Annotated in this window: 51 protein-coding genes, 1 tRNA gene and 1 pseudogene (1 of these 53 only partly in view); 25 read left to right on the top strand and 28 right to left on the bottom strand. The window is 63.2% G+C overall.

Going from position 1 to position 57,671, the window contains the following annotated elements; all coding sequences use genetic code 11:
* The 5 genes from fba to J8I87_RS22530 all read right to left on the bottom strand — a co-directional run.
* A protein-coding gene (fba, locus tag J8I87_RS22550; protein ID WP_209934130.1) for a class II fructose-bisphosphate aldolase crosses the window boundary here: on the bottom strand, positions 1–775 show its 5' portion. Its footprint begins 290 nt before the window's first position; 775 of the gene's 1,065 nt are visible here — the first part of the coding sequence; its start codon is at positions 773–775; its stop codon lies beyond the left edge, outside the window.
* A 174-nt stretch (positions 776–949) separates the two neighbouring features.
* Positions 950–2,386: a pyruvate kinase gene (pyk, locus tag J8I87_RS22545; protein ID WP_209934128.1), complete on the bottom strand. Its 1,437-nt coding sequence runs from the start codon at positions 2,384–2,386 to the stop codon at positions 950–952.
* A gap of 482 nt (positions 2,387–2,868) precedes the next feature.
* Entirely contained in the window at positions 2,869–4,062 is a 1,194-nt protein-coding gene (locus J8I87_RS22540; protein ID WP_209934127.1) for a phosphoglycerate kinase, read from the bottom strand.
* Between the two features lie 218 nt (positions 4,063–4,280).
* On the bottom strand, positions 4,281–4,604 hold the full coding sequence (locus tag J8I87_RS22535) for an AzlD domain-containing protein (protein WP_209934126.1): 324 nt from the start codon (positions 4,602–4,604) through the stop codon (positions 4,281–4,283).
* A complete protein-coding gene (locus tag J8I87_RS22530) occupies positions 4,601–5,362 on the bottom strand; it encodes an AzlC family ABC transporter permease (protein ID WP_209934125.1) in 762 nt (253 codons plus the stop codon). Before J8I87_RS22530 ends, J8I87_RS22535 begins: the two co-directional genes overlap by 4 nt.
* Before the next feature lie 254 nt (positions 5,363–5,616).
* On the opposite strand from J8I87_RS22530, the gene J8I87_RS22525 reads away from it, so the two are divergent.
* The 6 genes from J8I87_RS22525 to J8I87_RS22500 all read left to right on the top strand — a co-directional run bounded on the left by J8I87_RS22525 (position 5,617) and on the right by J8I87_RS22500 (position 10,583).
* Positions 5,617–6,540 carry a branched-chain amino acid transaminase gene (locus tag J8I87_RS22525; protein ID WP_209934124.1) on the top strand — a complete coding sequence of 308 codons (924 nt, stop codon included), beginning with the start codon at positions 5,617–5,619 and terminating at the stop codon, positions 6,538–6,540.
* A gap of 82 nt (positions 6,541–6,622) precedes the next feature.
* Positions 6,623–6,817, top strand: a complete 195-nt coding sequence (locus J8I87_RS22520) for a zinc-finger domain-containing protein (protein ID WP_209934122.1) — start codon at positions 6,623–6,625, stop codon at positions 6,815–6,817.
* 183 nt (positions 6,818–7,000) lie between these two features.
* Entirely contained in the window at positions 7,001–8,026 is a 1,026-nt protein-coding gene (gene waaF, locus J8I87_RS22515) for a lipopolysaccharide heptosyltransferase II (RefSeq protein WP_209934121.1), read from the top strand.
* 369 nt (positions 8,027–8,395) lie between these two features.
* A complete protein-coding gene (locus tag J8I87_RS22510) occupies positions 8,396–8,842 on the top strand; it encodes a nuclear transport factor 2 family protein (RefSeq protein ID WP_209934120.1) in 447 nt (148 codons plus the stop codon).
* 69 nt (positions 8,843–8,911) lie between these two features.
* Positions 8,912–10,003, top strand: coding sequence for a hydrolase (locus J8I87_RS22505; RefSeq protein ID WP_245254084.1), 1,092 nt, complete (start codon positions 8,912–8,914; stop codon positions 10,001–10,003).
* The gene (locus J8I87_RS22500; RefSeq protein WP_209934119.1) at positions 9,996–10,583 is read left to right on the top strand and encodes a DUF2946 family protein; all 588 of its coding nucleotides are present in this window, start codon (positions 9,996–9,998) and stop codon (positions 10,581–10,583) included. Before J8I87_RS22505 ends, J8I87_RS22500 begins: the two co-directional genes overlap by 8 nt.
* A gap of 13 nt (positions 10,584–10,596) precedes the next feature.
* Here J8I87_RS22500 and J8I87_RS22495 read toward each other — a convergent pair whose 3' ends face one another.
* Positions 10,597–12,285, bottom strand: coding sequence for a M48 family metalloprotease (locus J8I87_RS22495; protein ID WP_209934118.1), 1,689 nt, complete (start codon positions 12,283–12,285; stop codon positions 10,597–10,599).
* A 233-nt stretch (positions 12,286–12,518) separates the two neighbouring features.
* Between J8I87_RS22495 and moaC (J8I87_RS22490) the strand changes: the two genes are divergently transcribed.
* Entirely contained in the window at positions 12,519–12,998 is a 480-nt protein-coding gene (moaC, locus tag J8I87_RS22490) for a cyclic pyranopterin monophosphate synthase MoaC (protein ID WP_209934117.1), read from the top strand.
* Positions 12,999–13,167: 169 nt separating this feature from the next.
* Here moaC (J8I87_RS22490) and J8I87_RS22485 read toward each other — a convergent pair whose 3' ends face one another.
* Positions 13,168–13,800 (bottom strand): hypothetical protein, encoded by a 633-nt coding sequence (locus J8I87_RS22485; protein ID WP_209934186.1) that lies wholly within the window; start codon positions 13,798–13,800, stop codon positions 13,168–13,170.
* Between the two features lie 133 nt (positions 13,801–13,933).
* Between J8I87_RS22485 and moaC (J8I87_RS44855) the strand changes: the two are divergent.
* Positions 13,934–14,019: pseudogene (gene moaC, locus J8I87_RS44855) on the top strand (cyclic pyranopterin monophosphate synthase MoaC); the annotation flags it as partial.
* Positions 14,020–14,139: 120 nt separating this feature from the next.
* On the opposite strand, the gene J8I87_RS22480 reads toward moaC (J8I87_RS44855), so the two are convergent.
* The 9 genes from J8I87_RS22480 to recA all read right to left on the bottom strand — a co-directional run bounded on the left by J8I87_RS22480 (position 14,140) and on the right by recA (position 25,680).
* Positions 14,140–15,936 carry a PglL family O-oligosaccharyltransferase gene (locus J8I87_RS22480; RefSeq protein ID WP_209934115.1) on the bottom strand — a complete coding sequence of 599 codons (1,797 nt, stop codon included), beginning with the start codon at positions 15,934–15,936 and terminating at the stop codon, positions 14,140–14,142.
* 124 nt (positions 15,937–16,060) lie between these two features.
* The gene (ltrA, locus tag J8I87_RS22475; protein WP_209934114.1) at positions 16,061–17,767 is read right to left on the bottom strand and encodes a group II intron reverse transcriptase/maturase; all 1,707 of its coding nucleotides are present in this window, start codon (positions 17,765–17,767) and stop codon (positions 16,061–16,063) included.
* 1,239 nt (positions 17,768–19,006) lie between these two features.
* Positions 19,007–19,597, bottom strand: coding sequence for a pilin (locus J8I87_RS22470; RefSeq protein WP_409518788.1), 591 nt, complete (start codon positions 19,595–19,597; stop codon positions 19,007–19,009).
* Positions 19,598–19,763: 166 nt separating this feature from the next.
* Positions 19,764–20,489 carry a TerC family protein gene (locus J8I87_RS22465; protein WP_209934112.1) on the bottom strand — a complete coding sequence of 242 codons (726 nt, stop codon included), beginning with the start codon at positions 20,487–20,489 and terminating at the stop codon, positions 19,764–19,766.
* A gap of 159 nt (positions 20,490–20,648) precedes the next feature.
* Entirely contained in the window at positions 20,649–21,530 is an 882-nt protein-coding gene (gene sucD / locus J8I87_RS22460; protein WP_209934111.1) for a succinate--CoA ligase subunit alpha, read from the bottom strand.
* 116 nt (positions 21,531–21,646) lie between these two features.
* Positions 21,647–22,816 carry an ADP-forming succinate--CoA ligase subunit beta gene (gene sucC / locus J8I87_RS22455; RefSeq protein WP_209934110.1) on the bottom strand — a complete coding sequence of 390 codons (1,170 nt, stop codon included), beginning with the start codon at positions 22,814–22,816 and terminating at the stop codon, positions 21,647–21,649.
* A gap of 55 nt (positions 22,817–22,871) precedes the next feature.
* Positions 22,872–23,618 carry a DUF2889 domain-containing protein gene (locus J8I87_RS22450; RefSeq protein WP_209934109.1) on the bottom strand — a complete coding sequence of 249 codons (747 nt, stop codon included), beginning with the start codon at positions 23,616–23,618 and terminating at the stop codon, positions 22,872–22,874.
* A 171-nt stretch (positions 23,619–23,789) separates the two neighbouring features.
* Positions 23,790–24,596 carry a recombination regulator RecX gene (gene recX, locus J8I87_RS22445; RefSeq protein WP_209934107.1) on the bottom strand — a complete coding sequence of 269 codons (807 nt, stop codon included), beginning with the start codon at positions 24,594–24,596 and terminating at the stop codon, positions 23,790–23,792.
* 7 nt (positions 24,597–24,603) lie between these two features.
* A complete protein-coding gene (recA, locus tag J8I87_RS22440; RefSeq protein WP_209934106.1) occupies positions 24,604–25,680 on the bottom strand; it encodes a recombinase RecA in 1,077 nt (358 codons plus the stop codon).
* A gap of 248 nt (positions 25,681–25,928) precedes the next feature.
* Here recA and J8I87_RS22435 point away from each other — a divergent pair, with 248 nt between their 5' ends.
* From J8I87_RS22435 to J8I87_RS22420, 4 genes are all read left to right on the top strand, one after another.
* Positions 25,929–26,705: a response regulator transcription factor gene (locus tag J8I87_RS22435; protein ID WP_209934105.1), complete on the top strand. Its 777-nt coding sequence runs from the start codon at positions 25,929–25,931 to the stop codon at positions 26,703–26,705.
* Positions 26,706–26,714: 9 nt separating this feature from the next.
* The gene (locus tag J8I87_RS22430) at positions 26,715–28,262 is read left to right on the top strand and encodes a sensor histidine kinase (protein WP_209934104.1); all 1,548 of its coding nucleotides are present in this window, start codon (positions 26,715–26,717) and stop codon (positions 28,260–28,262) included.
* A gap of 227 nt (positions 28,263–28,489) precedes the next feature.
* Positions 28,490–30,148 carry an MFS transporter gene (locus J8I87_RS22425; RefSeq protein ID WP_209934103.1) on the top strand — a complete coding sequence of 553 codons (1,659 nt, stop codon included), beginning with the start codon at positions 28,490–28,492 and terminating at the stop codon, positions 30,146–30,148.
* Between the two features lie 87 nt (positions 30,149–30,235).
* Positions 30,236–30,312: transfer RNA gene (locus tag J8I87_RS22420), tRNA-Met, on the top strand.
* A gap of 128 nt (positions 30,313–30,440) precedes the next feature.
* Here J8I87_RS22420 and J8I87_RS22415 read toward each other — a convergent pair.
* Positions 30,441–30,884, bottom strand: coding sequence for a MarR family winged helix-turn-helix transcriptional regulator (locus tag J8I87_RS22415; protein ID WP_209934102.1), 444 nt, complete (start codon positions 30,882–30,884; stop codon positions 30,441–30,443).
* Positions 30,885–31,018: 134 nt separating this feature from the next.
* Between J8I87_RS22415 and J8I87_RS22410 the strand changes: the two genes are divergently transcribed.
* Positions 31,019–32,557 carry a DHA2 family efflux MFS transporter permease subunit gene (locus J8I87_RS22410; protein WP_209934101.1) on the top strand — a complete coding sequence of 513 codons (1,539 nt, stop codon included), beginning with the start codon at positions 31,019–31,021 and terminating at the stop codon, positions 32,555–32,557.
* A 23-nt stretch (positions 32,558–32,580) separates the two neighbouring features.
* Here the strand turns inward: J8I87_RS22410 and J8I87_RS22405 are convergent, their stop codons facing one another.
* Positions 32,581–33,258, bottom strand: coding sequence for a FadR/GntR family transcriptional regulator (locus J8I87_RS22405; protein ID WP_209934185.1), 678 nt, complete (start codon positions 33,256–33,258; stop codon positions 32,581–32,583).
* 276 nt (positions 33,259–33,534) lie between these two features.
* Here J8I87_RS22405 and dgoD point away from each other — a divergent pair, with 276 nt between their 5' ends.
* The gene (gene dgoD / locus J8I87_RS22400) at positions 33,535–34,683 is read left to right on the top strand and encodes a galactonate dehydratase (protein WP_209934099.1); all 1,149 of its coding nucleotides are present in this window, start codon (positions 33,535–33,537) and stop codon (positions 34,681–34,683) included.
* A gap of 284 nt (positions 34,684–34,967) precedes the next feature.
* Positions 34,968–35,270: a hypothetical protein gene (locus tag J8I87_RS22395; protein WP_209934098.1), complete on the top strand. Its 303-nt coding sequence runs from the start codon at positions 34,968–34,970 to the stop codon at positions 35,268–35,270.
* A gap of 50 nt (positions 35,271–35,320) precedes the next feature.
* On the opposite strand, the gene J8I87_RS22390 is transcribed toward J8I87_RS22395, so the two are convergent.
* Together J8I87_RS22390 and copC are read right to left on the bottom strand one after the other, a co-directional pair.
* Positions 35,321–36,250 carry a CopD family protein gene (locus tag J8I87_RS22390; RefSeq protein WP_209934097.1) on the bottom strand — a complete coding sequence of 310 codons (930 nt, stop codon included), beginning with the start codon at positions 36,248–36,250 and terminating at the stop codon, positions 35,321–35,323.
* Positions 36,247–36,624: a copper homeostasis periplasmic binding protein CopC gene (gene copC, locus J8I87_RS22385; protein WP_209934096.1), complete on the bottom strand. Its 378-nt coding sequence runs from the start codon at positions 36,622–36,624 to the stop codon at positions 36,247–36,249. The genes J8I87_RS22390 and copC overlap by 4 nt, the downstream gene beginning before the upstream one ends.
* A 440-nt stretch (positions 36,625–37,064) precedes the next feature.
* On the opposite strand from copC, the gene J8I87_RS22380 reads away from it, so the two are divergent.
* The 4 genes from J8I87_RS22380 to J8I87_RS22365 all read left to right on the top strand — a co-directional run bounded on the left by J8I87_RS22380 (position 37,065) and on the right by J8I87_RS22365 (position 41,648).
* On the top strand, positions 37,065–37,796 hold the full coding sequence (locus tag J8I87_RS22380) for a c-type cytochrome (RefSeq protein ID WP_209934094.1): 732 nt from the start codon (positions 37,065–37,067) through the stop codon (positions 37,794–37,796).
* Between the two features lie 21 nt (positions 37,797–37,817).
* Positions 37,818–39,116 (top strand): c-type cytochrome, encoded by a 1,299-nt coding sequence (locus J8I87_RS22375; protein WP_209934093.1) that lies wholly within the window; start codon positions 37,818–37,820, stop codon positions 39,114–39,116.
* Positions 39,117–39,296: 180 nt separating this feature from the next.
* On the top strand, positions 39,297–39,917 hold the full coding sequence (trhA, locus tag J8I87_RS22370; protein ID WP_209934092.1) for a PAQR family membrane homeostasis protein TrhA: 621 nt from the start codon (positions 39,297–39,299) through the stop codon (positions 39,915–39,917).
* A 195-nt stretch (positions 39,918–40,112) separates the two neighbouring features.
* A complete protein-coding gene (locus J8I87_RS22365; RefSeq protein ID WP_209934091.1) occupies positions 40,113–41,648 on the top strand; it encodes a DEAD/DEAH box helicase in 1,536 nt (511 codons plus the stop codon).
* A gap of 57 nt (positions 41,649–41,705) precedes the next feature.
* Here J8I87_RS22365 and J8I87_RS22360 read toward each other — a convergent pair whose 3' ends face one another.
* A complete protein-coding gene (locus J8I87_RS22360; protein ID WP_209934090.1) occupies positions 41,706–42,221 on the bottom strand; it encodes a hypothetical protein in 516 nt (171 codons plus the stop codon).
* 138 nt (positions 42,222–42,359) lie between these two features.
* The gene (locus J8I87_RS22355) at positions 42,360–43,187 is read right to left on the bottom strand and encodes a ferritin-like domain-containing protein (protein WP_209934088.1); all 828 of its coding nucleotides are present in this window, start codon (positions 43,185–43,187) and stop codon (positions 42,360–42,362) included.
* Positions 43,188–43,594: 407 nt separating this feature from the next.
* Between J8I87_RS22355 and J8I87_RS22350 the strand changes: the two genes are divergently transcribed.
* On the top strand, positions 43,595–44,374 hold the full coding sequence (locus tag J8I87_RS22350) for a DeoR/GlpR family DNA-binding transcription regulator (RefSeq protein WP_209934087.1): 780 nt from the start codon (positions 43,595–43,597) through the stop codon (positions 44,372–44,374).
* Positions 44,375–44,741: 367 nt separating this feature from the next.
* A complete protein-coding gene (locus J8I87_RS22345; protein ID WP_012399841.1) occupies positions 44,742–44,939 on the top strand; it encodes a hypothetical protein in 198 nt (65 codons plus the stop codon).
* Positions 44,940–45,103: 164 nt separating this feature from the next.
* Here J8I87_RS22345 and J8I87_RS22340 read toward each other — a convergent pair whose 3' ends face one another.
* Complete coding sequence (locus J8I87_RS22340; RefSeq protein ID WP_209934086.1) at positions 45,104–45,493, bottom strand: hypothetical protein; 390 nt, start codon at positions 45,491–45,493, stop codon at positions 45,104–45,106.
* Between the two features lie 223 nt (positions 45,494–45,716).
* Between J8I87_RS22340 and glpD the strand changes: the two genes are divergently transcribed.
* From glpD to J8I87_RS22325, 3 genes are all read left to right on the top strand, one after another.
* Positions 45,717–47,288 (top strand): glycerol-3-phosphate dehydrogenase, encoded by a 1,572-nt coding sequence (glpD, locus tag J8I87_RS22335; RefSeq protein WP_209934085.1) that lies wholly within the window; start codon positions 45,717–45,719, stop codon positions 47,286–47,288.
* A 140-nt stretch (positions 47,289–47,428) separates the two neighbouring features.
* Positions 47,429–48,928 carry a glycerol kinase GlpK gene (gene glpK / locus J8I87_RS22330; RefSeq protein WP_209934084.1) on the top strand — a complete coding sequence of 500 codons (1,500 nt, stop codon included), beginning with the start codon at positions 47,429–47,431 and terminating at the stop codon, positions 48,926–48,928.
* Between the two features lie 140 nt (positions 48,929–49,068).
* Positions 49,069–49,755 carry an HAD family phosphatase gene (locus J8I87_RS22325; protein WP_209934082.1) on the top strand — a complete coding sequence of 229 codons (687 nt, stop codon included), beginning with the start codon at positions 49,069–49,071 and terminating at the stop codon, positions 49,753–49,755.
* A 149-nt stretch (positions 49,756–49,904) separates the two neighbouring features.
* Here J8I87_RS22325 and J8I87_RS22320 read toward each other — a convergent pair whose 3' ends face one another.
* The 4 genes from J8I87_RS22320 to edd all read right to left on the bottom strand — a co-directional run bounded on the left by J8I87_RS22320 (position 49,905) and on the right by edd (position 54,604).
* The gene (locus J8I87_RS22320; protein ID WP_209934081.1) at positions 49,905–50,399 is read right to left on the bottom strand and encodes a gluconokinase; all 495 of its coding nucleotides are present in this window, start codon (positions 50,397–50,399) and stop codon (positions 49,905–49,907) included.
* 10 nt (positions 50,400–50,409) lie between these two features.
* Positions 50,410–51,771, bottom strand: a complete 1,362-nt coding sequence (locus J8I87_RS22315; RefSeq protein ID WP_209934080.1) for a GntP family permease — start codon at positions 51,769–51,771, stop codon at positions 50,410–50,412.
* 262 nt (positions 51,772–52,033) lie between these two features.
* Entirely contained in the window at positions 52,034–52,675 is a 642-nt protein-coding gene (eda, locus tag J8I87_RS22310) for a bifunctional 4-hydroxy-2-oxoglutarate aldolase/2-dehydro-3-deoxy-phosphogluconate aldolase (RefSeq protein ID WP_209934078.1), read from the bottom strand.
* A gap of 18 nt (positions 52,676–52,693) precedes the next feature.
* A complete protein-coding gene (edd, locus tag J8I87_RS22305; RefSeq protein WP_209934077.1) occupies positions 52,694–54,604 on the bottom strand; it encodes a phosphogluconate dehydratase in 1,911 nt (636 codons plus the stop codon).
* A 293-nt stretch (positions 54,605–54,897) separates the two neighbouring features.
* Here edd and J8I87_RS22300 point away from each other — a divergent pair, with 293 nt between their 5' ends.
* Positions 54,898–55,737: a MurR/RpiR family transcriptional regulator gene (locus J8I87_RS22300; protein ID WP_209934076.1), complete on the top strand. Its 840-nt coding sequence runs from the start codon at positions 54,898–54,900 to the stop codon at positions 55,735–55,737.
* 152 nt (positions 55,738–55,889) lie between these two features.
* Here J8I87_RS22300 and J8I87_RS44850 read toward each other — a convergent pair.
* A partial coding sequence (locus J8I87_RS44850; protein ID WP_245254082.1) for a YadA family autotransporter adhesin occupies positions 55,890–57,671 on the bottom strand: 1,782 nt, incomplete at its 5' end.

Genomic DNA, 57,671 nt, shown 5'->3' with positions numbered 1-57,671 from the left:
GCACGCCGTAGGTTTCCTTCATGTCGCCGCCGAATTCGCGGATTTCCGCGAGCAGTTCCTGCGGAACCGACGATGAGCCGTGCATCACCAGATGCGTGTTCGGAATGCGCTGGTGAATTTCCTTGATGCGCTGAATCGACAGGATATCGCCCGTCGGCTTCTTCGAAAACTTGTACGCGCCATGCGACGTGCCGATCGCGATGGCGAGCGCGTCGCATTGCGTGAGCTTCACGAAGTCCGCCGCCTGCTCGACGTCGGTCAGCAGTTGCTCGCGCGTCATCGTGCCTTCCGCGCCGTGGCCGTCTTCCTTGTCGCCCTTCATCGTTTCCAGCGAGCCGAGCACGCCGAGTTCCGCTTCCACCGTCACGCCGATCGAATGCGCCGCTTCGACGACCTTGCGCGACACGTCGACGTTGTACTCGTACGATGCCACCGTCTTGCCGTCGGCTTCGAGCGAGCCGTCCATCATCACGCTCGTGAAGCCGCTGCGGATCGCCGCCATGCAGACGGCTGGCGACTGGCCGTGATCCTGGTGCATCACGACGGGAATGTGCGGATACGATTCGACGGCGGCTTCGATCAGGTGACGCAGAAACGGCTCGCCCGCGTACTTACGCGCGCCCGCCGACGCCTGCATGATGACGGGCGCGTTGACCTGATCCGCGGCCGCCATGATCGCCTGCACCTGCTCCAGATTGTTTACGTTGAATGCCGGCAGGCCATAACCGTGTTCGGCGGCATGGTCCAGCAGTTGACGCATTGATACGAGAGGCATTGAGTTACTCCATAGATTGAAACGAAATCTGTGCCGACGGCATCTATTTATGCAATTTCATGCAATTTTATCGTGAAGCAGACCGTGTCCCGAGCGCACCGTCCGATAGTGCGTGCGCCGCCTCTCTTTCGGGGACACGGCTGTCTGCTTCACGCGTGCCGTTCTGGCTTTCGCTCAGACCGGCTCGCCGACGCGGACGATCTTCAGCGTGTTCGTGCCGCCCGCCTGGCCCATCGGCTCGCCGACCGTCAGCACGACCATGTCGCCGCGCGCCGCGTAGCCCTTGCCGACCACCACTTCCAGCGCCTGCGCGAGCGCGATGTCGCGGTCGCTGCTGGTATCGAGATGCAGCGGCGTCACGTTGCGGTAGATCTGCATCGCGCGCTCGCTGCCCTCGCGCGGCGTGAGCGCGAAGATGGGGACATGCGTCCAGTGACGCGACATCCACAGCGCCGTCGAGCCCGACTCCGTCAGCGCGACGATCGCCTTCGCGCCGAGGTGATACGCGGTGAAGAGCGCGCCCATCGCGATCGACTGGTCGATGCGCGTGAACGTGCGGTCGAGGAAATCCTTGTCGAGCTCGACGTGTTCCGACTTCTCGGCTTCGACGCAGATTGCCGCCATCGTTTCGATGGTCTGCACGGGATACTTGCCCGCCGCCGATTCCGCCGACAGCATCACGGCATCCGTGCCGTCCAGCACCGCATTCGCGACGTCCGACACTTCCGCGCGCGTCGGCACGGGCGCGTTGATCATCGATTCCATCATCTGCGTGGCCGTGATCACGAACTTGTTCGCGTCGCGCGCCATGCGGATCATGCGCTTTTGCAGCGCGGGCACGGCCGCGTTGCCGACTTCGACGGCGAGGTCGCCGCGCGCGACCATGATGCCGTCCGATGCGTCGAGAATGCCTTGCAGCGCCGGAATCGCCTCGGCGCGCTCGATCTTCGCGATCATCTTCGGCTTGATGCCGTAAGGCGCGCCCGCGATGTTCGCGAGCTGGCGCGCCATTTCCATGTCGGTCGCGTTTTTCGGGAACGACACGGCGACGTAGTCCGCGCCGAGCGACATCGCCGTGCGGATGTCTTCCATGTCCTTCGCGGTCAGCGCCGGCGCCGTCAGGCCGCCGCCCTGGCGGTTGATGCCCTTGTTGTTCGACAGGTCGCCGCCGATCTTCACGACGGTATGGATCTCGTTGCCGATCACGCGCGTGACGGTCAGCACGATCAGGCCGTCGTTCAGAAGCAGCGTGTCGCCGGCTTTCAGGTCGCGCGGCAGGTCCTTGTAGTCGAGGCCGACGCGCTCTTCGTTGCCGAGTTCGCAATCGGCGTCGAGGATGAACGTGCTACCGGCATTCAGCGTGGTCTTGCCGTTTTCGAACTTGCCGACACGGATTTTCGGGCCTTGCAGGTCGGCCATGATGCCGACTTCGCGGCCTGCCTGCCGGGCCGCTTCGCGTACGAACTCCGCGCGTTGACGATGGTCGTCGGCGGTGCCGTGCGAGAAGTTGAGGCGCACCACGTCGGCGCCCGCCTGGATCATCTGCAGCAGAATGTCCTGCGTGCTCGAAGCGGGGCCGATGGTTGCGACAATCTTGGTGGCGCGATGCATGAGTCTCCTCGTCTGGATGAGATCGCTGGGATGAACGTTGGGAGTCGGATGCGGAGGCTGCGCAACGACGGGTGCTACATGGGGCGGTGCGCCGTTCGTTCCCTTCGAACCTTGAAGGCCCGGCGTCGAATCGTGGGGGACTGCTGCGATATCTGCTGTCCGTGGCGACTCAGGTGCCGCGGATTGAGATGGATGGGCTTCTTCGGTGTGCGAGGCGAGAGACACCGTTGCGGCTGAACCGGCTGCCTGCTGGCCGACGTCCGCAGGTGCGGCGACTTCGGCGACAGCCAGTTCGGGATTCTGATCTTCGGCGGCGGCTGCGGTCTGTGCCACTGGCGCGTTGCCGGAAAGTTGCGAGGCCGCGCGCACAGCGGCCTCGGGTTGCAGCGCCTTTGCGGAGCGCGCTGCGCGCCCCCCTGCCGCTGCCGTGCGCGACGCGTTGCGCGTCTTCTGAGGCTTGTTGGGGGAGCGCGTCGCCATTATCAGGCCCGCGATTCCAGCACTGCGACTGCCGGCAGCTTCTTGCCCTCGAGGAACTCGAGGAATGCGCCGCCCCCCGTCGAGATATAGCTGACCTTGTCGTGGATGCCGTACTTGGCGATGGCCGCGAGCGTGTCGCCGCCGCCTGCGATCGAGTACGCCGGCGACTTCGCGATCGCTTCAGCCAGCGTCTTCGTGCCGTTGCCGAACTGGTCGAACTCGAACACGCCAACGGGGCCGTTCCAGACGATGGTGCCGGCCTTTTCGAGCTGCGACGCGAGCGCCTTCGCCGTTTCCGGTCCGATGTCGAGGATCATGTCGTCGTCTTGAACGTCGGCGACCTTCTTGATCTCGGCCTTGGCCGTCGGCGAAAACTCCTTCGCCGTGACGACGTCCGACGGAATCGGCACCGATGCGCCGCGCGCCTTCGCTGCTTCGATGATCGCCTTCGCTTCGTCGACGAGATCGGCTTCGACGAGCGACTTGCCGATCTTCAGGCCCGCCGCCAGCATGAATGTATTCGCAATGCCGCCACCGACGATCAGCTGATCGACCTTGTCGGCCAGCGACTTCAGAATGGTCAGCTTGGTCGACACCTTCGAACCCGCGACGATCGCAACCAGCGGACGCTTCGGCGCGCCAAGCGCCTTGCCGAGCGCTTCGAGCTCGGCCGCGAGCAGCGGGCCCGCGCACGCGACGCTCGCGTACTTCGCGATGCCGTGCGTCGTGGCCTCGGCACGATGCGCGGTGCCGAACGCGTCGTTCACGTAGACGTCGCAGAGCTTCGCCATTTTCTGCGCGAGCTCGTCGGAATCCTTCTTCTCGCCCTTGTTCACGCGGCAATTTTCGAGCAGCACGAGCTGGCCCGGCGCGACGTTCACACCGTTCTCGACCCAGTTCTGCACGAGCGGCACGTCGCGGCCGAGCAGTTCGGCGAGACGTTTCGCGACGGGCGCGAGCGAGTCTTCGGGCTTGAAGTCGCCTTCCGTCGGGCGGCCCAGGTGCGACGTGACCATGACGGCCGCGCCGGCGTCGAGCGCGGACTTGATGGCGGGCACGGAAGCGCGGATGCGGGTGTCTTCGGTGATGTTGCCGGCGTCGTCCTGCGGCACGTTCAGGTCGGCGCGGATGAAGACGCGTTGGCCGGCTAGCTTGCCTTCGGCGATCAGATCGGAGAGACGCAATACCTGTTTCATGATTCGTATGCGAGTTGATTGGAAGGCGGTGCGGACGCTGCGCGAACGGCCCCTCGCGAACGGTGCCGGCGGCTTCGCGCATGTTCCGGGAGACGACCATTTTAACCGATCGACAGACCGATCTAACCCGATCCAGGCGAATCCCGGTATTTGCCCGCGACTGCGAGTGCCGCGCGCTTATTGCAGCGCAACATCCGCGCCGCCGTCGCGACGCGGGATCAGAAGAGCAGCCGCAGTGCGGTGAACACCAGCATTCCGACCACGATCGTGCCGAGCATCGTGCGGCGCCACAGGAACCACGCGAGGCCCGCGAGCGTGCCGTACAGCTCATGATTCGACAGGGCCACGGAGACGCCGCTGTCCGTCACGAGCACGTCCGGCACGACGACGGCCGCGAGCGCCGCCGCGGGCGCGTAACGCAGCATCCGTTGCGCGCGCTCCGGCAACACCGTGCGCTCACCCCCGATCAGAAACAGCGCGCGTGTCAGCGCTGTGACAAACGTCATGCCGATGATCGCGAGCCAGATCTGCAGCGTGGTCATCGCGTGTCTCCAGGACTTTGCGTGCGGTTGCGGATGCGGATGCGGCGCAGGTCGGCGCGCTCGACCATTGCATCGGCGACGCTGCCCGCGACGATCGCCGTGACGACGGCGAGCGGCAGCGCGAGCCGGTAAGGCAGATCGAACGCGACCAGCGCGACGATGCCCGCGACGCTGACGGCCGCCAGCGTCGAGCGCGACGAGATCGCCGACACCATCACGGGGATCAGCGCGAGCGTGCCGGCGAGCGAGAGGCCCCAGTTGTCGGGAAAGAGGCTGGCCAGCAGAATGCCGACCACCGACGACACCTGCCACGACAGCCAGCTGGACACGGCCATGCCCCAGAAATACGCTTCCTTGCCGGGCACATAGCCCGTCTGGAAGTTTTTCTTCTGGAACAGCAGATAAATCACGTCGCCGTTGAAGTAGCCGACGAGCAGCCGGCGATGCAGCGGCAGATAGGAAAAATGCGGAGCGAGGCCCGCGCTGAAGATCACGAAGCGCGTGTTGACCATCGCGGCCGTGAGCAGGATCGTCCAGATCGGGAGCTTCGCCAGCATCAGCGGCAGCACCGCGAGCTGCGACGAGCCCGCATAGACCAGCAGCGACATGCCGAGCGACTGCGGCACCGTCATCACCGACTTGCTCATCGCGATCCCCGTCACGAGGCCCCAGGAGAAGATCGCCATCAGCGTCGGCGAATAGGCGCGCGCGCCATCACGGAAGGCACGGCGGTCGAGATCGGACAAGCGAGCGAGCATGAGACGAATGCAACGCGGCGCGGTGAACGCCACGGCGGCAGGAAGTCAGCGCCAGGTCGTGAAGCAGCCGCTGGCGGATCCGGTTTTCTTTTCAGCAACCGCCGGATTATAGCCTCCGTGCTGCCCGCAAATGCCCGTTGCTTGTGCAAAAGACGCTAAAATACCGCTTTTCGCCGCGTGCCCCGACGCCATCCGTCGTCGTCGCACCACGCCGATCACCTCATACCCCGAACCCGCACTGCCTGGAGAACCGTATGTCAATGGCCGACCGCGACGGCAAGATCTGGATGGATGGCAAGCTCATCGAATGGCGCGACGCCAAGATCCACGTCCTCACCCATACGCTGCACTACGGCATGGGCGTCTTCGAGGGCGTGCGCGCCTACAGGACGGCCGATGGCGGCACGTCGATCTTCCGTCTGAAGGAGCACACGAAGCGTCTGCTGAACTCGGCCAAGATCTTCCAGATGGACGTCCCGTTCGACCACGAAACGCTCGCCGCCGCGCAGCGCGAAGTGGTGCGCGAGAACAAGCTGGAATCGTGCTATCTGCGCCCGATCATCTGGGTCGGCTCGGAAAAGCTGGGCGTGTCCGCGAAGGGCAACACCATTCACGTCGCGATCGCCGCATGGCCATGGGGCGCGTATCTCGGCGAAGACGGCATCAAGAAGGGCATCCGCGTGAAGACGTCGTCGTTCACGCGCCATCACGTGAACGTGTCGATGGTCCGCGCGAAGGCCTCGGGCTGGTACGTGAACTCGATCCTCGCGAACCAGGAAGCCACCGCCGACGGCTACGACGAAGCGCTGCTGCTCGACGTCGACGGCTACGTGTCGGAAGGCTCGGGCGAAAACTTCTTCCTCGTGAACAACGGCAAGCTGTACACGCCCGACCTGTCGTCGTGCCTCGACGGGATCACGCGCGACACCGTCATCACGCTGGCGAAGGATGCAGGCATCGAGGTAATCGAGAAGCGCATCACGCGCGACGAAGTCTATACGGCCGACGAAGCGTTCTTCACGGGCACCGCCGCCGAAGTCACGCCCATTCGCGAACTCGACAACCGCACGATCGGCGCGGGCACGCGTGGCCCGATCACGGAGAAGCTGCAATCGGCGTTCTTCGACATCGTGAACGGCAAGAGCGAGAAGTACGCGCACTGGCTGACAAAGATCTGATTCCAGCGGGCACGGCAGCGGCGCTCACGGCGCACCGCACGCCCGCCGCGCCCGCATTCTGCATACAACGAGAAAGCCCCTTATGAGCGAAACCAAGGAAATGCCGCTGGTCGAACTGTCGGCGAAAGACCTTCCCGCGTACTGCCCGAATCCGTCGATGCCGCGCTGGAGCAACCATCCGCGCGTCTTTATCGACGTGACGCACGGTGAAGCGCGCTGCCCGTACTGCAGCACGCGCTACAAGTTGCGCGACGGCGAAGTGGTCAAGGGTCATTGATCCGCGCCTGCCCTGGTCTGCCGCATCGGCGGCGCCATGCGTCTGCAAAACATCCTGGCGGGAAGCTGAACTTCTCGCCGCGCGCGCCGATATAGCCTGAGCGGCATTCCACAATCCTGAAACCCCTGCACTGCCCGCTTCGTGCGCGCGGCGCCTAATTTTCGACATCGGAAACTCACCCTGATGCGTCGCGCGTTGGTTATCGCACCGAACTGGATCGGTGACGCATTGATGGCGCAGCCTCTGTTTGCGCGCCTCGTGAAATTGCATCCGCGTATCGCGATCGATGCCGTCGCACCCACCTGGGTCGCGCCCGTGCTCGAACGGATGCCTGAAATCCGCGATGTCTACGCGACCGATCTCGCGCACGGCAGGCTGCAGATGCTGCGCCGCTGGCAACTGGCAAGCGATCTGCGCGACGTCGGCTACGACGCAGCCTACGTGCTGCCGAATTCGCTGAAGTCCGCGCTGATTCCGTGGATGGCGGGCATCGGGCTGCGCATCGGCTACACGGGCGAGAGCCGCTACGGTCTGCTGAACGTGCGGCACACGAACCCGCGCAAGGACGAGCGTGCGCCGATGGTCGGCCATTACGCCGCGCTCGCCTACGCGCCGGGCGCGAAGGTGCCCGACGATCTGCCGCCGCCGCGGCTCGACACCGACCTGAACGAAGCGGCGCGCGTGTCGACCCGCTTCAACCTGGACACGCGCGTGCCGCTGCTGGTTTTCTGCCCCGGCGCCGAGTACGGCCCCGCGAAGCGCTGGCCGCCCGAGCACTTCGCAGCGCTCGCGCAGATGGTCGGCCAGTCGTTCCCGTACACGAAGATCATTGCGCTCGGCTCGCCAAAAGACGCGCCCATCGCCCAGGCGATCGCCGACCGCGCGCCGAACGTGCGCAATCTGTGCGGCCAGACAGCGCTCGGCGAAGCTTGCGCGCTGATCTCGCGGGCCAGCGCCGTCGTCACCAACGACTCCGGGCTGATGCACGTCGCGGCCGCGCTGCGCCGGCCGCTCGTCGCCGTGTACGGATCGACCGATCCGCGCCACACGCCGCCCTTGTCGGACCTCGCAAAGGTACAATGGCTGCATCTCGAGTGCAGTCCGTGCTTCCAGCGCGAATGTCCGCTGGGTCATCTGAACTGCCTGCGGCAACTGAGCGCCGAACAGGTATTCGATGATCTGCGTGGAATGTTGCTCGCGCAACGCTGAGTTCGCGGGCCGCTGCGCCGCCCGTTGCGCCGTCCTCCCGAGGCAGCGCGCCACGGGTGGATGCGATCTCCGTGCAGCCTCACGCGCAGCCACGCCGGGTTCGTGCGCCGCGTCATGCGCGCGTCTTGCGGCACGGGCATGCTGGCGGATGGCCCAGCGAAGGCTGGTTGAACAGCCTGCCGAAGGCCCCGCAGAAAGGCTTGCCGAAGGCTCGCGACAGGGCTCGAGAAAGGCCCCGTTGGATGGCACGTTGAATGGCCCTTGCATCCGGGCCGCAAGCCGGCCCGCTGAGTTTTGCCGCCGACGGCGCGCGAGACGCCGACCACTGACCCGCAACCGCGCGCCTTGCGCGCAAGAGACTGACGAGCCATGCCACGTTTTGCCCACATCTTCGAAGCCGCTGCGGACACGCTGAATGCCTGGTACCAGGCCATCGCGGAGGTCAATATCGACAGCTTGATGGGCCTGTGGATCGATGAGGAATTCGTCAGTTGCATCTGGGCCGACGGCTCGCATCTGCATGGCCTCGACGCGATCCGCGCCGGCCTCTCCGTGCAGCTCGAGGCGCAGCCCGTGTCGATCGAGCCGCTCGATATCCGTGTTTACGATAGCCTCGGCACCGTCGTCTACGCGATCGCCGAAGCGCACCGCCCCGCCGACCCGGCCGCCGTGCCGTCGATGGTGTTCACGACTTATGTGATGGTCCACGAACGCGGCGAGTGGAAGATCGCGCATATTCACGCGAGTGCGATGCCGAACGAAACCGCGACCCAGTTTGCTGCGAAAATGAGACATGGTCAGGGCGCGCTGCACTGAAGCGCCCCACGAGACCGGCTTGCCGGAGGCCACGCTTTCGCAAGGCTTCACTTGAATACCGGTGTTGGCATGAGCACGACCCACGACAATAAAGCTTCTTCCAGACCGGCCCTCGGCGCAGCGGCAGCGGCGGCGGCTGTAGAGGCTGCTGTGGAAACGTCGGTCGAAGCGACCGTCGACATGCTGTACCGCGCCCCGCTCTGGCTGCCCAACAGCCATATCCAGACGATCGTCCCCGCGCTGTTCGGCCGCCGCCCCGTGGTCGCCTACCGGCGCGAGCGCTGGAACACGCCAGACGGCGATTTCATCGATCTCGACTGGCTCGCACCCGATCCGCTCAGCGGCTATCGCGCGCCCGACGACGCTCCGCTTTTCGTGCTGTTTCATGGACTCGAAGGCAACTCCGACTCGCACTACGCGCGCTCGTTGATGGCGGCCGCACACGCGCGCGGATGGCACGGCGTCGTGCCGCACTTTCGCAGTTGCAGCGGCCCGATGAATCTGCTGCCGCGCTTCTACCATCTCGCGGACAGCAACGAAGTCGACTGGGTGCTGCGGCGTCTGCGCAAAAAGCACGCGGGACCGATCGTGGCGGCAGGCGTGTCGCTGGGCGGCAACGTGCTGTTGCGGTGGCTCGGCGAGCGGCGCGAGGACGCGGCGATCATTGCGGCGGCGGCGGCGATCTCCGCGCCGCTCGACGTCCACGCGGGCGGCCGCGCGCTGTCGCAAGGCTTCGGGATGATCTACACGCGCAGCTTCCTGAAGACGCTCAAACTGAAGGCACAGCAAAAGCTTGCTCAATATCCGGGCCTTTTCGCTCTCGACGACGTGCTCGCAAGCCGCACGATGTACGAATTCGACGATGTCGTGACGGCGCCGCTGCACGGCTTTCGCAACGCGGACGACTACTGGACCCGCTCGACCACGCGCCCGCTGCTGCCCGAAATCACGGTGCCGACGCTCGTGCTGAATGCGCGCAATGACCCTTTCCTGCCTTGCGCGGTGCTGCCGTCGCGCAGCGAGGTATCATCGGCGGTAGAACTCGATCAACCGGAGCATGGCGGACACGTCGGCTTCATGACGGGCCCCTTCCCCGGCCGAATCGACTGGCTGTCACGCCGGGTCTTCGGCTACCTCGATCCGTTCACGCGATATGGATGACATCGTCAAGCAGGCACTGGCCAAATGGCCGAACGTGCCGCATTGCACCGGCTGGCTGCTGCTCGACCGGCGCGGCAACTGGCGCATGCGCGACGAGGCGGCGCAGGCCGCGGGCGCGCTCGGCGAGCCGATCCGCCATACAGCGCTGCTCGGCTTCATCAACCGCAATTACGAAGCCGACGACGAGGGCCAATGGTTCTTTCAGAACGGCCCGCAGCGCGTGTATGTCGAGCTGGTCTACACGCCGTTCATTGTGCGGCTCGCCGCCGATCAGGCCACCCGCAAGCTCACGCTAACCGATCAGGCGGGTGAGGCGTTCGAGCCCGCCGCCGCCTGGCTCGACGACGAAGGCGGCATCCTTTTCACCGATGGCTCGACGCCCGCGCGCGTCGCGGTGCTGCACGATCATGATCTCGATCTGTTCTCCGAACACGCCGATCTTGCCGCCGACGGCCAAAGCGGCCAGTTCCGCTGGCGCGACGCCGTCGCGTTGAAGCTCGAGCCCGTGCGCAAGGCCGAGGTCGAGAAGCGTTTCGGATTCGTCGCCAGTCCCGCTGCGCGGGTCGAATCGTCCTCTTGAGCGAACGCGACGGCTAGCTGCTGTTCTTTTCGTCGTCGCGCTCTTCCTTGTAGCGCGCCTCGAACTCGTGCAGGCGCGCGTCGATGGTTGCCAGGTCGTAATAGCCGACCGACTTGATGTCGCGCGCCTCCTTCAATTGCCGGATCGCCGACGGCCACGCCCCTTCCAGCGCGAACTTTTCCGCGAGCGCGCGATGCTGCGTCAGCGCGTCACCCGTGCCGACGCTCGCCTGGGCGAGATAGCGCCACCAGATGGGCTGCTGCGGGTCGGCGCGCGTCTCCTGCAATGCCTGCGCTTGCGCGTCGCCGAAGCGGCGCGCGGTGAGCAGCGTTTGCAGACGCATCTCGATGGCCGCGTGCGACTGCGGCCAGCGCCTTTGCGCGAGCTCCGCGAGACGCACGGCCTCGTCGTTGCGTCCCGCGCGACGGGCGATATCGACCGCCAGCACGTCGAGGCTCGGTGAACTGCGCGGCGTATCGCCCCCGGCGCGCTCGTTCGCGTCGAACGCGGCGCGAGCATCGGCCAGCGACGACGACGCGTCGTCATACCGCTCGAGCAGGAGTTGCGCACAGGCGATGCCATACCAGTTGCCCGCGACGTTCAGCGCGGTGCGGTCTTCGATCTCGGAGCGCATGCGCGAGATGTCGTCGGCATATTCGCTTCGCGAGCGGTCCTGGAGCACGCGCGAGCGCGCGCGCACGAACGCGTATTCCGACGACTGGCGCGGCTGCCGGTACGGTGAGCGGCGCGCGCGGTCGGCCATGTCGGCGATCCGCTCGCCCGTCAGCGGGTGCGTGCGCGCGTAGGCGGGCACGCCGGCATCGCTCATCGACGCGCGATCGAGCCGCTCGAAGAACGACACCATCCCGTATGGGTCATAGCCCGCGCCCGCGAGCAATTGAAAGCCGACGCGATCCGCCTCGTGCTCGGCGGCGCGCGAGAAGCGCAACTGGTTGTCGACGGCGTAGGCCTGGCCGCCGACGGCAATCGCGCTGCCCAGATCGCCGCTGTGCGCGAGAACGCCCGCGAGCACGCCGAGCAGCATGCCCGCGAGCGCCGCATAGCCGCTGTGCTCGCCCGCCGTGATCATCCGGGCGATGTGCCGTTGCAGCACGTGGCCCATTTCGTGCCCGACCACGGAGGCCAGTTCGGATTCCGTCTGAGTCGCGACGATCAGCCCCGTGTTCACGCCGATAAAACCGCCGGGGAGCGAGAATGCGTTGATCTGCGCGTCGCGCATCGCGAACAGATCGAAGTCTGGACGATAGCCGCCGATGTATTGCGCGCTCGCGGCGGCGGCGAGCTTGCCGGCAATCGAGTTCAGGTAGTCGCGCACGAGCCAGTCATCGATATAGTCCGGATCGCTGCGGACTTCGCGCATCACGCGCTCACCGAGCTTGCGTTCGGCTTGCGGCGTCAGCGTGCCACCCGAGCCGTCGCCGAGGTCGGGCAGTTGTTGCATCGACATCGGTGCACGCAGGCTCGCGTTGCCGCCGGGGTTGCCGGAAAAGCGCGACTGCGCACCGCCATAGACGCCGAACACGCCTTGCGCAATCTCGGGCGGCACGGAAGTCCCGCTGTACGCGTCGAGCGGCCCCGTGACGAGCGGCAGTTCCGACGTGTTCGACGGCTGCGCGATGATCGCGGGCGGGACGGCGAGCGTCACGGACAACAGTGCAGCAATAAACCGTTTCAGACGCATTGCGGACGATGGGCGAAATCGAAAGCGGTGTAAGGTGCCGGGAGTAATCGGCTTTTTGCGATTGTACCGAGTGCCGCGGTTGCGCAGACTTGCGAAAAGTGCGTCGGCGGCGGCTTGCGCACAGGGGAGCGTTCGCGCGGGATGCGGGTTATCGTCAGCTATCGTCGATCCGCGCCCCTGCGCGAGGCTGCGCGTTGCGCTGCTATGATAGGCGCCCACTCAAGGAGCCAACCATGCCCGAACTCACACATTTCGACGCGGCCGGCCAGGCGCATATGGTGGACGTCGGCGGCAAGGAAGAGACGAAACGCATCGCGGTCGCGCGCGGCTCGATCCGCATGTTGCCCGCCACCTTCGCGCTGATCCGCGACGGTCAGGCGAAGAAAGGCGACGTGATCGGGGTCGCGCGCATCGCGGCGATCCAAGGTGCGAAGCGCACCGCCGATCTGATTCCACTGTGTCATCCGCTCGCGCTTACGCGTGTCGCGGTGGATTTTGAGCTCGACGAGATCGCGTCGGTCGTGCATTGCCGCGTGCAGGTCGAGACGCTCGGCAGAACGGGCGTGGAAATGGAAGCGCTGACGGCGGTGCAGGTGGGGCTGCTTACCGTCTATGACATGTGCAAGGCGGTGGATCGCGGGATGACCATCACCGATGTGAAGGTGATGGAAAAGCACGGCGGGAAATCGGGGGATTGGGTGGCGCAGGGTTAAGCCATGGCCTCGATTCGATGTCAGTCTCGACGCGTCTTCGGCAAGCTGACGCATGCCGGTCCGATCTGAACGCAGAGTCCGGATATGAAACAGGCGATTCCTCACAACCAGCCTGAAAAGCAGCCGGTGTGTACGAATCGCCTACCGTCATGCAAAACGGCAATGTCCGTTATTTGCTTGCTGCCGTCGTGGTCACCGTATCGAGGACACCAGTGTTGATAACCTTGTCCACGAAGTTCTCCATCGCGTTCGCGATGGCTTTTTGGCCCGCCTCTGCCAAGGCGTCTGCCCCCACTCCGCACGATCCATCCTGACTCGAATGCCCTTGTCCGCGGAACGTCGTCGTGATCAGTTCCTTGCCCGCCTTGTCGGATACCCGGGCGTGAATCGCAATGTCAACGTTCGCGTCGGCCGTCGGAACGAAGAAGCCAGGCGTAAAGCGAATACGTGGATCGAACTCAGACAGGTCGAACTTGAAGACCAGGCCATCACCCGCCACTGGCATCGCGCCACCGTTTCTGACGGCATGCGGGAAGGCTGCTTCAACCGTCTTCGATAGCGAGTTTTCCAACGTTTCGCCGATATACATGGGGTATCGGTGAGCCCCACATGCAAACCCGGGTTTCACTTCTTTTCCGGCGGTCGCAAGGTTGTCACTGAACACCATATATGCCTTCTCTTGCTTGACCCGCGTGCTCATCACTTCCGCAGCACCCGACTGCGATGAAACCTGCACGTTGTAGGCGCAGCCTGAAAACAGGCCAACGGTCGAAAGAACGGCTATAGCTTTGATCCACCTCATCGCATCCCCATGGCGTTGTCTTGTAATTGGCCGACGTGCTTTGACGCCGTCATTGGGGTATATCGGCAGAACTTGCCAAGTCTTTACGCTTTCCGTTTGCTCACAGGCAGCGGCCCGGCGTGAAAGCACGACAGTGTGCAAGGCGGTCGATTCCGGATGACCATCACCGATGTTCGGGTGCTCGAAAAGCACAGCGGTAAGTCGGAGGATTGGGTGGCGCAGCGAGGGTCCCGATGCGCGCGCCCAGCGCGCCACTGCGGAACTGTCGCCTCACTCGTGACCGACGTGGCGGCGCATCCAACGCGCCGCTCGCGCCATCAGCAAGTACGAACGGGGTCCTCAGCTCTCATCGCTGTCGTCATCATCCTCATCATCTTTGTTGATATCTTTAGGCGGCGTTCCATACCTTTTCACCAGTTCCGTCTTGAACGCGCCGAGCGTTTTCTGCTGATCGCACAAGCCGTACAGATACGCAAGCTGCGACGGCCAGTCGTGCAGTTCTTCCGCGAAGATCTTCAAACGGTCGACGGTATCGAATGCGCCGTCCGTGTCGCCACTCAATGCCTGCAGCACTGCGTAACGACGTAGCACCGTTTCGCCCGGCAGCAGCGCGATCGCCTGGCGGTGCATCGCGAGCTTGTGCGGCAGATCCTGCGCGTTCATTGGCAATAGCGTCGCCATGCCGTATTCGCCCCACGCGCCGAACAGGAACGAGGGATCCCCGCGATACTGATCGAACGGGCGCGAACCGTAGTACAGCACCTCGGCGCGCGCGTAGTCGCGATAGACGGGGTACAACGCAGCCAGGCCTGCGAACACGATCACAACGAATGCGCCTAACGACACGCCGCCCGAAACGATACGCAGCGGCTTCGTGTCGAGCAGGCCGAAGACGAACATCGCCGGCAACAGGAAGAACATGTACTGCTGTGGATATTCGACGAGCGCATGCATCACGAGCACGCCGATCAGCGCGAGACCGAACACGCGCCCAGCCGTATGCGGCGCACGCACGACACGCACGAACCATGCGCCCAGCCCGAGCAGCACGATGCCTAGTCCGATCAACCCCGTTTTCGCAAGCAGATCGATGAAAATATCGTGCGAGTTGTTTGCAATCTCCACGGCGCCCAGCGCTTTTGCGAGATCGAACTGATAACGCGGAAACTCGCCCCAACCGACGCCCAGCAACGGGTGCGCATGGAACATGACCAAGCCGTATTTCCATAGCGCGATGCGCGGCGCGATCTGGCTCGCGTCCTTCATGCGTTCCGCGGCAGACTGAGCGAGACCGAGGTTGTAGTGCACATTGGCCCAACGGATGCCCGCATTCACGGCAAAAAACATCACGGCCAGCACGACAGGAATCAGCCACCCGCGGCGGCTGCCGCGGCGCGGCGGATTGCGCCGCTGCTCGGCGAACGCCATCCAGAAACCCGCGACGACGATCACGCCCATCTGTAGCCACGGCCCGCGCGACACGGTCAACGCGAGCCCGGCCGAGAAAATAGCCGAAACGAGCAGCCAGATGAACACGTTGATGCGCCGCGTCTGCACGAGATACATCGCGCCGGCCGTCGCAAAGGCGATGTACGTCGCCAGGTGATTGGCCTGTGCCATATTGCCGAACGGCCGGCGGTCGACTGTCACGTTGTACGCAACGACGAACGGCGTCACCTTCACCTCGAGGTGGAACAATTGGATCGCCTGACAGAACACCGCGAAGAGCCCGCCGACGATCAGTGCGAACGCCGCAACCGTCAGCACCTCCTCCGACAGATTCGCGCGGCTGAAACCAAAGCCCGCATGAACCGCCATGAACGCAGCGAGCAGAAAACCCGCGCCGAGCCAGTTCATCGACGGCTGCGCGACGGGCAGCACGATCGACTGCGCGATCAGGACAAGTCCGAACGCGAGCGGCACCAGCGCGACAACGGGCGATGCGAAGGCGACGCGGGGCCGTGCCGTCGAAACCAGAAACGCAACGCCCGCCCCCAGCAGCAGATAGAGCGACAGCGCCGTGAACTCGGCATAGAAGGTCGGAATCGGGTACGTGTGATTGACGACTGCATATGGCAGGATCAACGCACAAACCAATATGAACAGCGAAAGATAGCGTGCAAAGGGGTTGGGCATGAGTAACCGGGGACGTCAGGTAGGGTAGCCCCCCTTCCTTGCGGAAGAGGGGCCCCCTAAGAACCGTACGTGCGAGTTTCCCCGCATACGGCTCAAGCCTACATATTTCTTATACGAAGCCCCGTTAGTGCTGCAACGGGGCCGGCTTAGCTACGACAAGTTTACCAACGTGCACTTGCCGGTGGCAGTCCGGGTGAAGCAATACCCTGTTCGATAGAGCGTCTGAACCGCCATACATCCGATACTCCAGATGATGGTCGTGCCAGCCCGTCTCGTCCGTCAGGGCACAGCCACAGTGTGCACACCGCCCGCTCTGTGACATGTACAGCGAAGCCCATTGCTTTCGATAGCGCATCGAATCCCACATACGCTCCTGCCGCAGATGCTCGCCGTATTGCTCCCACACGAGATCAAAGGGATTGAATTCCCCCTTGACCTTCTTGTGGCGCCTGATTTCCGTACCGCTGATTTGGTACAACTCAAGCAGACCCTTACTACCGTCCTCGCGAATGACAGGAGCAGCGAACACCCAATGCCGATTACCAACGGAGTGAAAGTACTTCCGCCTCACCCAGTCGGCATTCTTGTTCGGATGCCGCCGCTTGGACCACCGCCAGAGCCGCTGAAACACCAAAGACTCCATGCGGCTGTACGCCTGCTTGGCCACTACAGGGCAGTGATACTGCGCCCAGCCCCGTAGTATCGGATTGAGCAGGCGAATTAACTCCTCCTGCTTGACCGCCTTATGACCGCTGATCGTATCCGCCACCTTGCGATAGAACGTCTGCACGTTCTTCTTGCTTGGCTTGATGAGTAGCGTTCCCGAGTACTTCCGGAAGTTCCACCCAAGGAAATCAAAGCCTTCGTCAATATGAACGATCCGGGTCTTCTCCTCCGATAGTTGCAATCCCCGCACTTCGAGGAAGGCTTCTACCCAAGGCCTGACTTCGCGTTCCAGCATCTCTTTCGAGTCGCCGGTAATGACGAAGTCGTCCGCGTATCGCACCACATTCACTTTCAGCTTCTTCGCCTTCCCGATTCCAAATTTCGCAGTGAGCTGCGCAATCAGTTCACGTTCCAGCCCGTTCAACGTCACGTTTGCCAGCGTCGGGGAAATGATGCCTCCCTGCGGCGTACCGGCCATCGTCGCCTGCAACTGCCCTTTGTAAATCAGGCCAGCTTTCAACCATTTGCGGAGGATCACCCTGTCCATCGGGACATTGCTTTCCAACCACTTGTGGTTGATTTGGTCAAAGCATCCTTTGATGTCCGCTTCAAGTACCCATCGCGCTGATCTGCGACGGGCCATGACAACGAAAATCTGAGACATGGCATCAGCCGTCGAACGGTTAAGCCTGAACCCATAAGAGTTCGGGTCACTCGTCGACTCTGCTACCGGCTCCAAGGCCAGCAGATACAGGGCTTGCATCGCCCTATCACGCATGGTCGGAATGCCCAGAGGGCGCTCCTTCCCATTGGCCTTGGGGATAAAGACCCTCCGTAATGGCAGAGCCTTATATCCGTGCCGCTTCAACCTGCCGACGGCTTCCCATCGGCTCTCAGGCGAATCCCATAGCTCGCGATCGACTCCAGCCGTTCGCGCACCCTGGTTCTGCGTAACACGTCGCACCGCATACAGCTTTGCGGACAACGTGCGGGTCAGCATCCGTTGCAGGGCTTTCACCCTGCGCCAGTCGCCTTCCCGCGTCGCCTTCGCAATTCGAATCTGCATCCCTCGCACGTTCTGTTCAACCCGACGCCAATCTACGGCGTGCCAGTTGTCAGGCGCGTGGGAAAGCGCAGATCCGGTCTTTCGACCAGATACTTTCATGCTGCTCTCCTACCTTGGATTAGATCCCCGGCAGAAGGCGCATCTTCCCCAGCGGGGAAGACACACCCCGCTGGGGAACAACAGAAACCTCAATATGAGCGCATGCACTCATATCTCGGACAAAGACCACAGTACGGGCGCATGCGCCCGCATCTAACCAAGTTACAGAGGGTAGTCAGCCGTCTTGCGACGGTAGACCAGACGGAAGTCTGCCCGCTTTCGCGTGGAGTGATGTTCCAACCCCTATCCGGACCATTACAGCCCGACCTTCGCTTTTTCCGTCCTCCCATACCTGCACAATCAACAGCGTCCCTTGCGGTTCGCCTGCCAGCCTGACCGCGCTGGCAACCATACAGGCTTACCACGTTCCCGGCATGTCACACGACTGACGTAGGTTCTGCCTCTTCCCCGGTGGCTGAGTGACGACGTAATCCGACGGTTGAGCGGATTAACCAGCCACGTACCTTTTGGTTAGAGCCCAATGTTCAAGCAGCTTTGGCTCCTCAGTGCTTACGAGGTTTATCAGCAGTTCACTTACGTTAACCTTATCAGCCAGCCTAGCTCCTCAACCCCCTTGCTGCTGGGAGTCTCCAGACCGTCCCTCACGGAACCAATCTGCCCGAAACGTCCGGGGGCTACATTGTCAGAAGAGCTTCACACCCCACCGTTGCCAGTGACGCATGTCTTCCTAGGCTACTGCTGGTCGTACAGCAGGTTCACTTCCTCGCCCAGACATCAGGCGAGGCAAAACAATGACACACCGAGCTTTCGCTCGTATCGTCTAGCGACCCCGTTGCCTACTGGCGCAGGAATTGCACACATCACCCCGCCCTGTCGGCTGGAATGAAGCCGCTGACTGGGCGGGACCTGACGGTAATCAGGTCAATGCAATGCGGTATCCGGCCAACTGCTCCGGGTCCCGCTTTCACTAAAAAAGCGTGCTCACAAGGAGCACGTCTACTGCTTCAATTGCAGCCCACAAGGGGGCCGCCTGCGGAGGGCATGGTGACTCGGCCAAGACCGTTTCAATAACCCTCTAGTCGATGCCCCGTAACGTAGGGCATACGGACACGAGCGTGCGTGTCGCACCAACCGGCGCACTATACAAAAAAATCCTTACACTGTGCGCCGACGGGACTGAAATAACCCGAAATGAAGCCGTGGCACGGAAGCTTTTGCCACGGCATTGCCACATGTTCAATTCATGCCCGACTCTTGCCACGCATCATCCGCGTTCGATCAGCTGCGGCATTCAGGCGGAGCAAGATTGGACGGCAGCGTCGGCGCATCGACGGGCAAGGGCCCGGCGCCCGGCGCCGGCAGCGCCGACGCGGCCTTCCCGCCCGCGAAGCATTCCCACGTGATGGTCCCCTTCTGCACCGAGCCCTTCGCAAGCGCGATGCGCGCTGTCGGCATATCGGCGTTGTCGGGTGCGGACGGTACGAACACGAGCGTATTCGTGCCGTCGTCGGCCACGCGCGCCGTGAACGCGACAGTGATCTGGCCGGTGTCGTCGTCGATGTGAATCGACTTCACGTTGCGCGTGGCGGGCGGCGACGCATAACCGCTGCCGAACGCGTTACCGCTACCGGCGTTTTCGCCAACCGTCAATTGCGCGGCGGCCGCAAGCGACATGCCCTCGCCGACCCGGCTGCGCGCAAGATAGTCCTGATAGGCGGGAATGGCATACGCGGCGATAACGCCGACGATCGCCAGCACGATCATCAACTCGATCAGCGTAAAGCCCCAGAAACGCCCCAGACGGGCAAGCGCGGCGGACCATCGACGCTTGGGACGGAAGGTACGCGTGCAGATACCTTGCGCGGACATCGAAACAACAGCAACAGTAGCGATCATCAGCAGACTCCTCGAAAACGAAAGCGCCTGCCCCGGGAATCAGGACAGGCGCTTCGATCGTAACGAGCTGCGAATTGCGCCGGCAGTCGGCCGAATGGCTAATGGCGCGTGCAGGAATACACCCGTAAAGTGAACGACGTCAATGCGCCCGGGGCGGCGTGTTGCCTGCCATTCGGTTCGCATTGCGTCGCTTCATCGCGTAACCCAGGATCACGACGAAAAGCGCGCAACCGATGCTCATCCCGTACTCGGCGACAGGCGTATTGAGAATCGGCCAACGGTCGCCCGCAGGGTCGTTGACGATGAGGCCGCCGGCAATCCAGCCAAGCAGCGCGCCGCCGAACGTGACGACGATCGGGTAACGATCCAGCAGCTTGAGGACGAGCTGACTGCCCCACACGATCAACGGAATGCTCACGATCAGCCCGAACACGACGAGCGCAATGCGGTGATGCGGCTCCGCGGCTTCGGCCGCGCCCGCGATCGCGATCACGTTGTCGAGGCTCATCACGGCGTCGGCGACGACGATCGTCTTGATTGCCGCCATCAGCTTGTCGGCGGGCTTGACGTTCGCGTGTGCGTCAGGCGCGGGCGCCAGCAGGCGCACGCCGATCCACAGCAGCAGCAGGCCGCCCGCGAACTTGAGCAGCGGCACGTCGAGCAGCGCGACGGCGAACGCGATCAGCGCCACGCGCAGGACGATCGCGCCCAGCGTACCCCACAGCACGCCCTTCGTGCGCTGCTCGGGAGGCAGATTGCGGCACGCGAGCGCGATCACGACAGCGTTGTCGCCACCCAGCAGGATGTCGATGACGATGATCTGGAAGACGGCACCCCAATGGAGCGTGGTCAGGAATTCGAGCATGGAAAGCAGGATAGAAGGTAGCGAAAGCGAACGGCAACAAAAAAGCGAGGCAGCAATCGCTCGCTCCCTCGCTTTGAATTGCGTCTTACGAAAGAATTTCGTAAGCGTATCAAAAAACGCCGGCAGAGGCCGGCGTTTCTTGTGCTTTCGCTACTCGTCTTACAGCACCGACTTCAGCAGGCGGGCCATTTCCGACGGGTTCTTCGTGACCTTGATACCGCAGGCGTCCATGATTTCCAGCTTCGCGTCGGCGGTATCCGCACCGCCCGAGATCAGCGCGCCAGCGTGGCCCATGCGCTTGCCCGGAGGCGCCGTGACGCCGGCGATGAAGCCGACCACGGGCTTCTTCATGTTTTCCTTGATCCAGTACGCAGCGTTCGCCTCGTCCGGGCCGCCGATTTCACCGATCATGATCACGGCATCCGTATCCGGATCGTCGTTGAACATCTTCATCACGTCGATGTGCTTCAGACCGTTGATCGGATCGCCGCCGATACCGACTGCCGATGACTGGCCAAGGCCCAGCGCCGTCAACTGGCCGACTGCTTCATACGTCAGCGTGCCCGAACGCGACACGACGCCGATGCGGCCCTTCTTGTGGATGTGGCCCGGCATGATGCCGATCTTCAGTTCGTCCGGCGTGATCGTGCCCGGGCAGTTCGGTCCGAGCAGCAGCGTCTTGCGGCCTTCGCGGCGCATGCGGTCCTTCACTTCGATCATGTCGCGAACGGGAATGCCTTCCGTGATGCAGATCGCGAGATCGAGATCGGCTTCGACGGCTTCCCAGATCGCAGCAGCAGCGCCTGCGGGCGGCACGTAGATGACCGAGACGGTCGCGCCCGTTTCTGCCTTCGCTTCCTTGACGCTCGCGTAGATCGGAATGCCTTCGAAGTCTTCGCCGGCCTTCTTCGGATTCACGCCCGCGACGAATGCTTCACGGCCGTTTGCGTATTCGCGGCATGCGCGCGTGTGGAACTGACCGGTCTTGCCGGTGATGCCCTGCGTGATGACCTTGGTGTCTTTGTTGATCAGAATCGACATGTATTGACCTCTGTTCGTTTGGTGGCGTGCTCATTGGCGTTTCGCGCGGCAAATAGCTCCTTGCCCGCGTCGCTCGCACGCCGCCATTCGTAATCCGGTGATAAGCGCCGGGGCGATCAGGCCTTGCCTGCGGCAGCCGCGACGACCTTCTGCGCAGCTTCTTCCATGCTGTCTGCCGAAATGATCGGCAGGCCGGAGTCGGCGAGCATCTTCTTGCCGAGGTCTTCGTTCGTGCCCTTCATGCGCACGACGAGCGGCACTTGCAGATCGACCGCCTTCGAAGCCGCGATCACGCCTTCCGCGATCACGTCGCAACGCATGATGCCGCCGAAGATGTTGACGAGAATCGCCGTCAGGTTCGGGTTCTTCAGCATCAGCTTGAATGCTTCCGTGACCTTCTCGGTCGTCGCACCGCCGCCGACGTCGAGGAAGTTTGCCGGCTCGCCGCCGAACAGCTTGATCGTGTCCATCGTCGCCATTGCCAGACCGGCGCCGTTCACCAGACAGCCGATGTTGCCGTCGAGCGAGATGTACGCGAGGTCGAACTTCGATGCTTCGACTTCAGCCGGATCTTCTTCGTCCAGGTCACGATAAGCGACGATTTCCGGATGACGGAACAGTGCGTTCGAATCGAAGTTGAACTTGGCGTCCAGCGCGATCACCTTGCCTTCGCCCGTCAGGATCAGCGGGTTGATTTCGGCCAGCGATGCGTCCGTTTCCCAGAAAGCCTTGTACAGGCCTTGCAGGATCGCGCGCGCTTGCGGGATCGATGCGTCGGGCACGCCGATCTTCTTCGCGAGATCGTCGGCTTCGGAATCCTGCAGACCCTTGGACGGATCGACTGCGACCTTGTGGATCGCTTCCGGATTCTTCTCAGCGACTTCTTCGATGTCCATGCCGCCTTCGCTCGAGGCCATTACGACGACCTTTTGCGACACGCGATCGATCACGAGGCCGACATACAGTTCCTTCTTGATGTCAGCGCCTTCTTCGATCAGCAGACGGTTCACCTTCTGGCCTTCCGGGCCGGTCTGGTGCGTGACGAGCTGCATGCCGAGAATCTGGTTCGCGTACTCGCGCACCTGATCCAGCGACTTCGCGACCTTCACGCCGCCGCCCTTGCCACGGCCACCCGCGTGGATCTGCGCCTTGACGACCCACACCGGGCCGCCCAGCTCTTCAGCCGCCTTGACGGCATCTTCCACCGAGAAGACCGGCTTGCCGCGCGGTACCGCGACTCCGAATTTCCGCAGGATTTCCTTACCCTGGTACTCGTGAATCTTCATGCGTGATTCCCTTCAGTCTGAGAGTTGGATTGAACTTCGCTTCCGGCTGGACCGCTTACTCGGGACGCGCCGTATTCACGGCCTGTCCGTTGGGTGCGGCATCCGCGCGATCCGCTGAACGCGGCGCGTGGCCGTACCAGCGCGGATAAAACTGTCGCACCGCCTCGCCATCGAACCGCAGCGCATGGCAACGGCCCAGCTGGAATGGCGGTTTGTCGTTTGATTGCTCGCTTGCGTGTTGGCTTGCTTGCTCGCTCGAAGCGTTGTCTTGGGCGTCTTGTCCGTTGCCGCCTTCGGTGTCCTGCGCGCCGTCCGCTGTCCCATTGATCGAACCCGCGCGCTCCTCGCCTCCCGGCCTGCCTTTTTCCGTGTTCCACACGTCGCCCGCGAACGCCTGGATGGCGGCAGTCGGCAGAATCGCACACAACTCGGTGAGATGCGTGCAGCCCGCCGTGCCGGCCAGCAAACGGGCGGCATCGCGACGGAAATTGCGGAACAGATTGAGCCCGATAAGGGCACGGTAGGCGGGATTGGAGGCTTCACACAGACCGGGATACGGCACCCAGTCGGACGACGCTTCAGCGTCGACGACATTGAGCTTGCGATCGATCGTGATGCGGAGCCAGAGTTCATGGATCGGCAGGCCGTTCGGCCGGACACCCGACGCAAGTGTCACATCACGTGGCTTTTCGTCGGTGAGGCACGCCTCGATATCCCACAAGCCATCTTCGCGCTCGTATGCGTCCGCTTGGATTGCGCGGCGGTGGCGCAACTGTCGGGACACTGGCGGAGAGAGCGGCATGCGAGAACAAAGGCCGGATTGAAGAACCGTTGAATTTTAGCATACCGGGTATTTGAGACAGGCCGAAGCCGGCTGTGGCTTGATCCGGCGGGCTGGGACGGCCCGGACCAAGCTTTCTCGCGGGGGCGGTTCGCGCGGCGCGCGAGTCTCGACAAGACTGAACTCCGCGTCCTATTCCGACGGCCAATCCTCGTCGATACCTCTGAGAATCTTCCCGATGATTGCCTGCGAAAAACCACGCGTGGCAAGGAAGCGCGCCTGCTTCGCGCGCTCATTAGGCGTCTCGGGCAATTGCCCGAACTTCTTGCGCCACACAGCTTGAGCGCGCGCCAGTTCCGTCTCGCGCAATTGCGCGCTGACTTCTTCGACCAACGCCTGCCCGACGGAATGACGCTTGAGTTCGCTGACGATGCGGCCCGCGCCCATGCGCGGCGCGCGCCGGTGGATCAGGCTTTCCGCGAAGCGGGAATCGGACAACCAGCCTTCCCTTTCGAGCGAGTCCAGCAACGCTTCGATTGAATCGCCCTCTTCCACATACGGTGCGAGCTTGCGTGACAACTCCGCGCGGCTGTACTCGCGACGCGAGAGGTAGCCGAGCGCGCGGCCCTTCAGCGAACGCGCGGGACGTTGCGATGCACGGCTTGTATTGTCTGTAGGTTGGCCTTCGCCTGGCGCGCGACGCGATCGTGTATAGGTTGCTTCGCTGCTATCTGCATTTGAGCGGTCACGCGAAGACGGGCCGCGTGCGGCGGCACGATCATGGGCATCGAACGATTCGAACGGGTCGAGGTCGTCTGATGACGAGCCGTGGGAGAAGGACGAAACCGCAGAACGCGGCCGTGCTTCGGATGATGTGTCAAATGACGCTTGAGATGAACGTGACGACGATTCGAGTAAATCGCCGTCACAGGTGCGAGGGCCACCGGCGTCGCGACCTGCGTCCGTGGTCGGGGAGACAGGGTGGCCCTTGCGTATCACGTGACGATTACTCCTCTTCGCCCACTTCCTCGTCCGCGCTCACCGCGGTGCCCGCCGGCATCGCATTCACACCGAGCGATTCGCGGATGCGGTTTTCGATCTCGAGCGCGATCTCGGGATTCTCGCGCAGGAATTCACGCGCATTGTCCTTGCCCTGCCCGATACGTTCGCCGTTGTAGCTGTACCAGGCGCCCGCCTTGTCGACGATCTTAGCCTGCACGCCGAGATCGATGACTTCGCCCTGACGCGAGATGCCTTCGCCATACAGAATGTCGAAGATGGCTTCGCGGAACGGCGGCGATACCTTGTTCTTCACGACCTTCACGCGCGTTTCATTGCCGATCACTTCGTCGTTCTTCTTGATCGAACCGATACGGCGAATGTCCAGACGCACCGACGCATAGAACTTCAGCGCGTTACCGCCCGTGGTGGTTTCCGGGTTGCCGAACATCACGCCAATCTTCATGCGAATCTGGTTGATGAAGATGACGAGACAGTTTGTGCGCTTGATTGTGCCCGTCAGCTTTCGCAGTGCCTGCGACATCAGACGCGCTTGCAGGCCCGGCAGCGAGTCGCCCATTTCGCCTTCGATTTCGGCCTTCGGCACGAGCGCCGCGACCGAGTCGATCACGATCATGTCGATCGAACCCGAACGCACCAGCGCGTCTGCGATTTCGAGCGCCTGTTCGCCTGTATCCGGCTGTGAAACCAGCAGGTCGCTGACGTTCACGCCGAGCTTTTGCGCATACTGGATGTCGAGCGCGTGTTCCGCGTCGATGAACGCTGCCGTGCCGCCGAGCTTCTGCATTTCGGCGACGACCTGCAGCGTCAGCGTGGTCTTACCCGACGATTCCGGCCCGTAGATTTCCACCACACGGCCACGCGGCAGACCACCGACGCCCAGCGCGATGTCGAGGCCCAGCGATCCCGTCGAGACCACCTGGATATCTTCGACTGCCTCACCCTGGCCGAGCCGCATGACCGACCCTTTGCCGAACTGCTTTTCGATCTGCGCAAGCGCGGCAGCAAGTGCCTTGCTCTTTTCCGCAGTCAGTCCAGCCGAGCCTTTCTTGCTTTCTTCCATGAATCGTCCTTTGCTATGATGAACGGCGTCTGAGGCAGGTGTGCCGGCCATTCAGACCACGTTTTGAACGTGGTTCCAGCCGCCAGCACGCTAAACGCAGACACTGTATAAAAAAACAGTAGTTTTGGCAAGCCCGAATCACACATGTGGACGTCCACGTGTGCAATCGGACAATACCCGCTACCAACAAAATTTTTCGGAGACGCTGTGCGCCGGAGCGCCCCGGTGCCGGCCGGGCAGGGCGCATCATGCGAATTCTCATTGCCGAAGACGACAGCATACTCGCGGACGGTCTCGTTCGATCACTCCGCCAATCGGCATACGCCGTTGACCATGTGAAGACGGGGGCGGAAGCAGATACCGCGCTGTCGATGCAGACTTTCGACCTCTTGATCCTTGATCTCGGCCTGCCAAAAATGTCCGGCCTCGAAGTGCTGCGGCGGCTGCGCGCGCGCAATTCGAATCTGCCCGTGCTGATTCTGACGGCGGCCGACAGCGTCGATGAACGCGTCAAGGGGCTCGACCTCGGCGCCGACGACTATATGGCCAAGCCCTTCGCGCTCAATGAACTCGAAGCGCGCGTGCGCGCGTTGACGCGGCGCGGCGCGGGCGGCGGCCCGACTGTCGTCAAGCATGGATCGCTGTCGTTCGATCAGGTTGGTCGAATTGCCTACGCCAATGAGCAGGTTATCGATCTGTCGGCGCGTGAGCTAGGATTGCTCGAAGTCCTGTTGCAACGGATCGGGCGGCTGGTTTCGAAGGAACAGCTCGTCGATCACCTGTGCGAATGGGGCGAGGAAGTCAGCAACAACGCGATCGAGGTCTACGTGCACCGGCTGCGCAAGAAGATCGAACCGAGCGGCGTGCGCATCATCACGGTACGCGGGCTGGGTTACTGTCTCGAGAAGGCCGCTGCAACACCGTCGGCGCAGCAGACTCAACCGGCAAACGAGCAGACGCCCACGCCCGGACCGTCCGAGCCATCCGCGTCCACGACGATGCCCGCAAGCCACTACTTCAAGTAAAGGCGCTTCATGTCCGTCCGCGCACCACGCGCCACGGCGCACGCGGCGGATATCGACGAAGTCCGCGACGCGCGCTATGCGAACCCGTTCGCACCGCCCGACGAACCCGAGGCGGCGGCGGAGGCGCGTCCACGCTCGCTGTTCGGCGAAATCCTCGACTGGATGCTCGCGCCGTTGCTGCTGTTGTGGCCGATGAGCCTTGCCGTCACGTATCTGGTCGCAAAGTCGATTGCGAACGGACCGTTCGATCGGGCGCTGGAAACCGACGCCTACGTGCTCGCGCGGCAGATTCACCCCGTCAACGGCGTCGCCGAACTGACGCTGCCCGAGTCGACGCGCGATTTCCTGCGCGCCGACAATGTCGACAGCGTGTTCTATCAGGTGCTCGGCACGCGCGGCGAACTGGTCGCGGGCGATCGCGACATGCCGCTGCCACGCGAAGAGGACCGGCCGCAGCCAGGCATCGTCGAGTTTCGCGACGACATGGTGCGCGGCAACGACATCCGCGTTGCGTACACGACCGTCGAGTTTCCGCAGACGTCAGGCGCGCAGCCCGTGCTGGTGCAGGTGGCCGAGACGCTCGACAAACGCAGCGCGCTCGCCAACGACATTATCAAAGGCGTGATCCTGCCGCAGTTCGTGATCCTGCCGCTCGCGATCCTGCTCGTGTGGTTCGGGCTGTCGCGCGGTCTCGCGCCGCTGCACGCGCTGCAGGCGCATATCCGCGCGCGGCGCCCCGATGACCTGTCGCCGCTCGAGGCTCGCCGCGCGCCGCCGGAAATCGAACCGCTCGTCACGTCGTTCAACGATCTGCTGACACGCCTCGAACAGAACATGGAATTGCAAAAGCGCTTTATCGCCGACGCCGCGCATCAAATGAAGACGCCGCTCGCGGGCTTGCGCACACAGGCTGAACTGGCGCTGCGGCAGGATGCGTCCGTGGAAGTCCATCGCTCGCTCGAACAGATCGCGACGAGTTCCGAGCACGCGGCGCGGCTCGTCACGCAACTGCTCGCACTGGCGCGCGCGGAGAACCGCATGTCCGGGCAGATCTTCACGCCCGTCGAAATCGGCGGTCTCGCCCGTAGCGCCGTACGCGACTGGGTCCAGGCCGCGCTCGCGAAACAGATGGATCTCGGCTACGAAGGCCCGCAAGCGCCGCAGGAAGCGATCGAAGTCGAAGGCAATCCCGTGATGTTGCGCGAGATGCTGTCGAACCTGATCGACAACGCGATCCGCTACACGCCCGCTGGCGGACGCATCACTGTGCGTGTACGGCGCGACGATGCTGCCCGGATGGCGCATCTCGAGGTGGAAGACACGGGAATGGGCATTCCGGCTGCCGAGCGCGAACGAGTCGTCGAGCGCTTCTATCGGATTCTCGGGCGCGAGGAAGACGGCAGCGGACTGGGCCTCGCGATCGTCCGGGAAATCGCGACGATGCACGGCGGCACGCTCACCATCGAAGACAATGTGTATCAGACGTCGCCGCGCCTCGCCGGGACGCTCGTTCGTGTCAGCTTACGGATGATGGATCGTGCACGGGACTTACCCTAGTCCGTCAGGCTTGCCCGTTTCGATCAGCAACCCAGTTAGACCATTTAGACTCAACTTAGAGACAATTAGCTGAACGTTCATTGGCGTTAACAGACGTTAGGCCCTTCAGAAGGATGCAGAAAGGACGCGTTGCGAGTCAGAACGCCGTAAGTTTCCGCTCCAATAATCGCTACACGGCAAGGCCTGACCAGGCTAACCGCGACTGATATCAATATTGGAGACGACATATGGCTACCGTAAGCGGGCAAGTCTCGCACGCGCCGATGACGAAAGAAGAGAAACGGGTGATCTTCGCGTCGTCGCTAGGCACGGTTTTCGAGTGGTACGACTTTTACCTGGCCGGCTCGCTCGCGGCCTTTATCAGCAAGAGCTTTTTCTCAGGCGTCAATCCGACGGCCGCTTTCATCTTCACGCTCCTCGGCTTCGCTGCCGGTTTCGCGGTGCGTCCGTTCGGCGCGCTGGTGTTCGGACGGCTCGGCGACATGGTCGGCCGCAAATACACGTTCCTGATCACGATCGTCATCATGGGTCTGTCGACCTGCGTCGTCGGCTTTCTGCCCGGTTACGCGGCGATCGGCTTTGCATCGCCAGTGATCTTCATCGCGATGCGTCTGCTGCAGGGCCTCGCCCTCGGCGGCGAGTACGGCGGCGCCGCGACCTACGTGGCGGAGCACGCACCCGCCAACCGTCGCGGCTTCTACACGGCATGGATCCAGACGACGGCGACGCTCGGCCTGTTCCTGTCGCTGCTCGTGATTCTCGGCGTGCGCACGGCGATGGGCGAAGACGCGTTCGGCACCTGGGGCTGGCGCATTCCGTTCATTGCTTCGCTGGTTCTGCTCGGCATTTCAGTGTGGATCCGCCTGCAACTGCACGAGTCGCCCGCGTTCGAGCGGATCAAGGCGGAAGGAAAGACGTCGAAAGCGCCGCTGTCGGAAGCCTTCGGCCAGTGGAAGAATCTGAAGATCGTCATCCTTGCTCTGATCGGCGTAACGGCCGGTCAAGCGGTTGTCTGGTACACGGGCCAGTTCTACGCGCTCTTTTTCCTGACGCAAACGCTGAAAGTCGACGGCGCAAGCGCGAACATTCTGATCGCGATCGCACTGCTGATCGGCACGCCGTTCTTCCTGTTCTTCGGTTCGCTGTCCGACCGCATCGGCCGCAAGCCGATCATCTTGTTGGGCTGCCTGATCGCGGCGCTCACGTACTTTCCGCTGTTCAAGGCGCTGACGCATTACGCAAACCCAGCGCTCGAAGCCGCGACGCAGAAGGCGCCTATCGTCGTGATCGCGAATCCGGACGACTGCTCGTTCCAGTTCAACCCGGTCGGCACGGCCAAGTTCACGAGCTCGTGCGATATCGCGAAGAGCGCGCTGTCGAAAGCCGGCCTGAACTATGACAACGTTGCGGCGCCTGCTGGCACGATGGCGCAGATCAAGGTCGGCGACACGACCATCGACACCTATGACGGCAAGGCCGCCGACGCCAAGGAAGCAGGCAAGACATTCGACAAGACCCTCGGCACGGCGCTGAAAACGGCCGGCTATCCGCCGAAGGCCGATCCGGCGCAGATCAACTGGCCAATGACGGTCGTGATCCTGACGATCCTCGTGATCTACGTGACGATGGTCTACGGGCCGATTGCCGCGATGCTGGTCGAGATGTTCCCGACGCGCATCCGCTACACGTCGATGTCGCTGCCATATCACATCGGCAATGGCTGGTTCGGCGGCTTCCTGCCGGCGACGGCATTCGCAATCGTCGCGGCAAAGGGCAACATCTACTCGGGACTGTGGTATCCGATCATCATCGCGCTCGGAACGTTTGTGATCGGCATGCTTTTCGTGCAGGAGACGAAGGACTCCAACATCTACGCACAAGACTGAACATCGCTTGGCTGACGGGGAGTTCAAAAAAGTTGCTGCGTGGGGGTTGACAGCCCCCTCCGGCATCTTCATAATTTCGCTTCTTTCGGCGAATTAGCTCAGTCGGTTAGAGCGACGGAATCATAATCCGCAGGTCCGGGGTTCGAGTCCCTGATTCGCCACCAAATGCAAAAAGCCGCTGCTTCTCACGAAGCAGCGGCTTTTTCATTTCCCGCGACGGGCCGTCCGTGGTGAGCCGCTTCACGAGTCGAAGACCGCGCAACCAACACCCTCATGCCCTCACGCGCGCCTCTCACCGCTCCACGATCTTCGTCAGATTCGCCCGCACCTTCTGCAGCAACGTGATCAGTTGCTTCGTCTCCTCTTCACTCAATCCGCTCAGGCCTTCGGCGGCGATCTGATCGCCAACCTTCTTCGCGTCGTCGAGCGACCGTTCGGCCTTTTCAGTCAGTCGGATCTGATTCTCGCGCCGGTCGCGCGGATTGTTCACCCGCTCGATCCACCCACCTTCCTCCATCCGGTCCAGCAGGCGTCCAGCCGAAATCGGCGCGACTTCCAGCAAATCGGCAAGCCGCGCCTGGTTGATGTCGCCGTAGTACGACAGGTACGCCAGCGCGCGGCACTGCGCGCGCGTGAGATCGACCGACAGCCGCGCAAGGTCGTCGAACCGCTTGCCGACCAGCCGGCCGACATCGGAAACAAGAAAGCCGAAGCGCTCGTCAAATTGGGTTTTCATCGCGCGATTATACGAAGAGGCGCCGCTGCATCCGCCCGAAACGCGCAGCGTACAACCACTCCTGGAAACTCAGCGTTTTCATCAAAAGAAACCGTCTATACAATGAGCATGCTTACTATTCCAGTTCCCGCTTCATGGCCTCTGATTTCCCGGCGGCAAAGCCCGCCGCCGAGCTGAACCGTCCGATGATCACGATCGCGATCATGCTCGCGACGCTGATGCAGACCCTCGACAGCACCATCGCCAACGTCGCGCTGCCGCACATGCAAGGCAGCCTGTCGGCGTCGCAGGATGAAATCACGTGGGTGCTCACGTCGTACATCGTGGCCGCCGCGATCGCGACGCCTCTCACCGGCTGGCTGTCCGACCGGCTGAGCGTCAAGCGCCTGCTGATGTTCGCGATCGGCGGCTTCACGGTCGCGTCGGCGCTGTGCGGGCTGTCCGAGACGCTGACGCAGATCGTCGCGTCGCGCCTCTTGCAAGGCATCTTCGGCGCGTCGCTCGTGCCGCTCTCGCAATCGCTCCTGCTCGACATCAACCCCCGCGAAAAGCAGGGCCAGGCGATGGCCGTCTGGGGCATGGGCGTGATGGTCGGGCCGATTCTGGGTCCGACGCTCGGCGGTTGGCTCACGGATAGCTACAACTGGCGCTGGGTCTTTTTCATCAACGTGCCGATCGGCGCGTTCGCGCTCTTTGGCGTGCTGACGTTTCTGCCGTCGCGCGAACGCAAGCATGACGCGAAGTTCGACGCCTTCGGCTTCACGACGCTCGGCCTCGCGATCGGCGCATTGCAGGCGATGCTCGATCGCGGCGAGCAACTCGACTGGTTCGGCTCGCACGAAATCGTGATCGAAGCGCTGATCGCGTCGATCAGCTTCGCGTTCTTCGTCGCGCATACGGCGACCGTCGGCAAGTCGTCGTTTTTCAAGTACGAGTTGCTGAAAGACCGCAACTTCGCGACGGGCACGTTCTTCATCTTCATCATCGGCGCGGTGATGTACGCGACGCGCGCGCTGCTGCCGCCGATGCTGCAGAACCTGATGAACTACCCCGTTGCGACGACGGGCCTCGTGACGGCGCCGAGCGGCGCCGGCACGATGATCGCGATGCTGTTCGCGGGCCGCCTGCTCAAGCACATCGACGCGCGGCTGATGCTGCTCACCGGCTTCATCGTGTCGGCGCTCGCGCTCTGGCAGATGATGCAATACACGATCGTGCTGTCGGCATCGGACATCGTATGGCCCGGCGTGATCCAGGGCTTCGGCCTGGGTCTGGTATTCGTGCCGCTCAGCGCGCTGACGTTCTCGACGCTCACGCCCGCGTTGCGCGCCGACGGCACCGCGACCTACAGCCTGATGCGCAACATCGGCAGCAGTATCGGCATTTCGATCGTGCAGACGCTGCTCACGCGCAACACGCAGGTCGCGCATTCGGATCTCGCTGCGAACGTGACGGCGTTCAACCCGGTCGTTCAGCCGATGCTCGCCGCAGGCTCGCGCGTCGACGTCGCCGTGCTCGATCTATCGATCACGCAGCAGGCTGCGATGATCGCGTATCTGAACGACTTCAAGCTGATGTTCGTCGCGACGCTGGCCGTCATTCCCCTCGTGCTATTGATCCATCCATCGCGCAAGGCACCCGACGAATCCGTCGCGCATGCGGGCATGGACTGACGCCGCGCAAGGCCCACCCGGCCTCAGCCTTCGATCCGCCCGCGCGTCACGCCAAGCAGCGACGCCATCGCGTGCCGCGCGCGCGGCGCGTCGCGATCGCGGATCGCTTCGAATACGGCCGTATGCTCGGCCAGCGACGCGTTGAACACGTCGGCGCGTTTCGCGTTCAGACGCAATTGCGCTTCGAGCGTGCGCTCGATCAAGGTGCCGAGCGGTATCAGCAGTTCGTTGCTGCAAGCGGCGAGCACGCTCAGATGAAATTGCAGGTCGGCCCGCACCCATTCGTCGACATTGCGCGCCGCGACCATCGCGCGATGCGCGGCATCGAGCGCGCCGAACGCCTCGTCGCCGTACGACGCCGCGGCCAGCGCAGCCGCATACGGCTCGATCATCTCGCGCATCTCCTGCAGCTTCAGCGCGAAATCCATCGCGGGCGCAACCCGCGAATACCAGTCGAGCACATCGGCATCCAGCAGGTTCCACGCGGGCCGCGGGCGCACGCGTGTGCCGACGCGCGGCCGCGATTCGATCAGCCCTTTCGATGTCAACGTGCGCAACGCTTCGCGAAGCACCGTGCGGCTCACACCGAACGTCTCCATCAACTCCGCTTCGCGCGGCAGGACCGATTCGGGCGCATAGTCGCCGCGCAGTATGGCTGTTCCGAGCAAATGGGCGACGCGGCCGTGCAGATCTCGCTGAATGTCGTTTCTCCTGAAGCGGGTGGTGGACGGGATCAATGTTGGGGCGTGGCTCGGCTCGCCTCACAGGGGGCGAGAAACGCCCGCGATTATCGGCCATCGCGGCCGCGAGCCCAAGCGTCGCGCGGTAAAACCTTTCGCCAAATAATACTATTAATAGTACTTTAAAGCGATTTTGCGGTAGCATGTGCGTCCTCAACTGCCGCGCCGTCGCTATCCAGGAAGTGAGACGACGCGGCCTCAACCGCAATCGGCATTAGCAAGCAAAGGAGACGCCCCATGAAGATCACCAGAATCGAAACATTCATCGTTCCGCCGCGCTGGTGTTTCGTGAAGATCGAAACCGACGAGGGCATCGTCGGCTGGGGCGAGCCCGTCGTCGAAGGCCGAGCGCATACCGTCGCCGCTGCCGTCGACGAGCTTTCCGACTATCTGCTCGGCAAAGATCCGCGCAATATCGAGGACCACTGGCAGGTCATGTACCGCGCGGGCTTCTATCGCGGCGGCCCGATCTCGATGAGCGCGATCGCGGGCGTCGATCAGGCGCTGTGGGACATCAAGGGCAAGTTCCATGGCGTGCCCGTGCACACGCTGCTCGGCGGCCAGGTGCGCGATCGCATCAAGGTGTATTCGTGGATCGGCGGCGACCGTCCGAGCGACGTCGCGAACAACGCGCGCGCCGTCGTCGAGCGCGGCTTCAAGGCCGTCAAGATGAACGGCTCAGAAGAACTGCAGATCATCGATACGTTCGACAAGGTGCAAGGCGTCATCAACAACGTCGCCGCCGTGCGCGAAGCAGTGGGACCGAATGTCGGCATCGGCGTGGACTTCCACGGCCGCGTCCACAAGCCGATGGCGAAGGTGCTCGCGAAGGAGCTCGATCCGTTCAAGCTGATGTTCATCGAAGAGCCCGTGCTGTCGGAGAACGTCGAGGCGCTGCGCGACATCGTCAACCAGACGAGCACGCCCATCGCGCTCGGCGAGCGTCTGTACTCACGCTGGGACTTCAAGCACATTCTCGCGGGCGGCTATGTCGACATCATCCAGCCGGACGCATCGCATGCGGGCGGCATTACCGAGTGCCGCAAGATTGCGTCGATGGCGGAAGCGTACGACGTGGCGCTCGCACTGCACTGTCCGCTCGGCCCGATTGCGCTTGCCACGTGTTTGCAGATCGACGCTGTCAGCTATAACGCGTTCATCCAGGAACAGAGCCTGGGCATTCACTACAACCAGGGCAACGATCTGCTCGACTACATCAAGAATCCGGAAGTCTTCAAGTACGAAGACGGCTTCGTGTCGATTCCGCAAGGGCCGGGTCTCGGCATCGAAGTGAATGAAGAAAAGGTGCGCGAGATGGCGAAGATCGGACATCGCTGGCGCAACCCGGTATGGCGTCACGCGGACGGCAGCGTCGCCGAGTGGTAAGCAAGAGGACCAATATCAGGAATGAAACATCCGGCGCCGCCTTCGGGCGGCGTTTGTCATCTGACAACCGGTTACATCACCGGCTCTGCGACGTCCCACCCGCGCGGCGTTTCAGAAACGTAACACTCCCCACGCTCGACGCGTTGCCGGATCGCGCGGTCCGCTCGCGCTGACGGCGCAAGCCCTTGTGGAACAAGAGGTTGTGAACGCCGTCACGCGCGCCGCAGCGCCTGGCCTGCTCCTTGCTGAATGGCACGCACATCACCATTCGAACAGAGGACGCGATGGGCGAATTTCTCCGCGACTATCTGATCCGCGAACAGGCAACGATCGGAGCGCTCGTCGTGTTCGGCGTGTCGCGTGTGATCGGCGCGAGGCTCGCGTGCGCACGCGGCTGGCGCATTTCGGCTGTTGAGAAGTGTTTCGTCGCGGCGGCGTTTCTCTATTGCCTGCCGCAACTCTTCGATCTCCTCACGCACATCACGAGCTTCCATGCGGCAGCGGCGGAGCTCGAAGGCAAGGTGGCGGGCTGCGCGATCGGGCTCGTCTTCGCGCCCGTCGTCGCGCACAAGCTCGGCTACGAATGATCGCCCGAACAGCCGATCGACTTCGCCCGCGACGATAGGCGCGAGCGCGCTCAACCCAGCGCCGCGAAAGCCGGCACGCTATGCGACAGCACCGCCGCCGCGGCGAAGATGCCGAGCATCGCGAGCGCTTCGAGGTACAGCACGTTGGCAAACGTGTGTGCATCCATCGTCGAGGCGGTGCGGCGCAATCTCGGCAATGCCGCAAAGCGATTGAGCCCGCCGAGCATCAGCGCGAGCGCAACGAGCGCGAGCTTGAGCGTCAGCACGTGACCCCACGTGCTGTTCTCGAATGCCGCCCACGAGTTGCCCGAGCCGCGCACCGCGTTGAACACGCCCGACAGCAGAACGAACGCGACAGCAACGAGCGACACGTTCGACAGCTGCGTCGCCGTGCGGATCAGCACGCCACGCGCGACCGACGCGCCGAGCGCCGGCAGCACCGACAATCCCGCCGCGAGCACGAGCCCGGCCCATACGGCCGTCGTCAGCACGTGCAGCGTTTGAATGCCGATTGCCGCCGACGCGACGCCCGCGTCCGCCGCGTGCCCCAGCGAAGCCTTGCCGCCCGCAATCGCGATCACGGCGAGCCACAGCAGCGCATTGCGCAATACGTTGCTCTGGCGCGCGAACGACACGATCGCCAGCACGAGCGCGCCCGCAAACGCAACGCTCCAGCCGAAACCGACATGCGTCTGCGACAGCATCGTCGGCACGATGCCGAACGCTTCAGGCAGGCTGACGCCCGCCATTTCGGCCGCCTGATAGAGGAGCCAGCCGAGGTCCGCCAGCACGAGCACGATCGCCGAAGCCTGCATCGACCGCTGCGCGCGCAACCATGCGGGACGCGCCGGTGCGATCTTCGCCTGCGCGTCGTTCGTGAGCCACGCGCCGAGCAACGCCGAACCGACGGCAAACGCAAACGCGACGTTCATGAGCGCGGCCATCGCGACCTGCCCGATCCACAATCCGTCGACTCTCATTTGACGTTGAAGGCGTAACCGCCCTTCGTCCGGTGTCCGTCATCGGCGACGGCTGTCCACTGCACCGTGTAGCGCCCCGGCGCGAGTGGCTTCAGTTCGAGATGCATGGTCTTCCTGTCTTGCGCATCGACTACGGATGCCAGCGACGCCGCCCGCTTGCCCGCCTCGTCGACCAGCGCGATCTTGCTGAACGCCGGCTCGAGCGGCTCGCTGAAGCGGATCGTCACCACCGAAGGCGCCGCGACCTCGGCGTCCGGCGCGGGGTCACGCGACGTCGGACTCGCATGAGCAAAGGCATTGGATGCGACGGCAAGTGATGCGCCGCACGCCGCGAGCCAGCGAAGTGGCGATCGCAAGGACAGGAAGAAGGTCATAAGGGCGATGAAAATGGAACGCTGAAAAACGTAAGGAGGTCGGGATAGTACGCTTCGATGTCTGAACGTCGAGTCAGTTCAACCGTGACTGGCATCATCCATCGCGACGCGCGGCGGCATGCGCGCATGAATCCACGGTCACCGCGAAGGACACCCTCCATCGATGCAAAATGCGCAATCTTAAATCAGCTGGAAGCGCTACCGCCAGGCCACCCGTCGATTGCAAGGCCGACCGGTGCCATGCGCGACGACGGCCGATTGCGTCAACATGTCGCATCGGCGGTGTCGTTCGGGCGCATCAGGCGGGAAGTACGTCGCGTGTGGCAAATAGTCACCATTACCCATCGATGATAGAATGCTGCGTCGCCGCGCAGCGTCTGAAGCATCCATCGCGCTGCACACACCGATCCGTTCGAAGTTCGGCAAGGTCCCCGATAATCATGGAGTTACGCGTGTCTTCAAGACGCATTTTCCGCCCGTTGCTCGCCCTACTGCTGATCGCGTGCGCAGGCGTATCTGGCGCTGCGAAAGCGCAAACCCAGCCTAAAGCTCCGGACACGATGGAATCGCGCGTGCAAGGCTGCACGGCATGTCACGGCTCGAAAGGCCAAGGCACGGACAACGACTACTTCCCGCGACTTGCCGGCAAGCCGACCGAATATCTCTTCAACCAGTTGAAGAATTTCCGTGAAGGTCGCCGCAAGTATCCGCCGATGAACTACCTCGTCACGTATCTCTCGGACGACTATCTTCACGACATCGCAGCTTACTTCTCGGCGCAGCGACCGCCGTATCCGACGCCGTCCAAGCCCGCGGTCTCCGATTCAACGCTCGCGCGTGGCAAGGAAATCGTGCTGAACGGCGACGCATCCAGGCAGATTCCCGCTTGCGCAGCCTGCCACGGCAAGACGCTGACGGGCATGGAACCGGCTATCCCCGGTTTGGTCGGCCTGCATATGGACTACATGAGCGCACAGCTGGGCGCATGGCGTTCGGGTTCGCGCCACGCCATCGAGCCTGACTGCATGCACACGATCGCCACGCGTCTGACGGACGCCGACGTGAATGCTGTCGCCGCGTGGCTTTCCACGCAGCAGGCGCCGCAGAACCCCGTGCCGGCCCCTGCCAAATCGTTGAAGACTCCGCTTGCCTGCGGCAGCGAACCGCAATAAGGCACCGGGAGAGACAAACAAATGAAACGCAAGTCTTTGTTCGCCCTTTCGGCTGTCGTCGTGGTCGCGGCTGCCGCGCTCGTTCCCGTCCTGTGGTCGGGCAGCGACTATCTGCATAACGGCACCGCCGTCGCAGCCACGCCGGCAGATCAGGCTGCATTGATCAAGAAGGGCGAATACCTCGCCCGCGCCGGCGACTGTATCGCGTGTCACACGGTTCGCGGCGGCAAGGAATTCGCCGGCGGCCTGCCGATGCTGACGCCGTTCGGCACGATGTTCACGCCGAACATCACGCCCGACGACCAATACGGCATCGGCAAGTGGACGCAGGACGACTTCTATCGCGCGATGCACACGGGCCGCTCGAAGGACGGCAGTCTGCTGTACCCCGGCTTCCCGTTCACGAGCTATACGAAGGTCACGCGCGCGGACTCGGACGCGATCTATGCGTATCTGCGCTCGATTCCTCCCGTCGCCGTGCCGAGCCGTCCGCATGAACTCAAGTTCCCGTTCAACAACCGTAACCTGCTGATCGGCTGGCGCACGCTGTTCTTCCGCGAAGGCGAGTACAAGGCTGATCCGACCAAGTCGGTGGAATGGAACCGCGGCGCCTATCTGATCGAAGGTCTCGGCCACTGCGGCATGTGCCACACATCGATCAACGCGATGGGCGGCCCTGTGAACTCGGCGGCCTTCGCCGGCGGTCTAATCCCGCTGCAGAACTGGTATGCTCCTTCGCTGACGTCGAACAAGGAAGCCGGACTCGGCGACTGGGAAATCAAGGACATTTCCGATCTGCTGAAGAACGGCGTGTCGCAGCGCGGCGCAGTGTTCGGTCCGATGGCTGAAGTGGTTCACAACAGCATGCAGTACATGACGGACGAAGACATCCACGCGATGGCGACGTACCTGAAGACGATCCCGCAGAAGGAAGAAGCGCCTGAGCATCTGCAACTGGAAACGTCGCAACAGTTCGGCACCGAACTGTTGAAGCAAGGTCAGAAGATCTACGCTGACAGCTGCGCGAAGTGCCACGCGGACAACGGTCTCGGCATGCCGCCTAACTTCCCGCCGCTCGCGAACAACCAGTCGATCCAGATGCCGTCTGCCGTCAACCCGATCCGCATGGTGCTGAACGGCGGTTATCCGCCGAGCACGGGCGGCAACCCGAAGCCGTACGGCATGCCCCCGTTCGCTCAATCACTGTCGAATCAGGAAGTGGCAGCCGTTGTGACGTACATCCGCCAGTCGTGGGGCAACCACGGCACGGCTGTGTCGCCGCAACAAGTGTCCGATCTGCGTTCGGCGCCGCTCGACTAAGCGTCGTCTGAAGTTTCAGGGCGCGGCCTGCGGTTATCGCGGCCGCGCCCTTCGCTTTTTGTAGCATTGCAGTTTCGAAGTTTTGTCATCGAGGTAGGGGGACATCTGACATATCGGACCTTTAACGTGAGACCCGTGTCGAATGTCGTATGACATAGGCATCATGCAGGAGGTAGTACCGTGCATGTCGGTGAGCGGCTGAATAGCATCACGCATCTCGTCGGCGCCGTGCTGTCGGTGGCGGGGCTGGCGACGCTCGTGACGATGGGCGCGCTCGACGGCGATGCGTACAAGGTCGTGAGCTTCAGCGTCTATGGCGCGATGCTCTGCGTGCTGTACGGAATTTCGACGCTGTATCACAGCGTAAGTAGTCCGCGTCTGAAAGCGATCTTGCAGAAGTGCGATCACTCTGCAATTTATCTGCTTATCGCGGGCAGCTATACGCCGTTCACGCTGGTCACGTTGCGCGGCCCATGGGGATGGTCGCTTTTCGGCGTGAGCTGGGGTTTGGCAGCGCTCGGGATCGTGCAGGAACTGACGCTCGGGCGACGCACCCGCAGCGTATCGATGGTGCTTTACGTGCTGATGGGATGGCTCGCGCTCGTAGCCATCCGCCCGCTGGTCATTGCGTTGCCGGCCGCGGGCACCGCCTGGCTGCTGGCCGGCGGGATCATCTACAGCGCGGGCATCTACTTCTTCATCAACGACGAGCGCATCCGGCACGGACATGGCATCTGGCACCTGTTCGTACTCGCCGGCAGTCTGTGTCAGTTCGTCAGCGTCGCGCGCTATGTCGCATGACGCGCGTGACGGCCGATGCAACTTAATGCCAGTCGACGTGTCTGCATAGCGCGTCGAGCATTCGGCACGCGTCGCGCGTGCCGCCGATTTCTCCGTAAACGGTGAGTGTCGGGCGAGCGATGGTTCTGATCGCCCGTGAATGCGCCTGAAGGCTGCGTTCACATCGTTTGCACAATTGCATTGCAAAGAGTTTTTATGTCTTTTGATTCTCTCGGCTTATCCGAACCGCTGGTCCGCGCAGTCAACGAACTCGGCTACACGTCGCCGACTCCGATCCAACAGCAAGCCATTCCCGCCGTGCTCAACGGCGGCGATCTGATGGCGGGTGCCCAGACGGGCACGGGCAAAACGGCCGGCTTTACGCTGCCCATCCTGCAACGTCTGCTGACGATGGTGCCCGCGCCGAACGGCAAGCGCGTCATCCGTGCGCTGATCCTCACGCCGACGCGCGAACTCGCCGCGCAAGTGGAAGAAAGCGTGCGCGCTTACGGCAAGTATCTGAAGCTGAAGTCGACGGTGATGTTCGGCGGCGTCGGCATCAACCCGCAAATCGATGCGTTGAGGCGCGGCGTCGATATCGTCGTCGCGACGCCGGGGCGTCTGCTCGATCACATGCAGCAGAAGACCATCGATCTGTCGCATCTCGAGATTCTCGTGCTCGACGAAGCCGACCGCATGCTCGATATGGGCTTCATTCACGACATCAAGCGCGTGCTTGCGAAGCTGCCGCCGAAGCGCCAGAACCTGCTGTTCTCGGCGACGTTCTCCGACGAGATCAAGGCGCTCGCCGACAGCCTGCTCGACTCGCCCGCGCTGATCGAAGTCGCTCGCCGCAACACGACGGCAGAAACGGTCGCGCAAAAGATTCACCCCGTCGATCGCGACCGCAAGCGGGAACTGCTCACGCATCTGATCAAGCGGCACAACTGGTTCCAGGTGCTCGTGTTCACGCGCACGAAGCACGGTGCGAACCGGCTCGCCGAACAGCTGACAAAGGACGGCATCAGCGCGCTCGCGATTCACGGCAACAAGAGCCAGTCGGCTCGCACGCGCGCCCTGTCCGAGTTCAAGGACGGCACGCTGCAAGTGCTGGTCGCCACCGACATCGCAGCGCGCGGCATCGATATCGATCAACTGCCGCACGTCGTCAACTTCGATCTGCCGAACGTGCCGGAAGACTACGTGCATCGCATCGGCCGCACGGGCCGCGCGGGCGCGACGGGCGAGGCGGTGTCGCTGGTGTGCGTCGACGAGCTGCAACTGCTGAAGGACATCGAGAAGCTGATCAAGCGCGCGGTGCCGCAAGAAGTGATCGCGGGCTTCGAGCCTGATCCGAATGCGCGCCCCGAGCCGATCCAGCGCCGTGGACAAGGCAGCAGCGGCCGTCAGCCGCGTCAGGGGCAAGGGCAAGGGCAGGGTCAGCGGCAAGGCCAGCATCAACCGAAGCGCGAAGGCACGGGCGCGAACAACGGCACGGCGCGCGGCGCTCAGCGCGGCCCGGGCGACAAACCGAAGCAACCAGCCAAGCCGCAAGGCCCGAAGCCCGCGCATGTGCGCAACGACGATCCGCGTCACCAGGACAAGCCACGCGCCGCAGCGCATGAAGGGACTTCGCACGCGCCGCGCAAACCGCGCAACGCGAACCCCGGCGCACTGCTCGGCGGCGGCAAGGCGCGCAGCGATGCGCCGCGCCGCACGCAATCGACGCGCGACGGTCAGCGCGGCAACTGACGCGTATCAGCAAATCAGGCGCTGCCGCTCACACGCACTGGCGGCGCCACTCCGCTATCACCGGTCGCCGCCCACGGCCTTCTTCAGGTACTCGATCTGCTGTGTCCAGCGCTCGAGTACCGCGTCTCTCCCCTCCTCCAGTTCGAACGTGATGCCCGCCGTCAGCCGCGCGTATCGCACGCGCTGTGCTTCGCCCGATTCGATCGAGCCCGCGAAGCAGGCAAGACCCGCGCCTTCGCCCTTTAATGGCGCAAGCGCAAGCTGAACCTGATAGAACGCCTCGTCGAACACGAACGTCAGCGCGGCGCGGCCGCTGCGCGCAATCGCCCGCGCCGCACGCGACTGCGGCCACAGCGCGATGCATAGCGTGCGCGAATCCGGTGCATACAACTCACCGATGCCGAGCAGCGACGTACGCAAATGCGCGCCGCTTTCGTCAGCCGTCACGAGCGAGGCCGTAAAGCCCACTTTCGATTCGAGCGCTGCGCCGTCGAATTGCGCACGCAATTCGACGGGCCATTCGTCGAATACCTGCTGGTCGAGTGCGTGGTTCTGATCCGCGGATGCCGTCATGAGTCTTTCCTCCGTCGAATGCGCGCGTAAGCGCTCTGCGCGTTGTTCATCGCCAATGCGAATGGCCCGCGCGAAGCGGGCCATTCATTCGTCAGCAGTCGAAGCGAACCAACGGGAGAAGACTGCAGCCGGCGCGGTTCAGCGGAAAAACACGTGCTGCGTGATCTTCGCGAGCGGATAGTGGACGCCTGGCTGAATCTTCGCCGGCAAATCGAGCGGCTTGAGCAGCATCTTTACACACATATCCGCCGACAGGTTGTGCCGCACCAGCCTGTTCACGCGCGCGGCCTTGTCGCGGTTGTACGCCGGATCGTTGACGCGCTCCGGATAGCGGATCGCGAAGACGTGACGCAGCGCGATCTCCGAGTCCTCGTTCTTGATCTCCATCACGCGGCGCATCAGCGCGCCCAGCACGGCAAGGCGCCCATTGCCTTCGATCTTGTTGTACTTCTTGAAGTACTTGAAAAAGTGCTTGTAGTGACGGACTTCGTCGGTGCGGATGTTGTCGGTGATCTGCTTCAGCACGGGTTCATCCGAACATTCGCCGATCGCGCGATACAGCGTCGCCGTGCCCGTCTCGACGACGCAGCGCGCGACCATCTCGAGCGCGCGCGTCTTCTCGAAGTCTTCGACGTCGCAGGTCTTCGAATACTCTTCGAAGAAGTTGCGAAACGCCGTATCCCAGTCGAACTCGGGCCAAACCTGCGCGATGTACGCCTTCAGCGCCCGGCCATGCTGCATCTCTTCCGGCTCCCACTCGTTGTTCAGCCACGCGGACACCTCGGGATCGCCATTGAAGAACTTGCTCAGATTGCTCGTGTAGAGATCGGTACCGCTTTCGATGAACGATGCCGCGCACAGCAGCAGCAGCAGGTCCTCATTGGCAACCGCGCGCTGACGGTCGATGCGAGTGAGATCGATATCTTCGATGCGCCAGGGCATCACGTGGCTAGCCTCGTTGTGCATAAAAGTTCGCTCCGAAAACTGTGGTGCCTCGTGCGCGGACATGATCCGCATGCATCGCGGTTCGATCGCCGCCCGTGACCACCACAGTGCCTTGCAGCAGTTGACTTCTTTCTTTCATCTTAGCCGGTGCTCTGCAAATTCGCAGATTACACAGCACAGACCGTGCCGGAGGATCGCAGTTCCGCGCCGGCAATGAAGCAACATGCGAATGAGCAAAGGCCGATGCGGAGTCGAATCGTTCGAACAACCTGGCAACCTTAAAGCCGCACTACGGCGCCTTTAAACCGACACTCAAACGTGCGAAAAATCCGACGTTGCCGACTGACGATGACGAAAGCGACGAAGGTCTTACAATACGGCCAAGCCAACCTTTGCCCGCTTCCGGTGCGGCGCTCAAAAAAATCACCATGACACGAGACCCCCGCCTCACGCTCAACGCGCGTCAACAGGAACTGCTGGAGTGGGTGCAGCGCGACGGCTTCGTGACGGTCGACGATCTGGCCGCGCATTTCGACGTAACGCCGCAGACGATCCGCCGCGACGTCAACTGGCTAGCCGATATGAACCTGCTGCGCCGCTATCATGGCGGCGCCAGTCTGCCGACAAGCTCCGAAAACGTCTCGTACAGCGCGCGGCAGCGGATGTTCCACGACGAGAAGCGTCGCATTGCGGCGCTGGTCGCCACGCACATTCCCGATCAGGCGTCGCTCTTCATCAATCTCGGCACGACCACGGAAGAAGTCGCGCGCGCGCTCAATCGTCACCGCGGATTGCGCGTGATCACCAACAACCTGAACGTCGCGAGCATGATGAGCGGCTACCCGGACTGCGAGGTGCTGGTGACGGGTGGCATCGTGCGTCCGTGGGACAAGGGTATCGTCGGCGAGCTGGCCATCGACTTCATCCGCCAGTTCAAGGTCGACTTCGCGATCATCGGCACGTCGAGCATCGAGACGGACGGCACGCTGCGTGACTTCGACACGCGCGAGGTGCGCGTCGCGGAAGCGATCATCGAGCACTCGCGCACCGTCTTCCTCGCCGCCGACCATTCGAAATTCGGCCGCCCCGCGCTCGTGCGCCAGGGTCATCTGAACCAGATCGACTCGCTCTTCACCGACGCGCCGCCGCCCGCCGACATGGTCGAAACGCTGACCAACGCGGGCACGCAGGTCTACATCGCGGAATGAGACCGGGCGCCCCGGCCACGGCATTTCCGTGCGTCGGCAAGCGTCATTCCGCCATGCTGCACCGCACGCAAAACCTCCAGTGAAGTCAAGAATCTGGCGTCCTGCCGGGACCGCCTCTCGCACGCGGCGCTGTCAACGGGAAAATTTACTGGGGCCGATTTGGACTTCCCGCCGCCATTGACTACACTCCAGTTCCCCAACGTCCTTAAATGTGCATGGACCGGAATAAACGCACGGGACATGGGGCAAAGACAGCAAACATTCAGGCCTGATCCGCGGGAATAGCGGCCCGCTGATCCTCCGCCGGCTGGCAGGGCCGTCGGCCGGCGCCAAGGCAACCCGAGTACGCTTGACACGGAGAGAAACGATGCTGAGTCCGCATGAATTCGCCACGTTGTTGCTCGTCAAGGACGCCCCCAATCAGGTCGATATGGAACGCGAAGAACTCGACGCACTGCTCGAACGGCAGTTAGTCGAGCTCGAAAAACTGGCGTCGGGCTTGCAACAATGGCGCATCACGGAGTCCGGCGACACAGCCCTTCGAGCTATCAAGCGCTTTTCCTGACGGCACGCGATCGAGCATCACGCGTTTGCCAGTCATCTCCCTGCGGCCGTGGGCGTGTCCGCAACAGACACGCGATCATACGGACGCCTGGACGGTCACGCGGCTTTGCCCGCCTGACCGTCTTTATGTTTTCAGGCTTCTCGCACAACCGCTGGAAGGCGCGCTCAGCCGCTGCGCAACGTCGGATCGACGGCCGCGCGCCAGCTCATCGCCTTGACGCGCTGCGCGTTGAAAAACTCGACCCACTGATTGCGCGCCTGCGGGTCGCTGCTCGCCCCCAGCGCCGCATAACGCTGCGCGATCGACGTCTGGAACGCGCAATAATCCGCCTTGCTCAGCCCGCCGCGCCGGTTCGCGACATACGCGTCGAACAGCGTGACATAGACGGATTGCGCGTCGCTCCCGTAGTCGACCGGCTGGCTGCCGCACATCGCCTGCAGGTCCGCGAACGACGGCGCGCCCAAGGTGCCGCTCAGGCTCGGCGTGCTGACGCATGCCGTCAGCGCCGCCGTCATCGCCAGCGCCGCCGCGCCCATTTTCCAGAGTTCACGCATGAGATTCACCTCGTAGCGCCGCACAGCGGCTAATCGAGGGAAGTATCGTCCGGACGCACGAATCTCGCCACTCGCGCGACACCCGACGCCTTCGGCGTGCGAAAACGCGCACCGATCCCAAGCCAGTCGAACTTTACTTTTTCGAATCCGTTCATTAGAGTTTCGAAAACGAACATTACGATTCTGAATATTCCCTACTTTTCGACCGTCAAGGGCACTCCGGGTGACGCAAGAATCCATCTACGACCTGCTCGTCGCCGGCGGCGGGATCAACGGCGCGGGCATTGCACGGGATGCGGCCGGGCGCGGCCTCTCCGTTCTTCTGTGTGAACAGGACGACCTCGCTTCGCATACGTCGTCGGCGAGCACCAAGCTGATTCACGGCGGGCTGCGGTATCTGGAGTACCGCGAGTTCGGACTCGTGCGCAAGGCGCTGCAGGAGCGCGAGACGCTGCTGCGCGCGGCGCCGCACATCATGTGGCCGCTGCGTTTCGTCATGCCGCACATGCCCGATCTGCGGCCCGCCTGGCTGATTCGCGCGGGGCTCTTTCTCTACGATCATCTCGCGCGGCGCGAACTGCTGCCCGGCTCGCGCGGCATCGACATGCGCAGACACCCCGCCGGCAAACCGCTTGTCGATTCGATCAAACGTGGCTTCGTCTATTCGGACGGCTGGGTCGATGATGCGCGCCTCGTCGTGCTGAACGCGCTCGACGCCCGCGAGCACGGCGCGAGCGTCCTGACGCGCACGAAGCTGGTCGGCGCAACGCGTGTGAACGGCGAATGGCATGCGCAGCTGCAGCGCGCGGACGGCTCGACGTTTGCCGTGCGCGCCCGCTCGCTTGCGAACGCGGCGGGCCCGTGGGTGGGCGAACTGCTGCGCGGGCCGCTCGCACGCAGAAGCGAGGCGAACTGTCAGGCGGACTACCAGGCGAACTATCAAACGAACTACAGCGTGCGGCTCGTGAAAGGCAGCCACATCGTCACGCGGCGCCTGTTCGACCACGACCATGCATACATCTTCCAGAACCCGGACAAGCGCATCATTTTCGCGATCCCCTACGAGCGCGACTTCACGCTGATCGGCACGACCGACCTCGAGTACGACGGCGACCCCGCGACAGTCGCGATCGACGCCGCGGAAACGCAATACCTGTGCGATTCGATCAACCGCTACTTCAAGAAGCACATCGCGCCGCGCGATGTGTACTGGACGTATTCGGGCGTGCGTCCGCTACTCGAAGACGAGAATGCGGACAATCCGTCGGCCGTGACGCGCGACTACCGGCTTGAACTCGACGCGCCCGCGGGCGAAGCGCCGTTGCTGTCGGTGTTCGGCGGCAAGATCACGACGTTTCGCAAGCTCGCGGAAGAAGCCGTCGACGATCTCTGCCGGGCGCTGCAGCAAGCCAAGCCTGCGTGGACGGCGGGCGCGCCGCTGCCGGGCGGAGATATCGCGGATGCCGACTTCGAGCGCTTCGCGTCGCAGTTCGGCCAGCGGCACGCGTGGCTTCCCGCCGATCTTGCGCGCCGTTATGCGCGGGCCTACGGCACGCGGGCTGAGCGCGTCGTCGGCACGGCGCGGGCGACCGGCGACCTCGGGCATCAGTTCGCGCCCGGCCTGTATGAAGCGGAGCTGCGCTATCTGCGCGAAACCGAATGGGCGACGACGGCACATGATGTCCTGTGGCGCCGCTCGAAACTCGGCTTGCATGTCGAGCCGGACATGCTCGACGGCATCACGCGCGACATAGACGCGTGGTTCGCCCGCGCGGGCTCGAAGCAGCACGCCTGACCGCATTGGGCAATGTGCGAGCGCGCGGCGATTCAACCGCGCCGCCAGTGCGCATGCAACAATCGGCACAAGCACACCTATATCGCCGGACCTGAGCGCGACACCGCGCCCGTCCCGACAAGAACACGGAGATTGAGACGATGCAGGATCAGTACATCCTCGCGCTAGACCAGGGCACCACGAGTTCGCGGGCCATGCTGTTCGATCGCAACGGCAATGTGGTCTCCGTCGCGCAAAAGGAGTTTCGGCAGATCTATCCGCATCCGGGCTGGGTCGAGCACGATCCGCAGGAAATCTGGGCGACCCAGGCAGGCGTCGCGGCCGAGGCCGTCACGCACGCCGGGCTGAACGGCACATCGATTGCCGCGATCGGCATCACGAACCAGCGTGAGACAACGATCGTCTGGGACCGTGAAACGGGCCATCCGGTCTATAACGCGATCGTCTGGCAGGACCGGCGCACGGCCGACTTCTGCGACCAGCTGAAGGCGCGGGGTCTCGAACACACGTTCCGCGCGAAGACTGGCCTGCCGATCGATTCATACTTCTCCGCAACCAAGATCCGCTGGATTCTGGATAACGTCGACGGGGCGCGCGAAAAGGCGAAGCAAGGCAAGCTCGCGTTCGGCACCGTCGATAGCTGGCTCGTGTGGAACTTCACGAAGCACGAATTGCACGTCACCGACGTGACCAACGCGTCGCGCACGATGCTCTTCAACATCCACACGCTGCAATGGGACGACGAGCTGCTCGACGCGCTGGACATACCACGCAGCATGTTGCCCGAAGTGCGGCCGTCGTCGGAGGTGTACGGGCCGACCAAGACCACCGTGTTCGCGTCGAAGATTCCGCTCGCGGGCATCGCGGGCGATCAGCATGCCGCGCTCTTCGGCCAGATGTGCACGCGCTCCGGCATGGTGAAGAACACGTACGGCACCGGCTGTTTCCTCGTGATGAACACGGGCACGAAGCCGATCGAATCGAAGAACAATCTCGTGACGACGATCGCCTGGCAAATCGGCGATCAGGTCAACTATGCGCTCGAAGGCAGCATCTTCATCGCGGGCGCCGTCGTGCAGTGGCTGCGCGACGGGCTCGGCATCATCCGCAGCGCGCCGGAGATCGAGACGCTCGCGCGCGGTGTCGCGCATTGCGACGGCGTGTATCTCGTGCCGGCGTTCGCGGGCCTGGGCGCGCCGCACTGGAACGCGCGCGCGCGTGGCACGCTGTTCGGCGTCACGCGCGGCACGACGTCCGCGCATATTGCGCGCGCGGCGCTCGAGTCGATCGCGTATCAGTCCGTCGACGTGCTGAAAGCGATGGAGGCGGATTCGGGCATTCACGTCGACGAGTTGCGCGTCGACGGCGGCGCGTGCGCGAATAATCTGCTGATGCAGTTCCAGGCCGACATTCTCCGCGTCGACGCCGTGCGTCCACAGGTCAGCGAAACGACGGCGCTCGGCGCCGCCTATCTTGCGGGTCTCGCGGTCGGCTACTGGAAAGACGTCGACGAATTGCAGAGCCAGTGGAAGCTCGAACGCCGCTTCTCGCCGTCGATGCCCGCCGAACAGGCGCAGGCCTGTCTCGCCGGCTGGCAGCGCGCGATTCGCGCGGCCAAGGCATGGGCTGACGGGCCCTGAACCGCGCCCCGCACGATCGAAGCGCCCCCACGAGGAGGATCTGCCGCGTGGGTCCGCAAAGCACGTATCATGTCGCTTTAAGCCCGCTGACCGGCCGCGTGCAGGTGTTTGCGGGCTGCGCATCTCCTTCCGTTTTCCGCATGATCGATCATCTCATTTGCGACTGCGACGGCGTGCTCGTCGACAGCGAAGTCATCGCCGACCGCGTCATGCACGACACGCTCGCCGCCACTTTTCCGACGCTCGACTTCGACGAGATCTGCAAGACCGCGTTCGGCCAGCAGACCTCGCGTTTTCTGGAGAGCGTCGAAGTGGCATTCGATATCCGGCTGCCCGCCGATTTTCTGCGAACCGTCGAGGCCAATGTCGAAGCGGAGCTGGCGTCGTCGCTCAGCGCGATCAGCGGCGTGCGCGACGCGTTGCGGCGCGTGGCGCTGCCTGCCGCCGTCGTTTCGAACAGCCGGATGATGCGCGTCGCCGCATCGGTGCGCCGCGCGGGGCTGGCCGAGATTTTCGGGCCGCGCGTGTTCAGCGCCGAACAGGTCGCGCGGCCCAAGCCCTATCCCGATGTCTATCTGTTCGCCGCACAACAGCTCGGCGTCGAGCCGACGCGTTGCATCGTCGTCGAGGACAGCGTCGCGGGTCTGAATGCGGCACGCGCGGCCGGAATGAAGACGATTGCGTTCGTCGGCGCGAGCCACATTCCCGATGGTTACGCGGATGTGCTACGCAATATGGGCATTACGCGGATCATGCAGCATATGGACGAGTTGCCCGCGCTGATCGACGCGGGCGTGCGCGGGGACTTTGGCGATCTGCAGTCTTAGCGGGATTTTTTTTCTGTTTTTGTCCGCCGACGGTTTTGTTGTTTTTTTCGTGAGCAGTGCGGTTCGCTTTGCTCTTCGTGGGCATCCGCGAGGCCGGTTTGACTTGCCCTTCGCGGATGCCCCCGCAGAGGCAACCGAACCCCAACAAATTACCTTGCCTTCATCTTGGCAAGCACTTCCTCCACGATCTGCTCCGGCGTCAGATCGATGCTCTCCGTGATCGCTTCGTCGTCGCCCGGCTCTTCCAGCGTTTCGAGCTGGCTTTGCAGCAGCGACGGATCGAAGAAATGCCCGGTGCGCGACTGCAGACGCTCGTGCAGCACTTCGCGCGTGCCCTTCAGATACACGAAGCAGACATCCTTGTCGCCCGCGCGCAGGATGTCGCGATACGAGCGCTTCAACGACGAGCACGTGAATACCGCCGTCTCATGCGCCTTCTGCTTTTCCTCGATCGCGGCGCGGATCGTTCTGAGCCACGGCCAACGGTCTTCGTCCGTCAGCGGAATGCCGTTGTGCATCTTCTCCTTGTTGGCGGCGCTGTGAAACGCGTCGCCATCGGTGAAGCTGCAGTTGAGACGCTCCGCCAGCAATTCGCCAATGCGGGTCTTGCCGGCGCCCGACACGCCCATCGCGATCAAGATCATTTGAAACTCCTTACAGGACCGCCGCCAATGCGAAGGTCAAACCGAGGCCCATCAGCGAAATGATGGTTTCGCAGAGCGACCACGTCTTGAACGTCTGCCCCACCGTCATTCCGAAATACTCCTTGATCAGCCAGAAGCCGCCGTCGTTGACGTGCGAAAAAATCAGCGAGCCCGAGCCCGTGGCGAGCACCAGCAGTTCCGGCTTCACCTGCACGCCGCTGGCCGCGGCGATCGGCGCGACGATACCGCAGGCCGTCGTCATCGCGACCGTCGCGGAGCCCGTTGCGAGACGGATCAGCGCCGCGACGAACCAGCCGAACAGCAGCGGCGACAAATGCGCCGCCGTCGCCGTGGCGACGATCTCCTTCGAGATGCCGCTGTCCATCAGCACGCGGCCAAAACCGCCGCCCGCGCCGACGATCAGCGTAATGCCCGCGATGGGCGCCAGACACTCGCCGCAGAACTTTTGAATCTGCTCGCGATTGAAGCCGCGGCTCGCACCGAACGTCCAGAAACTCACCAGTACGGAAATCAGCAGCGCGACATCCGACGTGCCGATGAACTTCAGCAGATCGTTCGCCGTCGTTTTCGGCGCGAACACGAGGTCCGCCCAGCTGCCGACCAGCATCAGGATGACAGGCAGCAGAACCGTGAAGAGCGTGATGCCGAAACCCGGCAGATCGCGCGTGCCCGTCTGATGCTCGGTGTCGACGAATTGCGCGGCGAGCGGATTGTTCTCGGCGAGCTTGATCTGGCGATGGATCAAAAGCGCGAACAGCGGACCGGCAACGATCGCAGTCGGCACGCCGACCAGCAGGCCATACGCAATCGTGCGGCCGATATCGGCGTGATACGCCTGCACGGCGAGCAGCGCGGCCGGGTGCGGCGGAATCAGGCCGTGCACGACGGAGAGACCCGCGACCATCGGCAGGCCGATCAGCAGCAGCGATTTGCCCGTGCGCTTCGCGACGTTGAACGCGATCGGGATCAGCAGCACGAAGCCGACTTCGAAGAACACCGGCAAGCCGACGATGATCGCGACGAACATCATCGCCCAGTGAATGTTCTTCTCGCCGAACCAGTTGATCAGCGTCGTGGCGATGCGCTCGGCGCCGCCCGATTCGGCCATCATCTTGCCGAGCATCGTGCCGAGGCCGACGACGATCGCAATATGGCCCAGCGTATTGCCGTTACCCGTTTCGAACGACTTCACGATCGTGCCCGCCGGCATGCCGACGGCCAGCCCCAGCAGCAGCGACACGATGATGAGAACGAGGAACGGATAAACCTTGAAGCGCGTGATCATCAGGATCAGCACCGCAATGGCGATCACGGCGTAAATCAGCAGCATGCTGCCGTGGACAGCTTCCATGAAGCTCCTCCTTTGTCTTGTTGGTTTGAGTTGCAACGTGCTGCTGCACCCCGCCCGCGTCCGGATGCTGAAAGTGCGATCGGGATCGGCGCTTTCGCGGACGCTGAATTTTACTGTTTGTTAACGTACATGGCGCGCGGAAATGGCCCGCGCCAAAAATAAAGCACCTCGCCGCTGCAGCCTGTTCGAGGCTAAAACGGCGAGGTTGTGTCGAGCCTCTGTCGAAACCGTCAAGCGCTTCGTCACATCGCGATGCCGCGAATCAATGCGCGGGCGCAGCCAGTTCACTCGCGGCGCGAGCGAGACGCGTGACTTCGTCCCAGTTCTGCGCGGCGAGCGCGGCCTTCGGCGTCAGCCACGAGCCGCCGACGCACACGACGTTCGGCAGCGCGAGGAAGTTTGGCGCGGTTTCCGCCGTGATGCCGCCCGTCGGGCAGAACTTCAGCGTCGGGAACGGGCCGTGGAACGCTTGCAGCATCGGCACGCCGCCCGCCTGCTGCGCCGGGAAGAACTTGACGATCTCGTAGCCGAGCTCCAGCGCGACGATGATGTCGCTCGGCGTCATCACGCCCGGCAGCAGCGGCAGCCCGGCGTCCTGCGCGGCCTTGTGCATGTCCTTCGTCAAGCCCGGCGACACGCCGAACTGCGCGCCCGCCTTCTTCGCCTGCTCGCAGTGCTCGGGCCGCGTGATGGTGCCCACGCCGACCACGATGTCTTCGGCGAGCTGGCTCGCGCGCTCGATCGCGCCGATGCCGGCGGGCGTGCGCAGCGTGATTTCGAGCACCTTCACGCCGCCCGCGTGCAGCGCGCGCGATACATGTTCGCCCTGCTCGACGCTATCGAATGCGAGGACCGGGATCACCGGACCGAGGCGCACGATTTCGCTGACTGTTTTCGACGTCATCTTCAGACTCCTTATCGCTTATTTCTGCATTGCGTGGCTGGCTTCGCTCGCCACGGCGCTGGCCGTTTGGCCTGCTAGTTGCGCTGCGTGCGGCGCTTCGCCGACGAGCGGCCCAAACACCGATGCGCCCATTTCCGCCGGCGCGGCCGCCGAACGGAACACGCCGAACAGCTCGCGGCCGAAGCCCACTTCGTTTTCCGCCTGATGCTGCGACACGGCAATCGGGCGCGCGGCCCATTGCGCGTCGTCGATTTCGATGTCGAGCACACCCGCCTCCGCATCGATGACGAGCATGTCGCCCGTGCACACCTTGCCAAGCGGGCCTTGCAGCAGCGCTTCCGGCGACACGTGAATCACGGCGGGCACCTTGCCCGATGCACCCGACATGCGGCCGTCGGTGACGAGCGCGACGTGAAAGCCCTGATCCTGCAATACGCCGAGCAACGGCGTCAAACGATGCAGCTCGGGCATGCCGTTTGCCCGCGCGCCTTGGAAGCGCACGACGGCAATGAAGTCACGCTTCAGTTCGCCGTTGTCGAACGCTTCCTGCACGGCCTCCTGCGAGTCGAACACGATGGCAGGCGCCTTCACGGTGCGATGCTGCTTCGCGACAGCCGAAATCTTGATGACACCGCGGCCGAGCTTGCCCTGCATCAGACGCAGGCCGCCGTCGGGCTGGAACGGCTCCTTGATGCTGCGCAGCACCGCCGCGTCCTGGCTCTCGGTCACGCCCGGCACCCACGTCAGCTTGCCGTCGAGCAGTTTCGGCTCTTGCGTGTAGTGCGCGAGGCCCTTGCCCGCGACGGTGTTCACGTCGGCGTGCAGCAGGCCGCCTTCGAGCAGGTTGCGGATCAGGAACGCCATGCCGCCCGCCGCGTGATAGTGGTTCACGTCGGCCTTGCCGTTCGGGTACACCTTCGCCAGCAGCGGCACCGACGCGGACAGCGTGTCGAAATCGTCCCAGTCGATGATGATGCCCGCCGCGCGTGCAATCGCGACGAGGTGCAGCGTGTGATTGGTCGAGCCGCCCGTCGCGAGCAGACCGACGATGCCGTTGATGACGGCCTTCTCGTCGATCACATGGCCGATCGGCATGTAGTGGCCGCGATCTGCTGTCAGATCGAGCACGCGGCGCGCGGCTTGCGCGGTGAGCGCGTCGCGCAGCGGCGTATGCGGATGCACGAACGCCGAGCCCGGCAGATGCAGGCCCATGATTTCCATCAGCATCTGGTTGCTGTTGGCCGTGCCGTAGAACGTGCAGGTGCCGTGGCTGTGATACGCAGCCGCTTCCGCTTCGAGCAGCGCGCTGCGATCGCACTGGCCCGTCGCGAACTGCTGGCGGGTCTTCGCCTTGTCGTCGTTCGAGAGGCCGCTCGTCATCGGGCCGGCTGGCACGAAAATGGTCGGCAGATGGCCGAATTGCAGCGCGCCGATCAAGAGGCCCGGCACGATCTTGTCGCACACGCCGAGGCACAGGGCAGCGTCGAACATGTTGTGCGTGAGCGCGACGGCCGTGCTCATCGCAATCACTTCGCGCGAGAACAGCGACAGCTCCATGCCCGCGTTGCCCTGCGTGATGCCATCGCACATCGCCGGCACGCCGCCCGCGAATTGCGCGACGCCGCCGTTTTCACGCGCGGCAGCCTTGATGATGTCGGGGAAATCCTTGTACGGCGCATGCGCCGAGAGCATCTCGTTGTACGACGAGACGATGCCGATATTCGGCTGGCGGATCTGCTTGATGACGAGCTTGTCGTTGCCCTCCAGACCGGCGAAGCCATGCGCGAGGTTCGCGCAAGACAGCGCGCCGCGCGCCGGGAACTTGCCTTGCGCGTTGTCGATGCGCGCCAGATACGCGTCGCGTGTGGGCTTGCTGCGCTCGATCACGCGCTTCGTGACTTTCATCAGTTGCGAATGCGGGGAAACCATCGATGCTCCTTCGTCGCTGGCTCGCGCTTACGCGCTTCGCGCCAGATTGATATCGCGGGGAACGGCTTGGGAAGCCGGCAATCGCGATATTAGTAGAAAAACTACAAGCACACAATGTTGCAGTTGCTGAATCTGCATTGACTCCAAATTCGCCTCAAACCTTTGTGGATTGGCGCTCTCAGACTTCCACAACAGGGATCAGGGTAATCACCTACGGCAAAAATGTAGTTTTTGTACTTGATCCGTCGATCAGCTATAGTCCACGCATTCTTGAGCATAGTGCGAGATTCACGATGATGCTGTCCCAAGTCGAAGCGATGCGCGATCAGTTGCGCCCTTCCGAACGCAAGCTCGCCGATTACGTGATCGAGGCGCCGCGCGAAGTGCTCGACCTGTCGATGACAGAGGTCGCCGCGCGCGCCGGCGTCAGTCAGCCGACCATCGCGCGCTTCTGCCATGCGCTCGGCTTTTCCGGCTTCCGCGAGTTCAAGATCCGCCTTGCGCAAGGCATAGCAACGGAAGTTCCCGCCGTCTATCGGGACGTGAGGCCCGACGAACCCGTGCCGGGCGTCGCCGCCAAAGTGCTCGACCGGACGATCGGCGCGCTGATCCAGGTGCGCAACAATCTGTCGTCCGATAGCGTGGCGTCGGCGATTCAACTGCTTGCGCAGGCGAAGCGCATCGAGTTCTATGGCGCGGGCGGCTCGGGTATCGCCGCGCTCGACATGCAGCACAAGTTTTTCCGTTTGGGCATGCCGAGCGTCGCTTACTCGGATCCGCATACGTTTCTGATGTCGGCGGCCTTGCTTGGCGAAGGCGATGTCGTGGTGGCGATTTCGAACACGGGCCGCACGCGCGACATCATCGATGCGGCGAAGTCCGCGCTCGCCGCGGGCGCGAAAGTGATCGCCGTGACGCATGGGAATTCGCCGCTGGCGCGGATTGCGACGGTTGGCCTCTTCGCCAACGTCGACGAGGACACCGACATCTTTTCACCGATGACGTCGCGCACGTCGCATCTGGCGATCGGCGACATTCTGGCTGTCGGCGTCGCGCTCGAGCGCGGGCCGGAACTGGCGGAGAAGCTCGCGGGCGCGAAGGATCTGATTGCGCAGCGTAGAGTGGCGACGTAGCGGCTCGGCGCCGCTTCTGTCGAGTGCGCGCAAGGTGTGCGGCATAAAGGCAAAACGGGCTCCCGATGGAGCCCGTTTCGTTTGAAGCGTACTGCTTGTGAGACTTGCGCTCAGGTGGCCGTTGCTGCGCCACCTTTGCACTTACCTCGCGATTACCACTGATACGACGCACCCACACCAACCGTCGTGCCCTGCGCGCTGACACCCGCGCCGAGCTTGACCTTGATGTTCTGCGTGATGCGTGCCGAAGCACCCAGCGCAGCGGCCTGATAGCCCTGGTACGTACCCGCACCGATGCCGACCGCGATCGTCTTGCCCTGATCGACGTCGGGGATCATCGTCAGCGCGGTGGCGGCTGCGACGCCCGAGTAGGCGTTGCGTGCCACGCTGTTGACGCTCTGCTGGACCAGGTTGATCCGCTGGTCGGTGTACTGCTTCGCAGTCGTGCCTGTGGGCAGATCGCCCACCGCGTTCGCGACGGCCTGGTTCAACTGGCCGACGTTGACGGCATCCGTCGTCTGCGTGCCCGCCGCGACGTTGGTGATCTGGCGTTCATTGCCCGCCGAGCCCACCGACACCGTGTTCGCACGATCCGCGACAGAGCCATCGCCGAGAGCAACGGCGTGATCCGCCGTCGCCTTCGAGTTCGAACCCATCGCAACCGAGCTGTCGCCGCTCGCCTGAGCGTTGTAGCCCGCTGCGATCGACTGGTTGCCGCTCGCGTTCGCGGTCGGCCCCATCGCCGTGGCGTGCGTGCCGCTGGCCTGCGCTTGCTCGGTATTGCGATCGCCGTTGGACGTGAACATCGGATCGACTGCGTTGTTCGCGATGTTCGTGACGTTGGTGATCGCCGCGTTCAGCTGGTCGACGTTCACGGCGTCCGTGCCATCTGTACCCGCTGCGACGTTGTGGATCACCGTGCCATCCGGCGCGTTGCCGCCACCCATCGTGATGCTGCTGTAGTTGACGGAACCGTCGGCGTTCTTGTCGTACTGCACAGAACCCGCGCTCAGGTTGTTCACCGTGGTCGAGATGTTGTTCACCTGGCCTTGGACCTGGTTCACCGCCTGGTTCGTCGCGTACAGCTGCGAACCGTTCACGGCATCCGTCGAGCTTGCGCTCAACTGGCCTGCCGCCACGTTCGTGACCGTGCGTTCCTGACCGGCGCTACCGACGCTCACCGTGCCGACGGGAGCCGAACCCGCGAACGAGTAGTTCTGTCCGCCGATCGTCGCACCCGTTGTGGCGACCACCGCGCCCGTCACCGCGTTCGAACCCAGCGCCACCGAGTTGGCCACAGTCGCGCTGGCGTTGCCGCCGATCGCCACCGAGTCCTCACCCGCCGCCACCGAGTCCGCCAGCGTCGAGTTCGTATGGAAGTACTTGATGCCGCCACCGCTCACGATGTTGTTGATCGTGTTGTCGATGTTCGTCACGTCGCCTGCCAGGTTCGTCACGCGACCGTCGATGTTGGTGATCGCGTCGCCCACATTGCTGACCGTCGTGTTGCCACTATTGATCACGTACGTCGGGTTGCTGATCGTGCCGTCACTGTTAACCGTCGAGCCACCACCGATCGCGTTCGCCGTCGACTGCGCCACGTTGAACAGCTGCGAGCCGTTCACCGCGTCCACGCTCGATGCGTTCACGTTGCCGTTGGCGACACCCGTCAGCTTGCGTGCACCGGCCGTGCCGGTGAAGTCCACCAGCGAGCCGTCCGTGTTCTTCGCGACCGTGATGGTGCGCGTCGATGCATCCTGCTGCACCAGACCGATCGTGCCGTTGTCGATCTGCGTCGTGATGTTGCTGATGTCGGTCGTGTTCTGCGTCACGCGGCCATCAATGTTCGTGATCGCACCGGCAACCGTCGTCACCGTCGAGCCACCGATGTTGAACGTCGGGCCCGTGATCGTGCCCGTCGACGCGTTGTACGT

Source organism: Paraburkholderia sp. LEh10 (assembly GCF_017814945.1).
Lineage (GTDB): Bacteria > Pseudomonadota > Gammaproteobacteria > Burkholderiales > Burkholderiaceae > Paraburkholderia.
This window is presented reverse-complemented; position numbering and strand designations above follow the sequence as displayed.

Coding starts and splice junctions, on each gene's coding strand:
- pyk (WP_209934128.1), bottom strand. CDS start 2,386: ATGCATCGCGCCACCAAGATTGTCGCAACCATCGGCCCCGCTTCGAGC.
- J8I87_RS22540 (WP_209934127.1), bottom strand. CDS start 4,062: ATGAAACAGGTATTGCGTCTCTCCGATCTGATCGCCGAAGGCAAGCTA.
- J8I87_RS22535 (WP_209934126.1), bottom strand. CDS start 4,604: ATGACCACGCTGCAGATCTGGCTCGCGATCATCGGCATGACGTTTGTC.
- J8I87_RS22530 (WP_209934125.1), bottom strand. CDS start 5,362: ATGCTCGCTCGCTTGTCCGATCTCGACCGCCGTGCCTTCCGTGATGGC.
- J8I87_RS22525 (WP_209934124.1), top strand. CDS start 5,617: ATGTCAATGGCCGACCGCGACGGCAAGATCTGGATGGATGGCAAGCTC.
- J8I87_RS22520 (WP_209934122.1), top strand. CDS start 6,623: ATGAGCGAAACCAAGGAAATGCCGCTGGTCGAACTGTCGGCGAAAGAC.
- waaF (WP_209934121.1), top strand. CDS start 7,001: ATGCGTCGCGCGTTGGTTATCGCACCGAACTGGATCGGTGACGCATTG.
- J8I87_RS22510 (WP_209934120.1), top strand. CDS start 8,396: ATGCCACGTTTTGCCCACATCTTCGAAGCCGCTGCGGACACGCTGAAT.
- J8I87_RS22505 (WP_245254084.1), top strand. CDS start 8,912: ATGAGCACGACCCACGACAATAAAGCTTCTTCCAGACCGGCCCTCGGC.
- J8I87_RS22500 (WP_209934119.1), top strand. CDS start 9,996: ATGGATGACATCGTCAAGCAGGCACTGGCCAAATGGCCGAACGTGCCG.
- J8I87_RS22495 (WP_209934118.1), bottom strand. CDS start 12,285: ATGCGTCTGAAACGGTTTATTGCTGCACTGTTGTCCGTGACGCTCGCC.
- moaC (WP_209934117.1), top strand. CDS start 12,519: ATGCCCGAACTCACACATTTCGACGCGGCCGGCCAGGCGCATATGGTG.
- J8I87_RS22485 (WP_209934186.1), bottom strand. CDS start 13,800: ATGAGGTGGATCAAAGCTATAGCCGTTCTTTCGACCGTTGGCCTGTTT.
- J8I87_RS22480 (WP_209934115.1), bottom strand. CDS start 15,936: ATGCCCAACCCCTTTGCACGCTATCTTTCGCTGTTCATATTGGTTTGT.
- ltrA (WP_209934114.1), bottom strand. CDS start 17,767: ATGAAAGTATCTGGTCGAAAGACCGGATCTGCGCTTTCCCACGCGCCT.
- J8I87_RS22470 (WP_409518788.1), bottom strand. CDS start 19,597: ATGTCCGCGCAAGGTATCTGCACGCGTACCTTCCGTCCCAAGCGTCGA.
- J8I87_RS22465 (WP_209934112.1), bottom strand. CDS start 20,489: ATGCTCGAATTCCTGACCACGCTCCATTGGGGTGCCGTCTTCCAGATC.
- sucD (WP_209934111.1), bottom strand. CDS start 21,530: ATGTCGATTCTGATCAACAAAGACACCAAGGTCATCACGCAGGGCATC.
- sucC (WP_209934110.1), bottom strand. CDS start 22,816: ATGAAGATTCACGAGTACCAGGGTAAGGAAATCCTGCGGAAATTCGGA.
- J8I87_RS22450 (WP_209934109.1), bottom strand. CDS start 23,618: ATGCCGCTCTCTCCGCCAGTGTCCCGACAGTTGCGCCACCGCCGCGCA.
- recA (WP_209934106.1), bottom strand. CDS start 25,680: ATGGAAGAAAGCAAGAAAGGCTCGGCTGGACTGACTGCGGAAAAGAGC.
- J8I87_RS22435 (WP_209934105.1), top strand. CDS start 25,929: ATGCGAATTCTCATTGCCGAAGACGACAGCATACTCGCGGACGGTCTC.
- J8I87_RS22430 (WP_209934104.1), top strand. CDS start 26,715: ATGTCCGTCCGCGCACCACGCGCCACGGCGCACGCGGCGGATATCGAC.
- J8I87_RS22425 (WP_209934103.1), top strand. CDS start 28,490: ATGGCTACCGTAAGCGGGCAAGTCTCGCACGCGCCGATGACGAAAGAA.
- J8I87_RS22415 (WP_209934102.1), bottom strand. CDS start 30,884: ATGAAAACCCAATTTGACGAGCGCTTCGGCTTTCTTGTTTCCGATGTC.
- J8I87_RS22410 (WP_209934101.1), top strand. CDS start 31,019: ATGGCCTCTGATTTCCCGGCGGCAAAGCCCGCCGCCGAGCTGAACCGT.
- dgoD (WP_209934099.1), top strand. CDS start 33,535: ATGAAGATCACCAGAATCGAAACATTCATCGTTCCGCCGCGCTGGTGT.
- J8I87_RS22395 (WP_209934098.1), top strand. CDS start 34,968: ATGGGCGAATTTCTCCGCGACTATCTGATCCGCGAACAGGCAACGATC.
- J8I87_RS22390 (WP_209934097.1), bottom strand. CDS start 36,250: ATGAGAGTCGACGGATTGTGGATCGGGCAGGTCGCGATGGCCGCGCTC.
- copC (WP_209934096.1), bottom strand. CDS start 36,624: ATGACCTTCTTCCTGTCCTTGCGATCGCCACTTCGCTGGCTCGCGGCG.
- J8I87_RS22380 (WP_209934094.1), top strand. CDS start 37,065: ATGGAGTTACGCGTGTCTTCAAGACGCATTTTCCGCCCGTTGCTCGCC.
- J8I87_RS22375 (WP_209934093.1), top strand. CDS start 37,818: ATGAAACGCAAGTCTTTGTTCGCCCTTTCGGCTGTCGTCGTGGTCGCG.
- J8I87_RS22365 (WP_209934091.1), top strand. CDS start 40,113: ATGTCTTTTGATTCTCTCGGCTTATCCGAACCGCTGGTCCGCGCAGTC.
- J8I87_RS22360 (WP_209934090.1), bottom strand. CDS start 42,221: ATGACGGCATCCGCGGATCAGAACCACGCACTCGACCAGCAGGTATTC.
- J8I87_RS22355 (WP_209934088.1), bottom strand. CDS start 43,187: ATGCACAACGAGGCTAGCCACGTGATGCCCTGGCGCATCGAAGATATC.
- J8I87_RS22350 (WP_209934087.1), top strand. CDS start 43,595: ATGACACGAGACCCCCGCCTCACGCTCAACGCGCGTCAACAGGAACTG.
- J8I87_RS22345 (WP_012399841.1), top strand. CDS start 44,742: ATGCTGAGTCCGCATGAATTCGCCACGTTGTTGCTCGTCAAGGACGCC.
- J8I87_RS22340 (WP_209934086.1), bottom strand. CDS start 45,493: ATGCGTGAACTCTGGAAAATGGGCGCGGCGGCGCTGGCGATGACGGCG.
- glpK (WP_209934084.1), top strand. CDS start 47,429: ATGCAGGATCAGTACATCCTCGCGCTAGACCAGGGCACCACGAGTTCG.
- J8I87_RS22325 (WP_209934082.1), top strand. CDS start 49,069: ATGATCGATCATCTCATTTGCGACTGCGACGGCGTGCTCGTCGACAGC.
- J8I87_RS22320 (WP_209934081.1), bottom strand. CDS start 50,399: ATGATCTTGATCGCGATGGGCGTGTCGGGCGCCGGCAAGACCCGCATT.
- J8I87_RS22315 (WP_209934080.1), bottom strand. CDS start 51,771: ATGGAAGCTGTCCACGGCAGCATGCTGCTGATTTACGCCGTGATCGCC.
- eda (WP_209934078.1), bottom strand. CDS start 52,675: ATGACGTCGAAAACAGTCAGCGAAATCGTGCGCCTCGGTCCGGTGATC.
- edd (WP_209934077.1), bottom strand. CDS start 54,604: ATGGTTTCCCCGCATTCGCAACTGATGAAAGTCACGAAGCGCGTGATC.
- J8I87_RS22300 (WP_209934076.1), top strand. CDS start 54,898: ATGATGCTGTCCCAAGTCGAAGCGATGCGCGATCAGTTGCGCCCTTCC.